Origin of the sequence: Methyloversatilis discipulorum (assembly GCF_000385375.1) — a bacterium.
GTDB lineage: Bacteria > Pseudomonadota > Gammaproteobacteria > Burkholderiales > Rhodocyclaceae > Methyloversatilis > Methyloversatilis discipulorum_A.
The window spans coordinates 670,345-727,128 of sequence record NZ_ARVV01000001.1; the positions used below are offsets into that span (position 1 = coordinate 670,345).

The following is a 56,784-nucleotide window of genomic DNA, read 5'->3' on the forward strand; positions in this document are numbered from 1 at the left end:
CTCCAGCGATTGCGGGGCTTCGGCAACCGCGGCGGCGTGCAGCATGTCTTCGACACGGACGAACTTCTCTGCCGGTTTTCCGCCTGCGCGTCCGCGCTCGGCTTCCGCGAGCGCTATCGCGCGCCATCCGTCGAAATCGACCACTTTTCTGCGGTCGGCCGCCAGTTGCGCCAGCAGGCCGGCGCGCCCGGCTTTCGGGGTGTCGAGTTGCGCGAGGTCGGCCCGCAGGCTGGTTACCGTGTCCACGCTGTCGGCACGGTTGGTGCCGATGACGCCGGTCGGGCCGCGCTTGATCCAGCCCGTTGCATACCAGCCGCGAAGCACCTCGCCGCCGGTGTCGATGACGCGACCGTCGCGATGCGGCAGCGCGCCGCGTTCCCGATCGAAGGGCAGGCCGGGCAGCGGCGTGCCGCGGTAGCCGACGCTGCGCAGTACCAGCCCGGCCGGCAGACTCAGCCGCTCGCCGGTCGGCGTCGCGGACTGCGTGCCGGGCTCGCCCGACAGCGCCTGCGCCTCCAGTTCGATCTGTTCGACGCGCGACTGGCCGCTCAGCGTCACCGGCGCGCGGTGGAAGTGCAGGTGCAGCGCGCGCCGCCCGTCGTCGGTTGGCGTCTGCGCGAAGCCGCGCAGGATGTCCAGGTTGCGCGGGGCGTGAACGAAGCCGGGCATGGTCAGTTCGGCCTGGCTGGCGTTGTTGAGCACGAGTGCCGCCGGATCGACGCGCGGCTGCCAGCCGGGCAGGGTGCCCAGTTCGCGCAGCTCCTTCGGCGTGAACTTCGCCTGCACCGGCCCGCGCCGGCCGACCAGGTGGATTTCACGGACGCGCGAGCGGGCCAGCGCGTCGAGGGCATGCGCTGCGATGTCGGTGCGTCGCAGCGCGTCGACCGGGCTGGCCAGGATGCGGCAGACGTCGATCGCCACATTGCCCTGGCCGACCACCACGGCGACCTCCTGTTGCAGGTCGAATTCGAGGTCGGCGCATTCCGGACGGCCGTTGTACCAGCCGACGAAATCGCCGGCCGCGTGTACGCCGGGCAGGTGTTCGCCGGCTATGCCCAGACGGCGGTCACCGGCCGCGCCGGTGGCGACAATGACCGCGTGGTAGAACGCGCCCAGTTGCCGCACCGACACATCGCGCCCGACCTCGACATTGCCGAAGAAGCGCAGTCGCGGGTCTTCGGCGATCTGCGTGAACACCGTGGTGACCGACTTCAGTTTCGCGTGGTCCGGCGCGACGCCGAAGCGCACCAGACCGAAGGGCACCGGCAGGCGTTCGATCAGGTCGATCTCCACCTGCAGGCCGCTGTCCAGCAGGGCCTCGGCGGCGTAGAAGCCGCCGGGCCCGCTGCCGACGATGGCCACGCGCAGTGGCTGGCCTTCAGTTCCGGGCATCGCCATTGCGCGTCACAGCCCGAGCTGCTGCCGTCGCGCCTCGGCACCGTCGAGCGGCGCAAGGCGGGCGCGGATGACCGGATAGCGCTGCGCCGCCTCGGCGTTGATGCGTATCCAGTGCTGCTGGTCCTCCGCCAGGTCGAACTCCTCGACGATGGCGTGCACCGGGCAGGCCGGAATGCAGGCGCTGCAGTCTATGCACACCGCCGGGTCGATATAGACGCGCACTTCGTTCACATGGAAGCATGCCACCGGGCAGCTCGCCACGCAGTCGGTATAGCGGCAGCCGCGGCAGTTGTCAGTCACGACATGGGTCATGGTTCAGACCCTCTGCACGTCGACGCGGTTGTCGGAATAGGTGCCCGCCTGGCCGAGATTGCAGTGCCGGGTCGAGGTGGTCGAGTTGACCGCGGTGCCGCTGCGGTTCAGCCCCGGCCAGTGGCCGACATTGGTCATCATCAGGCCGGGTGACACGTCCTCGCTGACCTCGGCGCGCGCCTCGAAGGCGCCGCGGTCGTTGAACACGCGCACATAGCTGCCCTGTTCGATGCTGCGCGGGCCGGCGTCTATCGGGTGGATGACGATGATCTGTTCGCCCTGGCGGCGCTGCTGGGTCGGTTCGTTCGCGTACTGCGTGTTCAGGAAGGCGTGCGGCTTGGGCGACACCAGATTGATCGGGAAGGCGCTGGCGCCGTCCGGCATCATGGTTTCGACCGACGGGATGTAGTTGGGCACCGGGTCGACCGGCGTGCCCGGCTGCATCGCTTCATACCCCGAACGCCACACCGGCACCACGAAGTTGCCGCCGGCGGCGAGGCTGGAGGCGAATTCGCACTTGCCGGAAGGCGTCTTGAAGTCGCCGGTGGCGTGCGGCGTGCGCTCGTCCGGCAGGCCGACGTCGAGCCGCATCCAGCCCTTTTCCTTCAGCGTCTCCAGCGTGATGCCCTTCATGACCGGCGCGTCCCAGTCGTAGCAGCGGCGCAGCATTTCCCAGTCGTCGAGATCCCAGTGCTCGTCGGTGAAGCCCATGGTCTTCGCCAGCCGGCGGAACAGTTCGACATTGGGCACGCACTCGCCCGGCGGCGCGATCGCCGGCTGGTTCAGGTGCATGTAGAGGTGGCCCCAGGTCACCATGATGTCCAGCTGCTCGGCCTGCATGGTCGCCGGCAGCAGGATGTCGGCGTACTTGGCGGTATCGGTGATGAACAGTTCGCTGCACACCATGAACAGGTCTTCGCGCTGCAGGCCCTCGACGATGGTGCCGGCGCCCGGCGCCTGCGACACCGGGTTGGAGTTGTAGACGAACAGCGACTTGATCGGCGGATCGAGCGGCATCGCACCGGTCAGCGCGGCGCCGAGGTCCAGTTCGTTGATCACGCGGGTGCCCGGCGGAATCCAGTCCGGCCGGCACATGAAGTCGAACTTGAACGGAAATTCCCAGATCGGCATTTCTATGGTGCCGCCGCCCGGATAGCGCCAGGCGCCGGTCAGCGCCGGCAGGCAGGTGATCGCGCGCACCGCGTCGCCGCCGCCCGGGCTGCGCTCGACCGCCACGCCCTGGCGTATCGCCGAGCGCTGCGTGCCGGCGTACTCGCGCGCCAGCGTCAGGATGTCCACCACCGGAATGCCGGTGATGTCGGATACCCGCTCGGGCGGAAATTCCGCCGCGCGCGCCTTCAGCTGGTCGAAACCCAGCGTGTATTTCTCGACGTAGTCGTGGTCGTACAGGTCCTCGCTGATGATCACGTTCATCATGCCCAGTGCCAGCGCGGCGTCGGTGCCCGGCTTGATGCGGATGTGCCAGTCGGCCTGCTTGGCGGTGCGGGTGCGCACCGGGTCGATCACCACGATCTTGGCGCCGGCCGCCTTGGCCTTCAGCACGAAGGGCCAGCCGTGCAGATTGGTGTTGAGCATGTTCATGCCCCACACGATGATGTACTTCGACACCGCCAGACTTTCGACGTCCATGCCGCCGGTCGGCCCCACCGTCATGATCCAGGCGGTCGATGAACCGGATTCGCAGTAGGTCTTCTCGGCCACGGTCGAACCCAGCCGGTTGAAGAAGGCGTCGCCTGCGGTCAGCCCGTTCAGCGTGCCCTGATGGCCCAGGTAGGCGTGCGGCATGATGGCCTGCGTACCGTACTGCGCGATGATGTCGGTCCACTTCGACTTGATCGTCGCCAGCGCCTCGTCCCAGCTGATGCGCTCGAACATGCCCGAGCCCTTGGGGCCGACCCGCTTCATCGGGTACAGCAGGCGGTCCGGGTTGTAGTGGTGCTCGGCGAAGTTCTTCAGCTTCACGCACAGCCCGCCGCGCGTCATCGGGTGGTCCGGGTCGCCGGTCACCTCGACCAGCTTGCCGTCCTCGACGTGGTACAGGAAAGCACAGGTATCGGGGCAATCCTGCGGACAGGCGCCGCGCACGACAAGGGTTTCGCTCGAATGGGTGGACATGGCTTTCTCCCGGTAGAAAAAGTGACAAGGGGTGGATGGGCGGGCCCTCTGCGGAGCCCGGTCCCGATGTCTGCCCGGTGAAAGTTAGTCAGTGGCGGTGGCAGGAGACAGGGCCAGTCGGAGAAAAAACGATGGTGCCAGCGGGTGGCGTCCCCTTCCTTCAGTCGGTGGCTGTGGCCGATCGCGAGAACGGATTGAAGGCCTCGACGCCGAGCGCCTTGAAATCGGCCACATTGCGCGACGCGACAGTCAGGCCGTGGGTCAGCGCAGTGGCTGCGATCATCGCGTCCTCGTACAGCGTGTCGGACTTGCGGTGCATCAGTGCTGCCCAGCGTCTGAATGCCGTCGCATCCATCGGCAGTACGTTGTAGGCGCTGGCGACCTGATCCAGCCACGCTTCGATCTCGGCCGCCTTGACCGCGTCCTGCTCGCGCGTCAATTCTATTCCTGCCTGGATTTCTCCGACCGTCACCGCCGACAGGAAAAGACTTGCGTCGTCGATGGACTGCAGCCAGGCCACGACGCCACCGTGTGGCCGCGGCCGGCGCAGTTCGGACACGACGTTGGTATCGAGCAGGTACATCGTCACTTGAGCGCTTCCACCGGCCGCCGCCGGGCGCGCCCGCGCGGCGGTGCCAGCGACTCGGCGCGGGCATCGTCGGACAGCAGCAGTGCCTTCAGCGACGGGCGTGCTGCCGACTGCAGCCTGCGCCATTCCTGTACCGGTACCAGTACCGCTGCTTCGATGCCGCGGCGGGTCACCATCTGCGGTCCCTCGGACAGGCAGGCATCGAGAAATTCGCTGAAGCGTGCTTTTGCATCCTGAACAGGCCATGCGTCCATGATCACCTCCAACAGACTAGATTTCTGACTAGTTTTTCAGCGCCCGCGCGCGCTGTCAAACCGTCGGTCGGCATCCGGCTTCAACTGCCCGGCTCGCGACGGAAACATGCGCTCAGGAGAGCGCCTGCGCCAGCCCGTCGATGCCGCGCTCGATCTGCGCCTCTGCCAGGTGCCCGTAGCCCAGCATCAGGCAGCGTTCGTGCCCCGGCAGCCCTTCGTGGAACCAGACCGGGCTGTCGGACAGCGGATAGACGCCGGTGCCGAAGCCGCGTGCGGCGGCCTGAACCTCGACCGCCGGCGGACAGGATTCGGGCAGGCGCAGCAGAACGTGCTGGCCGGCGTCGGCGCCCTGGATGCGCACTTCGGGCAGACGCGTACGCAGCGCGCCGACCAGCGCGTTGCGCCGCCCTTCGTGGGCGGTGCGCAGCCGGCGCAGATGGGTGTCGTAACTGCCGTCGCGAATGAACTGTGCCAGCGTGGCCTGTTCCAGCCAGGGCAGGCCGTTGTCCATCAGCGACTTGATCGTCACCGCGGTGCGCACCAGGTCGCGCGGCAGCAGCATGTAGCCGATGCGCAGGCCTGGACCGAGCGTGCGGGTGAATGAATTGACGTAGATGACGCAGCCGTTGCGGTCGAGCGACTGCAGCGTCGGCAGCGGTGCGCCTTCGTAGCGGTAGTCGGCGTCGTAGTCGATTTCCAGGATGTAGGCGCCGTTGCGCGCGGCCCATTCGAGCAGCGCGAGGCGCCGGTGCAGCGGCATGGTGCCGCCGGTCGGGAACTGGTGCGACGGCGTGACATAGACCAGCTTCACCCGCCGCTGCGGCAGCTGCCGCACATCCACGCCATGCGCATCGACCGCCACCGGAATCACCTGGGCGCCGTAGCTTTCGAACAGGAAGGCTGCACCGCGGTATGTCGGCGCTTCCATCACGACCGGCGTGCGGGTGCCGACGAACAGGTGAGCCACCAGATCTATGCCCTGCTGGAAACCGGCCACCAGCAGCAGCTGTTCGGTCGAGGCCACCATGCCGCGCGTGGTGGCGAGGTGGTTCACGATGAGCTGGCGCAGTTCGGGCAGACCGGCCGGGTGGCTGTACTCGCTCATCCGCTCGGCGGCGCCACCCAGGCATTCGACGATGAGCTTGCGCCAGATGCGTTCCGGAAAGCTGCGCGGGTCGGCGCGGCCGAACACGAAGTCCGTTGCGAGGCCGGGCTGGGCCGGACGATGCAGGCCGGTCAGGCCGCGGCCGCCATAGGGCAGCGGCAGATTCAGCGCGCGGTGTTCGGCGCCGCTGCGCAGATCGTCGATGCTGTCCGGCGAGCGGATCAGGGTGTCCGGCAGCGTCTTCGCGACGAAGGTGCCGACCGCACGCTCGGTGTACAGATAGCCCTGCGCGATCAGTTCCTCGTAGGCGGCGGTGACCGTGTTGCGCGATACGCCGATCTGTCGCCCGAGGTCGCGCGTCGCCGGCACCGGTGCGCCGGGCGGCAGCAGGTGGTGCTCGATCAGCGCGCGCATCTGCGCGACGATCTGCGCCTGCAGCGTGCTGTCCAGGGTCGGGTCTACGAGGATGGGAAGGTGCACGGCGTGAGCTCGCATGGCGACGTTCCGGCGACCGTTGGGTCGCCCGCTTTCCGCGAGATTAACAGCAGACCGCGCGCCAACCGGCAACGCTCGATCGCGAGGTCTATATCCAAAGAGGCAGGCATACGCTTCACCACCGCACGAAAGATGCGCGAGGCCCGGCACGCGACCGGCGCACGACAAAGAGGGAGACAGACATGAATGCAGAAAGTGGAAGCGGCTGGGCGCTGGTGACTGGCGCGTCAAGCGGACTGGGTGTCGAGTTCGCGCGCCTGCTCGCCGCGCGCGGACGCAATCTGGTGCTGGTGGCGCGCAGCGTCGAAGCGCTGGAGACGCTGGCAGCCGAACTGACTGCCGCTCACCGGGTTGCCGTCCGGGTGGCCGCGCTGGATCTGTCGCAGCCGGGGGCGGCGATCGAACTGAAGCGACGGACCGACGGACTGGGGCTGCGCGTCGACACCCTGATCAACAATGCCGGATTCGGCGTGCACGGCGAATTCGTCGAGGCGGATTCGCGGCGCCTGCAGCAGATGCTGGACGTGAACGTGTCGGCGCTCACCCAGCTCGCCCGCCTCTACGGCGAGGACATGCGCCGCCGCGGTGACGGTCGCATGCTGCTGGTGGCCAGCCTGCTCGGCTTCATGGCATCGCCGGTCTATGCCGCCTACGCGGGGACCAAGGCATACGTACTCAGCCTGGGCGAAGCGCTGCACGACGAACTGGCGCCGCACGGCGTCACCGTCACCGTGCTGGCGCCCGGCCTCACCGACACCGCCTTCACCCGCACCGCCGGGCACGAGGCGTCGGCCACGCTGAAGCTGATGCTGATGCAGCCGCGACCAGTGGCCGAAGCCGGTCTGCGCGCGCTCGATGACGGACGCGCCTGCGTGGTGCCCGGAATCCTGAACAAGCTGTCGGCGTGGTCCACCCGCATCACGCCGCGCGCCATGCACCGCCGCATCATGCAGGCGCTGCTGGCCTGAAGGCCGGCGGTTTCAGGCCGCCGCGCGGAAGGTGAGGTTGATGCGGCAGGCGCCGGTCAGCGGATGCTCGGCGTGCGCCAGCGGCAGCACACCGTGAAAGCGCAGCCGCGACGGGCCGCCCCACACGACCACGTCGCCATGCACCAGACGCAGCTTCTGCGTCGGGTCGTTCCGCCGCAGGCCGCCGAACAGGAAGACGGCCGGAATGCCGAGCGATACCGACACGATGGGCGCGCCGTAATCGCGTTCGTTGCGGTCCTGGTGCAGCGTGAGCCTGGCGCCCGGCGCATAGCGGTTGATCAGGCAGGCGTCGGGCGCGAATCCGGCGAAGCCGGCGCGCGCCGCTGCGTCGTGTGCGAGCGCGCTGAAGCAGGCCGGCATCGCCGGCCATCGTCGTTCGCTGTCGGGGTCACGCGAGGTGTAGCGGTAGCCCTGTTCGTCCGAGTGCCAGCCCAGCGTGCCGCAGCTGGTGGTGGCCACCGACATCGTGTGACCGCCGGGCGTGATCAGGTGACGGAAGGGCGCGCTGGCGGCGATGTCGTCGACCGCGGCCAGCAGCGTCGGCGCGACGTCGCGCGCAAAGCCACGCAGCAGCGCGGCACCGGGCGCCAGCGCGTAGATGCCGGCTTCGCGTTCCTGCTCGTCGAACAGGTCCATCAGTCGCTGCGCTCGCGGTCGAGCAGTGCGCGCTTGCGCGCCACACCCCAGCGATAGCCCGACAGACTGCCGTCGGTGCGCACGACGCGGTGGCAGGGCACCGCCACCGCCAGCGTATTGGCGGCGCAGGCGCTGGCGACTGCACGCACCGCGGCCGGCGCGCCGATGCGCTGCGCCAGTTCGGCGTAGCTCAGCGTCTGTCCCGGCGGTATCGCGCGCAGCGCCGCCCACACGCGCTGCTGGAAGGCGGTGCCGCGGAGATCCAGCGGCAGCGCCAGACCGATGCGCGGTGCCTCGACGAAGCCGACCACCTGCGCCACCACACGCGCGAAGTCGGCATCGTCGCCGCTGAGGCGTGCCTGCGGGAAGCGGTCCTGCAGCTCACGCGCCAGCGCGTCGGCGTCGTCGCCCAGCGCGATTGCGCAGACACCCTGCGGGCTGGCCGCCACCAGCAGGGCTCCGAGCGCGCATTGCGCGATGGCGAAACGGATGTCGGTGTCGGCGCCGCCGGCCCGATAGCGACGCGGCGTCATGCCCAGTGGTCGTGCCGATTTCTCGTAGACGCGGCTGGTCGAGCCGTAGCCCGCGTCGACGATGGCCTCGGTCACGCTTGCGCCGTCGGCCAGCCGCTCGCGCAGTCGTTCCGCGCGTCGCGCTGCCGCCCAGGCGCGCGGTGTCAGCCCGGTGTGCGCCCTGAACACGCGCAGCAGGTGGAAGCGGCTGCAACCGGCCGACGCGGCCAGTGCGTCGAGCGAAGGAAGCGTGTCGGCGTCGTCGATCTGCCGGCACAGCGCGGCCACCATGGCAGCCTGCCGTTCGGCCAATGGCGGCAGGTCGGGCCGGCAGCGTTTGCAGGGTCGGAAGCCGGCCGCCTCGGCGTCGGTGCGGCTGGCGTGGAAGCTCACGTTCTCCGGCCGCGGCGTGCGCGCGCCGCAGGACGGGCGGCAGTACACGCCGGTGCTGGCGACCGAGTAGAAGAATCGGCCGTCGGCGCCCGCATCGCGCGCCCGCACCGCCGCCCAGCGAGGGTCTGCGAGCGTGACGGCGGCGCGTGCTTCACGGCGGCTGGCGGTGTTCGTCATCGTGCTTCCGCTTCTTTCGGGTGGTCGATACCGGGACATTAATTGCTGTGCATCGACACCGCACTCCGCCGATTGCTTTCGAATCCGCGCAGGACGGCGTTGGTCGATTTCTTGTGTGAGCGGCTTTGGCCGCGACGCGGCCGCCGCCGTCCGCCAGCTTCGATCCAGGTCGCTGTCGGGGTCAGAAGACCCCTCCCACAGAACCCCGGCCGAGGCTCAGGTCGTCGATCGGGGGCACCACCCCTGTGGGAGCGGTCTTCTGACCGCGACGCGGCTTCGGCAGGCCGCTGGCTGTGGCCGAGGCCACCCGAACGGGTCCTTCCGCCGGCAAGTCACGGTCGACATTGCCCGCCTGCAATCGCGATACTGCATCGCCATGGACCTCCCCGACACAACCGACCACCACCACGAGGCGGCGCGCTTTCTGGCCGCGCTGGACGACGACTGGGCGACGCTGGTCGCCACCGTCGGCCCCTGCCTGCACGCGCCGAAGCCGGCACGCGAGCCGTGGCAGGCGCTGCTCCGTGCGGTGGCCTACCAGCAGCTCAGCGTGCGCGCTGGCGACACGATGATCGCGCGCTTTCTCGCGCTGTACGGCGCCCCGGATTTTCCGACGCCGGAGCAGGTCTGCGCCACCTCGCCGGAAGCGCTGCGCGGCTGCGGTTTTTCCGGCCGCAAGGCGGACACGATACGCGGCATCGCCGAAGCTGCCCGCAACGGCGTCGTGCCGACACTGGCGCAGGCGCGCGACATGGACGACGAGGCGCTGATCACCCGGCTGACCGCGCTGCACGGCATCGGCCGGTGGACGGTGGAGATGATGCTCATCTATACGCTGGGCCGGACCGATCTGCTGCCGGCCGACGACCTCGGCGTGCGCGAAGGCTACCGTCGGCTGCGGCGTCTCGACCGCCCGCCGACGCCGCGGCAGATGACCGCGCTGGCATTACCGTGGTCGCCGCACCGCACCGCCGCCAGCTGGTATCTGTGGCGGGTGCCGCGCTGACCGCGCCCTACCAGTACTTCTCGAACAGCATGCTGCCCGGACTGTTGCGCCGGCACGGCGTGAAGCCGCGCTCGGTCAGCAGTGCACGCATTTCCGTGGTGAATTCCGGGTTGCCGCACACCATGACGCGGCTGTCGGCCGGCTCCAGCGTGTGCCCGACGTGGGCCCGCAATGTGCCGTCCGCGATCAGCTGCGGGATGCGTTCGGTCAAGGCGCTGACGCCGGGTTCGCGCGTGACGATGGGAACATAGGTCAGCCTGCCATGTGACACCGCGGCCGGTGCCTCGATTTCGTCGCGGTAGGCCAGTTCATCCGCGTGGCGCGCGCTGTGCACCAGCACCATGCGCGCGTAGCGGTCGAGCGCGCCGGGCGTGCGCAGCAGCGAAACGTAGGGGCCGAGGCCGGTGCCGGTGGCCAGCATCCACAGCGTGTCGCCGGGTGCGAGCTGGTTGTCGAGGAAGAAGCCGAATACCGCCTGCTCCAGCAGCACGGTGTCGCCTTCGCGCAGTGCGGCCAGCTGTGCGGTGAAGGCACCGCCCGGAATCAGCACCAGCAGGAATTCCAGCTCGCTGTCGGTGGTCGCCGATACGATGGAGTAAGGACGCCAGACCGCGGCCTCCGGCGTGTCGACCGGCAGCCCGAGGCGGGCATAGTGGCCCGGCTGGAAAAGATAGTTGGCCGGCCGCTCGATGCGGATGGACCACAGCACGGGCGTCCAGCGCCGGATCGCGCTGATGCGCTGGGCGCTCGAGCGCGGCACGCGTGGCGCGGGTTTGGCCAGTGCCAGGGCTGCTGCGTCGGTTTCGGCCATGTCCCTCTCCTTCGTTGCCGTACAGGGCAGACATCCGTCGTGACAGCATGGGCGGGCGGTGGTTCGCGCAATCCTTGTCGCAGCGCAAGGCGCGGCGGCGGCCGGCCCTCCAGACTGTCGAAAGCCTGTCCGCAGTCGACACCTGTTTCTCGCCGCCCGTCGCGTCTCGCCGGCGCGGCGCTGCCCGGGGCACGGTCGCCGGATGCGAACAGCCTTCAGCGCCGGTTGCCAGCGGCGCCGACGCACCGGCAAGGAGAATCGTCTTGAGCGCCCGTCACCGCCAGTTGCCCCTCGTCTACGCCTGCTCCGGCTGTTCCAGCGCTGCGCAGATGGCCAATCACATCGCCGTGAAGCTGGACCGCAGTGAGCGGGCTGAAATGTCCTGCATCGCCGGCGTCGGCGGCAACGTCGATCACCTGGTGCGCATTGCCCGCTCCGGTCGTCCCATCCTGGCACTCGACGGTTGCCCGCTGGAATGCGTGCGCAGCAGCCTGGCGCAGCGCGACGTCGTGCCGACCCGCCACCTGCTGCTGCACGAGCACGGCGTGCGCAAGCGCCAGCACGGCGAATTCGACACCGACGAGGCGGAGCGGCTGTTCGAACTGGCCGCCGGCATCGCCGCCGAACTGACGCCGGACGACCCGGCCGGCTGAACGCGCGCAAGACTGATCCGGATCAACGCAACGTCGTCGGCGCCTGCTTGACTGAAAGTTCGGACAACAAAGAGGAGAGGGCAGATGAAACGCGGTGGATTGCGGGCAATGCAGCGCGCGTGTGCGGCTGTCGCGACGGTGGCGGCGATGCTGGCAACGGTGCCGGCCGAGGCGGTGACGCGGCTCAGTTTCTCCGGCGTCGTGGACAGCGTCAGCGCGGGCTATGCGATACCCGGCATCGATGTCGGTGACGCGATCACAGGCTCGCTGCTGTATGACCCGACGGTCGCCGACGGCCAGCCGCTGAACTGGATAGGCTACTACCCGGGGGCGATCACCGGTTTCAGCGCGACGATGGGCGCGTTGAGCTTTACCCAGTACACGGCACAGTCGCCGAACAGCGAAATCGACGTGATCAACGACGACTTCGTCGCCGGGCTGTACCGCGACGACCTCTATTTCCGCGTGGCAGTGGCGGAAGCGGCGACGCCTGACGTGGTGCGCTTTCTGCAGCTGAGCTTTTCGGTGGCTGGCGCGACGCGACCCGATGTGCTGGTCGATGACAGCCTTCCGGCGGATTTCGACCCCTTGGCGTTCTCGCTGCGGCGCGGCTTCATCACGGTGCTGCCGCCCGGCGCGAGCCAGGGCAACAACTTCGTGCTGAATTCGGTCTCGGTGGTCCCAGTACCCGAACCCCGCATGGCGCTGCTGATGCTGGCCGGGCTGCCGCTGCTGTGGCTGTGCGCCCGCCTGCACGAGCGCCGCCGGAGGCCGGCCGCGTCGTCGCCGACGCGGCCCGGCTGACTTACTCGGCCAGTGCCGACGGTGCCGGCTGCGCCATCGCGGCCGGATTGAAGGGCAGGCCGTTCACGGTGAGCTGACCCTTGCTGAAGGCGATCTTGGCCGACAGCTGGCCGTCGGCGCGCGTAACGTAGCCCTGGCTGGTCAGCGGCTGCAGCGTCTGTTCGAACTGGGCGTCGGCCATGGCCGCAAGCTCGTCCGGATCGGCCTCGTCGCCGACCACGGCCAGCAGGCCGGCCTTGTTGCGTTCGACCATCATGCTGCGTACCAGTGCCTCCGGCAGCGATACGGCGCCGCTGGCATCGACCTTGCCGATCAGACCCAGCGGATTGGCCAGCTCATCCGGCGTGATGCCCGGCAGCGATACCTTCGCACTGAGAGAGGTCGGTCCATGCGGCGTATTGAAGGCGAGACGGTCGATGGCCACGACCGGAGCATGGCCCAGCAGTTCGATTGCCGGCCCCATCAGCTGCCCCATCTGCGCCTGCATCGCCTGCGGATTCATCATCAGCGCCGGATCGGCAGACATCGTCATGAAGCTGCGATACAGCCGTGAGGTCGTGCGCGCGTGCAGGTGGCGCAGCGAGAAGTCGTAGTGGGCCGGGCCGTAGCCCGTGCCGGCCACCTCGAACTTCTCGGCGCCGATGCGGGCAACCAGATCGACGAAGTCGCCGTCCTTCGGGATATCGACCTCGTACACCAGCTTGGTCAGTTCCACCTTGGGCAGCGCCGCACTGCCGGAGCGGTCGTCGAAGCTGATCGCGTCCACGGTGAAGCGTTGTGAGCCGGCGTAGAGCAGCGGGTCGTCTTCGAACAGCCGCGTCTGGTCGCCGCTGAAGGCGAGGCCGGTAATCGCCATGCGCGAACCGGCGGCGTCGGTCACTTCGAGCTTCGGTGCCGCGCCGCTCATCGTGTACTGCGTCATGCCTTCGGCGAAGTCAATGCGGGCGGTGATGCCGTCCCAGCTCACGCGCATCGCGTCGTCGTCGTCCTCCGCCGGCACGTCGAACACGAAGGCCGGGCTCGACACGTCGCTGCGGCCGCCGCCAGCGAAGTGATAGACGGTGCGGATGTCCAGCGGCTTCCGGTCGCCGAACACCTTGCGTACCGCTTCGAGCGCCTCGCCTTCGAGCACCAGTTCCGACTGCGCGACGCCGGCATCGAACTCGGTGCCGCCTATCCACGGACCGTGGCGGATGTCGGTGCGCACGGTCAGTCGTATCGGTTCGATCGTTTCTTCGCCGGTCGCCTGCAGCGCGCGTGCGGTGTCGCCCATCAGTTCGATGGTGACGGTTTCGGTCGAGGAGAACAGGCCGCGCTGGTAGTCGCGCTTGACCAGCTTCACGTTCGGAATGCCTTCGGCCTGCTTCGCCTGGGCGTTGTGCGAGTTCTCGATGCGCTGGCCCAGATACCAGGCGCCGCCGGTGTAGGCGATGAGCGGAAGGGCGATGACGGCGAGCACTGCGGCTTTCTTCATGAGGAGTCCCGTGTGGATGCGGATGGAATGTGAAGCGGGCGGGATCGTGACACGATAAGCCGCTGCCCGCTGTGACATCGCACGCGTTCGCGCTGGAATCGTCGGACCGAGGGTGAGCAGCGGCTTCGGGTCAGCCTGCCATCGCGAGCAAGCTCGCTCCCTCAAGGGCCCGCCGGGCGCTCAGCGCGCCGATGCGGCGACGGTGCGGGTGGGGGCGTCGGTCGTGGTTTCGGGCAGGCTGGCGATCAGCAGGGCGAGGCCGAGCAGGGCGGCGGCGGTACGGGTGCTCATGTCCATGTGCAGAAGTACAAAAAAAGACCGGCGCACGAGGCGCCGGTTGCGCTCACCCGGTACAGGCGAACACCATGAGGAGACGTTGCCCCGGGCTGCTGTCGCGCAGCGCCGGGTCGGCGGGTGGGGTGCTCAGTCCTTCATCAGCTTGAACACCCACATCGAACCGCCCTGGTTCAGATAGCTCACCTTCTTGGCGACATCGCCGCCCCACAGCGGCACCGCGCCGCCCCAGCCGGCGGTCACGGCGACGTACTGTTCGCCGTCCTGTTCCCAGGTGATGGGGGGCGCGACGATGCCGGTACCGACCTGGAAGGACCACAGTTCCTTGCCGGTCTTCGCGTCGGCCGCCTTGAAGAAGCCCTCCGGCGTGCCCCAGAACACCAGGCCGCCCTTGGTCGTCATCGCGCCGCCCCACAGCGGCGCGTTGTTGGTGATTTCCCACACCACCTTGCCGCTCTTCGGATCGACCGCGCGCAGTGCGCCGATGTAGTCGCCGCCGATGTCCTTGGCGTCGGCGGTCTTGATCGTGAAGCCGGCGCCGAGGTAGGCCGCACCCTTCTTGTAGGTGATGGGCTCGTTCCAGATTTCCATGCTCCATTCGTTGGCCGGCACGTAGAACAGGCCGGTGTCCGGGCTGTAGGCCATGGGCATCTGGTTCTTGCCGCCGAGGAAGGACGGCGACACGTGCACCACCGAGCCCTTCTTGCCATCCTCGCTGGCAGTCGGGTCGCCCGGGCGCTTGGCCGGGTCGTAGATCGGGCGGCCGTTCTCGTCCAGGCCCTTGGCCCAGTCCAGCTTCTTGACGAAGGGGAAGCCGCGCTCGAACTTGCCGGTGTTGGCGTCCAGCACGTAGAAGAAGCCGTTGCGGTCGGCCTTGGCGCCCAGCCGCTTGCCGCCGGCGTCGAAGGTGACGAATTCGTTGGTGCCGTCGTAGTCCCAGCCGTCGTTCGGCGTGCCCTGGAAGTGCCATTTGATCTGGCCGGTGGCGACGTCGATGGCCACCGTCGAGCAGGAGTACAGGTTGTCGCCCGGGCGCAGGTGGCTGTTCCACGGCGCCGGGTTGCCGGTGCCGAAGTAGGCGAGGCCGGTCTTCGCGTCGAAGGTGCCGCCCAGCCAGGTGGCAGCACCCCCGGTCTTCCACAGGTCGCCCTGCCAGGTCGCGTTGGTGGTGCCGCTGATGCCGTTGTCGACCTTGTTGCCGGACTCGTCGAACTTGTAGCCCATGTGGCCTTCGATGGTCGGGCGCACCCACACCATCTTGCCGGTCTTCGCGTCGCGCGCCTCGACCCGGCCGATGATGCCGAATTCGCCGCCGGACACGCCGGTCAGCACCAGGCCCTTGGCGATGATGGGCGCCGCGGACGACGAGTAGCCGGCCTGGTAGTCGTCGATCTTCTCCTTCCAGACCACCTTGCCGGTGTTCTGGTCGAGCGCCACCAGCTGCGCGTCCAGCGTGGCGTAGATGACCAGATTGTCGTAGACGGCGGCGCCGCGGTTGATCACGTCGCAGCAGGGCATGATGCCTTCGGGCAGCCGGTGCTCGTAGGACCACAGCTTGCGGCCAGTCTTGGTGTCGAGCGCGAAGATGCGCGAATAGGAGGCGGTGATGAACATCTTGCCGCCGACCACCAGCGGCTGCGCCTCCTGGCCGCGCTGCTTCTCGCCGCCGTAGGAATAGGACCAGGCCGGTACCAGGCGCTTGACGTTCTTCGTGTTGATCCGGGTCAGCGGGCTGTAGCGCTGGCCCTCGGTACCCATGCCCCAGGACAGCACGTCGCCGGTCGTGCGGGCGTCATTCTCGATGTCGGCCGTGGTGACGCCGGCATGCACCGGGCCGCCGTGGGCGAACGCGGCGAGGATGAACAGGGCAAGGGTCGATCGCTTCATGTGTCGTCTCCGTCTGTGCGGATCGGTGTCCGCGGATGGAGCGGCAGACGCAAGGCGCATACCAGAGCCGGGAATCCGTCCCTGCCCGAATGCATATCCTGGCGGAGAGCCTTGCCGGAGGCCGGTGGACGCTGCACCGGGCAGCGCCGAGCAGCGCCGGGGTGCGCGCCGATGCGGAGTCCGCCGCGGACAGGAATCGAACGTGGTGACCGCTGCCGCCGTCCGGATTCCGGACTGTCGCGCGTCCATATGGATGACTGGCCGGGAACCGATCGGGCGGCCTAAACTGCGCTCATCGCGTCGTCATCGCTGGAGCCGTCATGAACATCCGCCTGCCGATACTGCTGGTCACCGGCCTGACTGCGCTGTCCGCTGCCGTGGCCGCTGCGCCCGGCGGCATACCGGCCGACGGGCGTCACTGCGCGCTGCAGGCGCCGCCGCCGGAGGCCGGCGCCTACGTGACCCCGGGCGGCTTCCTGCTCGCCTTTCCGCGCAACAGCGGCGTCGGTCGCGACTACACCGGCTGCCGCACGCTGTGGGTGGTGCAGGGACCGGACGACACCCCGCTGCTGATGCGGCTCTACTTCCGCGGCGGCCGGCTGGCGGTGGCCGAGGCGCAGGACGGCCGCGGCGGGCGCGAAGTACGGCGGTGCGTGCTGCCTTCGACCGACCGCGCCTGCGCCGGGCTGGAGGACAACCCGCTGGTTGCACTCGATCTGCCGACCTGGCCGCGCGTCTGCACCGAACAGCCGGATCTGCCCGCATGCGCGCAGGACCCGGAATGAAGGCAGCCGTGCTGGCCCTGGCCGCACTGCTTGCCGGCGCGCCCTCGGCAGCCGGCGCGGCGGACGCCAGTCGTGATTTCGACGCCTTCATCGAACGTTTCCGCGCCGCCCTGCGCGCGCGCGACGCGGCGGCCATTGCCGACCTGACCCGCCTGCCCCTCCTGTACGAAGGCCGCCGCCTCGACCGCGCCGCCTTCGTGCAGGTCGTGCCCACACTGTTCGATGCGCGCCTGAGCGCTTGCCTGGCGCAGGCCCGGCCGCAGGCCGAGGGCTCCGATCGCCTGCTGTACTGCGCGCCCTACACCTTCCATCTGCGCGCCGACGCCAGCGGCCGCTGGCGACTCGACGAGTTCGCCGCCGACGGCGAGGACCTGCCATGAACTGGCAGCCGGTCTACGACGTATCCGGGCAGGGCGCCCCAGAGTTCCACGGCTACGTCCTGTTCGGTCTGGCGCTGCTCGCCGTGGCCGGGGGATTCTGGCTGCGCGCGCGCCGGCGCGGCGAACGGTCGGGGACCGCGCGCGTGCTTGCGCTGTTCGCGCTGCTGATCGCGGCGCTCGGCTACGGCGTCAATACGTGGGACCGCAACCGGCTGGCCGACCACCTGGTGGCCGGCCGCGTACTGACGGTCGAAGGCCCGGTGTTCGCGCACGCGCAGTGGCGCGAGGACATCACCCATCCGGGGCAGGGCAGCACCCGCCGCTTCCAGAACTGGGAGCGCATCGTGGTCGGCGGCGTCACCTTCATCTGGTCGCCCGGGGCGCACCAGGCCGCCTTCACCAATGCGCAGACACCGCCGCTGGCGCTGCGCGACGGCCTGTGGCTGCGCGTCACCTGGGTCGAGGACGCGCCGGACGAAGCGACGCAGCGGCGCATCGTGAAACTGGAAACCGGCGATCCGCCGCCCGATGCGACCCCGTGGGGCGTGCCGGCCAAGGTGCTGCCGGACGCACCCTATCCGTCGGTGCTGGTGATGCCGGGGCAGCGATGAAGTCATTCCATCGTCGCAGCGCCCGACCGGCGCCGGAGCCCGCTGCAAAGGTAAGACCGGCGCCGGAGCGCCACGACCGCGTGCGCATCGACGCGCTGCTGGTCGAGCGCGGGCTGGCACCGTCGCGTGCTGCAGCGCAGCGCCTGATCGATGCCGGTGTCGTGCTGCTGGATGGACAGCCCGTCACGCGGTCTTCGCAAACCGTGGCGGCCGATTGCTGCATCGCACTTCGTACGGAGGACTGAGCGCGGTCAACTGGCGCTGCCGCTTTGCTCGCTATATATATGCGCCCGGCGTCCGCTCCGACCCGTTACCCGCACCGACATCATGAAGCCCACGCAAGCCCCCGTCCGTCAGCCCGGCCCCGGCGAACTGCAGCCGGTATTCAATCTGTACAACGCCGGTCGTCTGGCCGAGGCGGCGAACGCGGCGCGCCAGTTGCTTGCCCGCTACCCCGGCGCCGTGGTGCTGCACAGCGTGCTCGGGTCGGCACTGGCCAGCCTCGGCCGGCTGGACGAGGCGGAAGCGGCCTTCGCGGCCGCGGTGAAGGCGAATCCCGGTTCGGCCGAACTGCTCAGCAACCTCGGTCTGGTGCAGCAGCAGCGCGGCCGGCTCGACGAGGCGCTCGCCACCTACACACGCGCCGTGGCGATCAAGCGGGATTTCCCCGAACTGCTCTACAACATGGGCGTCGTGCAGGACGCACTCGGCCGTCGCGATGACGCCGCCGCCAGCTACCGTCGGGCCATCGCATTGCAGCCGCGCTTCGCGCTGGCGTTGTTCAACCTGGGCACCGTGCTCGACCGCCAGGGCGCGTCGGGCGACGCGATCGACACCTACCGGCGAGCGGTCGAGGCCGAGCCCGGTTTCGTCGAGGCGTGGTCCAATCTGGGCGCCGCGCTGCAGAAGACGGGCGACGCCGAGCAGGCGGTGGCCTGTTACCAGAAGGCGCTGGACATCCAGCCGACGGCGACCGCCTGGTTCAACCTCGGCACCGCGCAACGCGCCTATGGCCTGATGATGGATGCGGCCGAAAGCTACCGCCGCGCCATCGCGCTGGCGCCGGCCTATGCTGACGCGCACAGCAATCTCGGCGAAATCCTGCGCGATCAGGGCGACGGCGAGGGCACGCTGGCGGCCTTCCGCGCCGCGCTCGCACTCGATGCGGAGCACGGCATGGCCAATTACAACCTCGGCCTGCTGCACCACGACCTGCACGAGTATGACAAGGCGCTGCCGTATTTCGAGCGCGCCCGCGTGCTCGACTGGCAGGACCGCGTGCTGTACTGCCTGTACAAGCTGCGCCGCAGCGACGAGTTCGAGGCGCGGCTGCACGGACTGCTCGACAGCCGCCACCGCTCGCCGATGATCGCCACGCTGTCCGCCCACCACGCACACAACCGGCGCACTGCCGACCCCTACCGCTTCTGCCCGGACCCGCTGGCGCTGGTCCATCACGGTCACCTCGACGCGCTGACCGATGCCGGCGACAGCCTGCGCGCCGATCTGCTGCGCGACATCGCGAACGCCGACATTCAGAGCCGCAAGCAGGGGCGGCTGTACTACGGCATCCAGTCCTCCGGTCACCTGTTCCGCCGCGCCGAAGCGTCGATCGCGCGGCTGGTCGGGCTGATCCGCGACGAGGTGGCGCGCTACCGCGCCACGCTGGCCGCGCACGACTGCGTCTATGCGCAGGACTTCCCGGTGCGCACCGAATTCGCCAGTTCCTGGTACGTGAAGATGAGCAAGGGCGGCCACCTGACCTCGCACATCCACGAGGAGGGCTGGCTGTCCGGTGTGCTCTATCTGGCGATGCCGTCGGACCGGCCGGCAGGCAGCACCGCCGGCGGCATCGAATTCAGTACCGACGGCGACGACTACCCGCGCGAGCACGACGACTTCCCGCGCAAGACACTGCTGCCGGTGGTCGGCGACATCGTGCTGTTCCCATCATCGCTGTTCCACCGGACGATTCCGTTCGAATCGAACGAGGAGCGCATCTGCATCGCGTTCGACGTCAAGCCGGCCGCGGGGGAAGGCGGGCGGTAAGGTGAGCGGCCTGCGTTCTGCCCGACCGGTATCGTCACGGTTCGAGAGGCGGATCCTTGCCGCGTTCGCGCTGGCCGTGCTGATCGTTTCCGGCATGGCGGCAATGACCTGGAAGGTCGCCGACGACGCCAACGCGGCCGCGCTGCGCGTGGCACACACGCATGACGTACTGCACGGCCTGGCGCGCGTACGCGTCGAGACCCTCCAGGTGGAACTCAGCACGCAGAACTTCAGATTGACCGGCGATCCAGCGCGGCTGGCCGAGCGCGACCGGGCGATCGCCCGCCGCGAGATGGAGCTGAGCCGCGTGCGCGCGCTCACCGCCGACAATCCGGCGCAGAGCACGCGCTGGACGCAACTGCGCGCGGTGATCGACGAGCGCCTGGGCCTCTCGCGCCGGATCGAAGCGCTGCGCAGGAGCGAAGGACTGGACGCCGCCAACGCCTTCGTGGCCGTAGCGCCGCTGCGCGAGACGCGCGAGCGCGTCGATCGCATCCTGGGCGAGATGGACGACGAAGAGCGGCGGCTGCTGGTCGGCCGCAACGTCGCGCAGAGACACACGAGCGGCCTGCTGGTCGGCGCCGGCGGAGCCGTGCTCGTGCTTCTGCTTGCGCTGTTCGGTGCGACCTACGGACTGATACGGCGACAGCTGAGCGCGAGCGAGGGACATCTGCGCACCGTCATCAGCCGTGTGCCGGCGCTGATCGCCTACGTCGATGCGCAGCAGCGCTACGTGTATGTGAACAGTCACTACCGCGAGCGCTTTGCGCCTCATCACCCTGACATCGCCGGTCGCTCGGTGCGCGAGGTGCTTGGCGAGACGCGCTACGCCATCGCCGCGCCGCTGATCGAGAAAGTCCTGAAGGGCGAGCCGCAGAACTACGACTGGGAACCCTTTCCGGGCGTCTGGCAGGTGATCAACTACATGCCGCGGCAGGACGAACGCGGCGACGTGACCGGCTACTACGTGCTGGGCGCCGACATCACCGAGCGCAAGCGCGCCGAGGAAAGGATACGTCTGCTCAACAGAGAGCTGGAGCAGCGCGTGCGCGAGCTGGAACGGGTGAGTCGCGCATTGCGTACGCTCAGCGCAGGCAACCGCGCGATGCTGCGCGCCACCGGCGAACGCGAACTGCTGGACAGCATGTGTCGCGCGCTGGTTGAAGTCGGCGCCTATCCGATGGCTGTGGTCTGGTTGGGCGATGCGTCGGGTGACTATGTTCCGACGGCCCAGTGCGGCCATCCGGACGGCATCGACGGATTGCGCGCATGGGCCGCCGCCAACGCCTCCGACGTTCGCACGGCGATGGACGCCATCGTTGCCGGCGGGCAGGTGCGCCGTTTCAACGGCACCGATACGGCGGATCACGACGCGCTGCCGACGCCCGCGGGCGGCCCGGTGATTGCGTGTCCGCTGCGCGTAGGGGGCCGCGGCATCGGCATGCTGACCGTTCATGGCGCGGCCCCCGAGGGGTTCGGCGACGAGGAAATGTCATTCATCGGCGAGTCGGCCGACGACCTGGCCTACGGTGTGTCCACGCTGCGAACGCACGCCGAACAGGAGCGCACGCGGGAAGCCATGTACCGGCTTACCCAGTTCGACCTGCTCACGGGTCTGCCCAACCAGGCCCTGTTCAGCGACACGCTTGCGGCCGAGCTGCGCAGCTGCCGTCAGCACGAGCGTCCGTTCGCGCTGCTGCAGATGAATATCGAGCGGCTCAGCGAAATCAACGACGCGCTCGGATTCACCCAGGGCGACCAGATACTGTGCGAATTCGGCGCCCGGCTCCGTGAGGCGATGCCGGACGGTGCCTTCGTCGCACGACTGCGCGGCGACGAATTCGCGCTGCTGCTGCCGGACAGCGACCGTGCTTCGGCGCTGGCGATGGCGCGTCGTTTGCGCGAGGTGCTGTCGCAGCCGGTCCAGCTGGTCGAGTTGCCGATCGATGTATCGACGCGGACCGGCATCGCGCTGTATCCGGATCACGGGTCAACCCTGCACGATCTCTACCGGCACATGGACATCGCCGTGCGCCAGGCGAAGAAGCAGGGCGTCGACTGCGTCGTATTCGATCCGGCGCTGTATCCCGCGCCTTCGCACCGCCTGAACATGGCCGGAGATCTGCGACGCGCGATCGAGGCGGACGACCTGCGGCTCTATCTGCAGCCCAAGGTCGACATGCGCGATGGCATCGTCTGCGGTGCCGAAGCGCTGGTGCGCTGGCAGCACCCGACGCGCGGCCTGATTCCGCCGTCCGAGTTCATCGAACTGGCGGAGCAGACCGGACTGATCCGGCCGCTCGCCGAGTGGATGATCGCGCGCGTGCTGCGTCTGAACGGGCAGTGGGACGACGAGGGGCGTTCGCTGCCCATCGCGGTGAATCTGTCTGCGCGCAATCTGCGCGACGAGGATCTGGTGGACAAGATCCGCCAGATGCTGGCGCATTGGGGCACCGCGAACGGACTGCTGGAGATCGAGATCACCGAGAGCGCCGTGATGGAGGACGCGGACTTCGCGCTGCGCGTGCTGCACGGCTTGCGCGCAGAAGGCATACGGCTCTACATCGACGACTTCGGAACCGGTTACTCCTCGCTCAGCTATCTGCAGAAGCTGCCGGTCGGCTGCATCAAGATCGACCAGTCATTCGTGCGCGCGATGGCGGTCAGCAGCGACTCCGCCGCCATCGTCCGCTCGACGATAGACCTCGTGCATGACCTCGGGCGCAAGGTGGTGGCCGAGGGTGTCGAGACGCAGCAGCACTGGGACGCGCTGTGCGCACTCGGCTGCGATGTCGCACAGGGCTATCTGATTGCCCGGCCGATGCCGGCAGAAGACTTCCCGGCCTGGGTGGACCGCTACCGGCCAATTCGCGCGAGCGATCCGGCGGACAAGCACGGGGCGGCCTGAACGCCGATCGTGCGTCGGCGGCAGATGTTCAGTGTGGGCCGGCCGGTCTGGCCGGCAGGCGCAGCGTCACCGCGAGGCCGGGCATCGCGTCGTCAAGCGCAATGGTGCCGCGGTGCAGCGCGACCACCGACTGCACCAGACTCAGGCCGAGGCCGAGGCCGGGCGTGTCGCGGGCACTTTCCAGCCGGTACAGGCGTTCGAACACGCGCTCGCGCTCGGCGGCCGGAATGCCCGCGCCTTCGTCGCGCACGCACAGGCGCCAGTCGTCGCCGTCGCGCGTCAGCGACAGGTCGACCGCGGCGCCGTGCGGGCTGTACTTGATGGCGTTGTCGATCAGGTTGAGTACGGTCTGGAACAGCAGGTCGCGGTGGCCGGTGCAGACGGCGCCCGCCGGCACGCTGACGACGAGGCGCAGGCCGCGCTCCTCGGCCAGCGGCTCCATCAGTTCGGCCGCGTCGCGCACCAGGCGGCCGAGGTCCAGTTCGCTGAACTCGCCATGCAGCAGGCCGGAATCGACGCGCGCGATACGCAGCAGCGACTGGAAGGTGGACAGCACCTGGTCGACGTCGGCCAGATTGCGCTCCAGCCAGTCCGGCAGTTCGTCCGCCGTGGGCGGATGGCTCAACGCCGCCTCGATGCGCGCACGGTGACGGGTGAGCGGCGAGCGCAGGTCGTGCGCGATGTTGTCGGTGGCACCGCGCACGGTGGCGATCAGCCGCGCGATGCGGTCAAGCATGCCGTTCAGCGTCTGCGCCAGGCGGTCGAATTCATCCGCGCCGTCGCCGCTGCGCAGCGGCACCCGGTGCTGCAGATCGCCGTCCATGATCTGCTGCGCGGCGCGCCGTATCGTTTCGACCGGCCGCAGTGCGGCACGCGTGATCAGATAGCCGCCGCCCAGCGAGGCGAGCAGCATCAGGCCGAAGCTCACCAGCGCGGCGCGACGGATGTCGCCGCGCACCTGCTCGACTTCGTACTCGTCGAAGCCGACCAGCAGCCGGCTGCCGTCCGGCAGGCGCGCCCAGCGGGCGACGATTTCGGTCTGCCCGCGGTGGAGCAGGCTGGGCAGGCGCAAGGGCAGGCTTTCGCGCCCGGCGCTGGCCGGCCAGTGGTCGAGGTTGCCGATCAGCAGGCGGCCGGCCGCGTCCTCCAGCCGGTAGACGCGGTCGTGATTGGCCGAGCGCACGTCCAGCCGCTGGCGGATCAGGCCGCTGATGCCGCGCACGCCGTCGACCCGGTACTCGGCGGCGAGGATGTCCAGTTCGGCTTCTACGCTCTCTTCGACGTGACCCAGCATGTACTGCCCGGCCAGCCAGCTCACCAGCATCAGCAGCAGGCCGAAGCCGGCGGCGAGCAGGGCGCTGTTGGCCAGCGTCAGCCGTGCGCTGGTGCTCAGGCGCAGATTCATGGCTCGCTGTCGGCCAGCGCGCGCCGCCGGCCGTCCATCAGTGCGCGGGCGATGCCGGGCAGCGCGATGCCCAGCCGCGCTTCGAGTGCGCGGGCGCGCTGCGCCAGCTTCATTTCCGACAGCCGGAAGGCGTTGCCGCGAGCGGCGAACACGATGCGGTTGTCGCCGTCAGCGGTGTCGACCACCGCCACCGAACGGGCGAAGCTGGCGGCGACGCGTTCGACCCAGGCGCTGTTCAGCGCGTCGCCGGCGTACATATTGATCGCCAGTACGCCGCCGTCGCGCAGCGCCGCGTGGCAGTCGTCGTAGAAGCGCTGCGTGGTCAGCGCCGCCGGCATGCCGCCGATGTCGAAGCCGTCCACCCACAGCAGGTCGAACACGCCGTCGTGCGCGGCCACCCACTCGGCGCCGTCGGCACAGCTGACGGTCAGCCTGTCGTCGTCCGGCGGGATGTGGAAGCGATCGCGCAGCGCGATCACCGCCGGTGATATCTCCGCCACGGTCATGCGCGTCCGCGGCAGGTGGCGGTGGCAGGCCTTGACCAGCGAGCCGCCGCCGAGCCCGATCATGCCGATGTGGCCCGGCTCGGGCACGAACAGCAGTGAGGCCATCATCAGGCGCGAGTACTCGAGAACCAACCGCTCGGGCGCGGCGGCGTCCATCGTGCTCTGCACCGCCAGTTCGCTGAAGGCCAGCGTGAGCTGGCCGTCCTGTTCGACCAGATAGGGCTGGCCGGCATCGACCTCGTCGCGTCCGCTCATGACGGTGCGCGCAGGCAGTAGCCGCTGCCGCGCAGCGTGTGGATCAGCGGCGGCCAGGGCGCGCGGTCGACCTTGGCGCGCAGGCGGGAGATGTGCACGTCGATCACGTTGGTCTGCGGGTCGAAGTGGTAGTCCCACACGCCTTCGAGCAGCATGGTGCGGGTGACCACCTGGCTGGCGTGGCGCATCAGGAATTCGAGCACGCGATACTCCTGCGGCTTGAGCGCGATCTCCTCGCCGCTGCGCCGCACCGTGTGCGTCATGCGGTCGAGTTCGAGGTCGGCCACACGCAGCACCGATTCGGCCACCGGCATCAGGCCACGCCGGGTGATCGCCTCCAGCCGCGCCTGCAGTTCCGACATCGCGAACGGTTTCACCAGATAGTCGTCGCCGCCGGCGCGCAGGCCGCGTATCCGTTCGTCGACCTGGCTCAGTGCGCTGAGGATGAGCACCGGTACGCGCGAACCGGTGGCACGCAGCGCGGCCAGCATGGACAGGCCGTCCATCTGCGGCATCAGGCGGTCGAGCACGATGGCGTCGTACTGCTCGCCGGTGGCGAGGAACAGGCCCTCGCGGCCGTTCGGCGCGTGGTCCACCACATGTCCGGCCTCGCGCAGGCCGCGGCAGATGAATCCGGCGATTTCGGTGTCGTCCTCGACGACCAGGATGCGCATGTCGATGGGAACTGGAGTTGGGGTGTGTGACGCGCCCTCCGGGCGCAAATCCGGACGCCATTCTGCCTGCGCACTGGATGGCCGCAACATGAACAGACGTTCATGTTGCGTTCACCCTGTGGCAAGCCGCCCGCGCGCAAGCTTGCTGGCTGTCCGTATTCGTCGATTGCGTCCATGCGCTCAGTCCTTCTGCTTTCCTGTGCACTGCTGTGTCCGCCGGTGTTCGCGCAATCGCTTGCCGCGCACGCCGACGAGCACGAGCAGCCGGTGCTGCGCGACAGTGCGCTGACGCTGTCGCGTGCGCTCGATCTGGCGATGGCCCGGGCGCCCGGCAGCGCGCTGCCGCAGGCGCGCATGAATGAGTCACGTGCGCTGGCCGCGCGCGCCGACAGCGTGCTGTCGGGCCCGCCAGCGGTGCAGATGCGCTATCAGACCGACCGCCTGCCCGGCCACACCGGGCTGCGCGAACTTGAAGCGGGGCTGGAGCTGCCGCTGTGGCGGTCCGGCCAGCGCGACGCGCTGCGGCGCGAGGCCGATGCCGGCCGGCTGCAATCCGAAGAGGAGTTGCGCGCCTACCGCTGGCGCGTGGCCGGCGATCTGCGCGAACAGCTATGGCGCGTGCTGCAGGCCGAAGCCGAAGTGACGCTGGCCGATGCCGACGTCGATCTCTACCGCGCGCTGGAAGACGACGTGGCGCGGCGCATCCGCGCTGGCGACGCGGCGCCGGTCGAGAAGCTGTCGGCGGAGACCGCCCGTCGCGAGCGCGACGCGGTGCTGTATGAGGCGCAGGTCGAGCTGGCGCACAGCCTGTTCGGCTGGACCGCGCTGACCGGCCAGCAGGCGCTGCCGCAGCAGGCGCGTGAGGCGGTGGCGACCCAGGCGCTGGGCTATCCGCCGGTGCTGATGGCGCAGGCCCATGTCGAGCGGGCGCGCAGTGCGCTCGGCACGCTGCAGTCGCAGGGCAGCGGTGCGCCGCGCCTGCTGGTCGGCGTGCGCTCGGAAACGGCGGCTGACATGCCCACCACCGACAGCGTCGGCGCAACGATTTCCATCCCCTTCGGCGGCGAAGCGCACCGCAGCGCCGCGCTGTCGCCGGCGCAGATCGAATTGGCGCGCGCCGAGGACGAACTGGCGTTCGCCCGCCGCAACGCCGAACTGGCGCTGCACGAGGCCGAACACGAACTGCACGCGCGCGAACAGGCGCGCACGCTGGCGCTGGGTCAGAAGGAAGTCGCCGAGCGCGAAGTCGAACTCGGACGGCGCGCCTACCGCCTCGGCGAAACATCGCTGGCCGAGCGCCTGCTGGTCGAGGCGCGTGCCGCCAGCGCCCGCCGTGCCGCGGCGCTGGCCGAAATCGCCTGGTCGCGCGCCGTCGCGCGCTATAACCACAGCCTGGGAATACTGCCTTGAAGCTCCGTATCGTCTTCCTCCTGTTCGGCCTGTCCACCGCTGCGGCGCAGGCCGCCGATGTCGTGCTCGCGCCGACCCAGATGCAGCGTCTGGGTGTGCGCGAGGCGCTGCCGGTCGAAGCGAAAAGCGCACTGGCCACCCCGTGGTCGGCACGCGTGGTCGCGTCACCCGATGCGGAGTGGGTCGCGACCGCACCGGCTGGCGGTGTGGTCGTGCGGGTGCCCGTGGCGGAGGGCCAGCAGGTGGCGGCTGGCGCGGTGCTGGCCGAGCTGCGCAGCGCCGATCTGCCGGACATGGGCGCGTCGCTGGCGCAGGCGCGCACTGCGGCCGAACTGGCGCGCGGCAACCGCGAACGCGACCGCGCGCTGCATGCCGAGGGATTGATCGCCGAACGCCGCGTACGCGAGTCGGAAGCGGCGGCAGCACAGGCCGACGCTGCACTGGCTGCCGCACAGTCACGCTTGCGCCTGATGGGCGTGTCGGCGGCCGACGCGTCGGCCGGCCGCATCCAGGTGCGCGCCGCCGCCGCCGCGACCGTGCTCGAACGGATGGCGCTGCCCGGTCAGCGCGTAAACGAGGCGGACCCGCTGCTGCGCCTGGCCGATGCGAACAGGCTCATGCTGGAACTGAACCTGCCGGTCGCGCAGGCGGCGTCGGTGCGTGAGGGCGACCTGATCGAGCTCGACGGAAGCGCCGGCAGGGCGCGGGTGACGCAGATAGGCTGGGGGGCGTCGGACGCCACGCAGACGGTGCGCATCCGCGCCGAACTGCCACCTTCGAAGAACGGGCTGCGGCCCGGCCAATGGGTCAAGGTGCGCCGCAGCGCGACGGCAGCCGCCGCCTGGTCGGTGCCGGCCGGCGCACTGCTCCATCACGACGGCAGGAGCTGGGTGTTCATGCGCACCGCGCAGGGCTTCCGTGCGGTCGAGGTAGAGGTGCTGTCGCAGGACAGTGCGCAGGCCACGGTCAGCGGCGCGCTTGACGCGAAGTCGCCGGTCGCGGTCAGCGGGGTGGCGGCGATCAAGGCGGTGTGGCTGGGCCACGGCGGAGCCGAATGATGCTCGACGCCCTGACCCGCAGCGCGCTCGCCCGCCCGCTGCTGACCGTACTGGCGGCGCTGCTGCTGATCGCCGCCGGCCTCAATGCGGCGATGAAGCTGCCGATCGACGCCTTCCCTGACGTGTCGGCGCCGCAGGTGAAGATCATCGTCAAGCTGCCGGGCATGACACCCGAAGAGATGGAAGCGCGCGTCACGACGCCGATCGAGATCGAAATGCTGGGTCTGCCGAAGCAGACCATGCTGCGCTCGACCAGCAAGTACGGCCTCACTGACGTCACCATCGATTTCGAGGATGGCACCGACATCTACTGGGCGCGCAACCAGGTGAGCGAGCGCCTGAACGGCATCATGGGCGACCTGCCGCCGGGCCTCTCCGGCGGGCTGGCGCCGATCACCACACCGCTGGGCGAAATGTTCATGTTCACCGTCGAGGGCGATCTGCCGATCGCCGAGCGGCGCGCGCTGCTCGACTGGGTGATCCGCCCGGCGCTGCGCACGGTGCGCGGCGTGGCCGACGTGAACGTGCTGGGTGGCCTGGCCAGCGCTTACGAAGTGGTGCCGGACGCGGCCCGCATGGCGGCCACCGGCATCACGCTGGACGAACTGCGGACCACGCTGGAACGCTTCAACCGCAACGACGGCGCCGGCCGCATCAACGAGGGCGAGGAAACGCTGCTGGTGCGCGTGCAGGGCCGGCTCACTTCGCTCGACGATATCGGGCGCCTGGTGGTGCACGCGACGCCGACTGCGCAGGTGCGGGTGGCCGACGTGGCCGAAGTCAAGCTCGGCGCGCTCACGCGCATGGGCGGCGTCACCCACAACGGCGAGGGCGAGACGGTGCAGGGCCTGGTGCTGGGCCTGCGCGGCGCCGACGCGCAGCAGGTGGTGGCCGGCGTGCGCGCCCGGCTCGAGGAAGTGCAGGCGGCGCTGCCGGCGGGCGTGAAAGTGGTGCCCTTCTATGACCGCGGCGAACTGGTGTCGCGCGCGGTCGGCACGGTGTCGAAGGCGCTGCTCGAAGCGGTGGTGCTGGTCGGCGTCATGCTCTATCTCTTCCTCGGCAATCTGCGCGCCGCATTGGCGGTTGCCGTGGTGCTGCCGCTGTCGGCGCTGTGGACCTTCCTGCTGATGCACCAGTTCGGCCTGTCGGCCAACCTGATGAGCCTGGGCGGGCTGGCCATCGCCATCGGCCTGCTGGTCGACGCTGCCGTTGTGGTGGTCGAGAACGTGGTCGCCCATCTGCACGAACCGGGCGCCGATCAGCGCCCGCGGCAGCAGGTGGTGCTGGACGCCGTGCGCGAGGTGGCGGTGCCGACCACCGCCGGCATCGTCATCATCGCGCTGGTGTTCGTGCCGCTGCTGAGCCTGCAGGGACTGGAAGGCAAGCTGTTCGCGCCGGTGGCGCTGACCATCGTGTTCGCGCTCGCCGGCTCGCTGCTGCTGTCGCTGACTGTCATTCCGCTGCTGGCGCGTCTGATGCTGAATGCGAAGTCGCACGCCGACCCCTGGCTGCCGCGCACGCTGGCCCGACTGTATGCGCCGCTGCTGCAGAAGGCGCTGGCGGCACCGGCAGTGGTGGGCGCCGTCGCCGGCCTGCTCGGTGTCGCGGCGGTCGTGCTGTACATGGGGCTGGGCAAGACCTTCATGCCGACGATGGACGAGGGCAGCCTCATCGTGCAGCTGGAAAAGCTGCCGTCGATCAGTCTCGACGCCTCGCTGGCGATCGACAGCCAGTTCCAGCGCGCGCTGAAGGAGACGGTGCCGGAGGCGCTGCAGGTGGTGGCGCGTGCCGGCTCGGACGAGATCGGCCTCGACCCGATGGGCCTGAACCAGACCGATACCTTCATCAGCCTGCCGACCGAGGTCGACAAGCCGGCGGTCATCCATCGCATCCGCGAACTGCTGAACGAATTTCCGGGCGTGGCCTACGCCTTCACTCAGCCGATCGAAATGCGGGTGTCGGAAATGATTCTCGGCGTGCGCGGCGACCTCGCGATCCGCATCTTCGGCCCGGATCTCGACGTGCTGAATCACAAGGCGGACGAGATCGCCGAAGTGCTGCGCGCGACACCGGGGGCGGAGGATGTGTTCTTCGTACGCAACGAGGGCGTGCAGTATCTGCGCGTGGTGCCGGACAGCGACGCGCTGGCCCGTGCCGGACTGGACATCGACACACTGGCGGCCAGCCTGCGCGCACAGATCGAGGGCGAGCGGGTCGGCCTGATCCAGCAGCAGGAGCGGCGCATTCCGCTGCTGGTGCGTGCCAGCGGCAGCACGGCGGCGGCCGACGAACTGGCGCAGCTGCCGGTGGCGCTGCCGGGCGGAGGGCGCATCGCGCTCGGTCAGTTGGCGCGTTTCGAACGCGTCGGCGGGCCGGTGCAGATCAACCGGCAGCTGGGCAGCCGCAATATGGTGGTGATCGCCAACGTCGGCGGCCGTGATCTGGTCGGCTTCGTCGAGGAGGCGCGCGCGCAGGTGATGCAGAAGGTCGAGCTGCCGCCGGGCTACCGGCTGACCTGGGGCGGCGAATTCGAGAACCAGCAGCGGGCGGCGCAGCGGCTGGCGCTGGTGGTGCCGGTGGCGCTGGTGCTCATCTTCCTCATTCTCTACAGCACCTTCGATTCGCTGCGTCAGGCAACGCTGGTGATGGCCAACGTGCCGTTCGCGATGATAGGCGGCGTGTTCGCGCTGGCGCTGTCCGGCGAATACCTGTCGGTGCCGGCGTCGGTCGGTTTCATCGCGCTGCTCGGCATCGCCGTGCTCAATGGCGTGGTGCTGGTGAGCTATTTCAACCAGCTGCGCGCCGCCGGCATGTCGATGCTGGACGCCGTGGTGCATGGCGCGCAGCGCCGGCTGCGGCCGGTGCTGCTGACCGCGTCGATGGCTGCCCTCGGTCTGGTGCCGCTGCTGTTCGCCAGCGGGCCGGGGTCGGAAATCCAGCGGCCGCTTGCAATCGTTGTCATTGGCGGGCTGGTTTCTTGTACTGCGTTAACACTGCTGCTGCTGCCCATCCTGTACAAGCGATTCGGCGAGCGAACCGCCGCCTGATGATTTCATTCCATGACTGAATCCCTTGCGCCACAGCGGCGCGCGCTGCCCTTCCTGCTCGTACTTGCGCTGACAGCGCTGGCTGTCTGGACGCTGTTGCGGCTGGGCCTCTGGCTGTACGCCGACCCCGGCAGCGCCGCAGTGCACGTTTTCGGGCGCGGCCTGTGGTTCGACATGGCAACGCTTGCCTGGATGCTTGCACCGCTGCTGGCACTGTCGGCCCTGCTGCCGGCGCGGCTGCGAGCCAGCCGCTTCGTGGGTGCATTGCGCTGGGCGGCGCTGTGGCTGGCGGTGGCGCTGCTGCTGTTCGGCGCGGTCGCCGAAGTGGTGTTCTGGGAGGAATTCTCGACCCGCTTCAATTTCATCGCCGTCGACTATCTGCTGTACACGCAGGAAGTGATCGGCAACATCGTCGAGTCCTACCCGGTCGGCGCGCTGGTCGGCGGCATCGTGGCGCTGTCGGCGCTGTTCGTCGTGCTGTTGCGGCGACGGCTTTCGTTTGCCGTCGCTGTCCGCTCCTGGCGCGCGCGCGTCGCCATGCTGGCGGCGGCCGTACTGCTGCCGGCGGCGGCGCAGGTGGCGGCGATCGAGCAGATGGAAGGCAGCGGTGACGCCTACGCCGACGAACTGGCGGGTAACGGACTCTTCTCGCTGGCGGCGGCGATGCGCCGCAACGAACTGGATTACGCGCGCTGGTATGCGACGCTGCCGCAGGAGGAGGCGGACGAGGTGCTGCGCACACTGCATGTCGAGCGCCTGCCGCTGAGCGCCGAGGACAGTCCGAGCGCGATGGACGATCCGCCGCACGACAAGTCACCCTTCACACGGCGGCCGCGCAATGTGGTGCTGGTGACCATAGAGAGCCTGTCGGCGGAATACGTCGGCGCCTATGGATCAAAGGAAGGCCTGACGCCGGAGCTAGACCGCATCGCTGCCGAAGGGCTGCGCTTTGCCAACGTGTATGCCACCGGTACCCGCACCGTGCGCGGTCTGGAGGCCCTGTCGCTCGGCACGCCGCCGGTGCCCGGTCAGGCCATCGTCCGGCGGACGAACAACAACAATCTGTCGACAGTCGGGGAAATCCTCGCGCCGCAGGGCGTGGTGCCGATGTTCATCTACGGTGGCTACGGCTACTTCGACAACATGAACAGCTATTTCCGCGGCAACGACTACCTCATCGTCGACCGCACCGATTTCCCGAAGGACAGCATCGTGTTCGAGAACGTGTGGGGCGTGGCGGACGAGTCGCTGTACGCCAACGCGCTGATCGCGATGAACCGCAAGGCGGCCGAAGGCAAGCCCTTCTTCGCGCAGATCATGACCACGTCGAACCACCGTCCCTACACCTACCCGGACGGCCGCATCGACATTCCGTCGCCGGGCGGCCGGCACGGCGCCGTGAAGTACACCGACTGGGCGATCGGCCAGTTCATCCGCGAGGCGAAGAAGCAGCCGTGGTTCGCCGACACGCTGTTCGTGTTCGTCGCCGACCACTGCGCGTCGGTCGCAGGCCGCACCCGGCTGCCGGTGGCGAAGTACCGCATCCCGCTGATCTTCTACGCGCCGGACATGCTGCCGCCGGGCGAATTCACCGACCGTCTGAGCCAGATCGACCTGGCGCCGACGCTGCTCGAAGTGATGGGCAAGAACGGCGACGACCATTTCTTCGGCCGCGCCTTCTTCGAGGAGCACGTGCAGCTGGATCGCGTATTCATTTCCAACTACCAGGACCTGGGCTATCTGCGCGGCGACCTGCTCACCGTGCTGTCGCCGCGGCGTGTGGTCAAGGCCTACCGCGTCGACCCGGTCACGTTGGAATCGACGCCGACCGAGCCGGATCCGCAGCGGGTGAAGGAGGCCATCGCCTACTACCAGACCGCGGCCGCGGCATTCAAGCAGGGCCGTCTGCAGATGCCTGCCGCGCAGTGATGCGGCGGCACGCCGACCTGCTCGCCGTGGCGGTGCTGTCGGCGCTGCTGGCGCTCTGGAGCAACCGCTGGAGCGACGGCGATCTGATCACCGCCGCGTGGTTCTTCGACGCCGCCGCCGGGGCCTTTCCGCTGCGCAGGCAGTGGCTGCTGTCGGCGGTGCTGCACGACGGCCTGAAGTGGCTGGCGGTGCTGGTCTGGCTTGGCCTGCTGGCCGGCTGGAGTGTGCTGCGCCTGCGTGGCGCGGCGGCTGAATTGCGCGGCCGTCTCGCCTTCGTGCTCGTCGCCTCGCTGCTGGCTGTGATCGCGGTAAATATGGCGCGAGCGCAGTCGGCCCACAGCTGCCCCTGGTATGTCGCTGACTTCGGTGGCTCGGGGCAGTTCTTTCGCCTGTTGGATCCGCGACCAGAAGAGGCCGGACCAGGCAAATGCCTGCCCAGCGGCCATGCGGCCACCGCCTTCATGTGGCTGGCGCTGCTGCCGGTGCTGACCGGCGCACGGCGGCGCCTGGCGCTGGCTGGCGTGCTGCTGCTCGGGGGCGTGGCTGGAGCGGTTCAGGTCGCGCGCGGTGCGCATTTCCCGTCGCACATCCTGCTCAGTGCCGCACTTTGCGCGCTGGTCGTCTGGATCTGCGCATCGCTGGCGCGCAAATGAAAACCGGCCCTCGCGGGCCGGTGTGTGCTGCTGTGCGGTCGATCAGCCTTCGAGCAGGCTGCGCAGCATCCAGGCGTTCTTCTCGTGGATCTGCATGCGCTGCGTCAGCAGGTCGGCGGTCGGTTCGTCGTGCGCCTCGTCTACCACGGCGAAGATGCTGCGCGCGGTGCGGACGACGGCTTCCTGGCCAGCAACCAGCTGGCGGATCATGTCGTTGGCCGACGGCACGCCTTCCGGCTCCTTGATCGACGTGAGCTTGGCGTAAGCCGAGTAGGTGCCCGGTGCCGGATAGCCCAGCGCGCGGATGCGTTCGGCCACCAGATCGACGGCCAGCGCCAGTTCGGTGTACTGACCTTCGAACATCAGGTGCAGCGTGTTGAACATCGGACCGGTCACGTTCCAGTGGAAGTTGTGCGTGGTCAGGTAGAGCGTGTAGGTGTCGGCCAGCAGGCGCGACAGACCGTCGGCAATGGCGCGGCGCTGGTCTTCAGGAATGCCGATGTTGATCGTGCTCATTTGGATGCTCCCTTCGTTGATGCTGACGCGGATGTGAGTGCGGCCGTCAGGTACCGGTTCCGTCAGTTGTGTCGGTGCGGGACTGCGGCGCCTGTCCGGCGATCAGTTCGGCCAGCCGTGAAAAACACTCCTGGCGGGCATTCGAACTGCGTGCGACCAGTGCGATGGTACGGCGCGGACGCGGTTCGGAGAAGCGGTGCGCGACAAGATTCATATGACCGAGCAGGCCGGAGCGCAAGGTCATGTCGGGCAGCAGCGCCATTCCAAGCCCGCCTTCGACCATCTGCGCCAGCGTGAAAAGGCTGGTCGCCTCCATGCCGGTCACCCGCGGTTCGTCCAGCCGGCAGCCGCCCAGCGTATGTCCGCGCAGGCAATGGCCCTCTTCCAGCAGCAGCAGCGCCTCCGGGTCCAGCTTGCCGATGTCGCGCGGCATGTCCGCTTCGCGGCCGGCCGGCGCGATCAGCAGCAGTTCTTCGTCGAACAGCGAGTACACCTGCAGATTGCCGGTGTCGTAGGGCAGCGCGATCAGCGCGAAGTCGATCTGGCCGGTGGCAAGCCGTGCCAGCAGGTTGGCGGTCAGGTCCTCACGCAGCGCCAGTTTCAGTTCAGGGTAGCGCGACCGCACTTCGGGCAGTACCGCCGGCAACAGGAAGGGCGCGATCGTCGGGATGACGCCGAGCCTGAGCAGGCCGCTCATCGGCCGCTCCGCATTGCGTGCCCATTCGGTCAGGTCTTCGGCCTCGGCCAGCAGCCGGCGCGCACGCGCGACGACCTCGGCTCCGACTGCAGTCATCATGACCGAATGCCGCTCGCGCTCGACCAGCCGCGTGCCCAGGGTGGCTTCCAGTTCCTTGATGCCGGCGGACAACGTGGATTGCGTGACGAAGCAGGATTCCGCCGCCTGGGTGAAGTTCAGCTTGTCGGACACGGCGACCAGATAACGCAGCTGGCGCAGCGAGGGCAGGGCGGACATGCGCGGGCTCCGGGGATTGTTGATCGAATTATACGATCAATAATAGAAAATCAATCAATTGGACCGTTTTCGATCCGATATCCAGAATGCGTCCTGTCGATGTGCAGCGCAGCAAGTGGCATGCACATCACCACTTTTCGAATCCGGTCCATCACTCAAGGAGATGAACATGAGTCTGCAGAACCACGAAGGCAAGCGCGTCCCCAACGTCACGTTCCGCGTCCGCGAAAACAACGAGTGGAAGAACGTCACCACCGATGATCTGTTCAAGGGCAAGACCGTCGTGGTGTTCTCGCTGCCCGGCGCTTTCACGCCGACCTGCTCGTCCACCCATCTGCCGCGCTACAACGAACTGGCGCCGGCGTTCAAGGCGAATGGCGTTGATGACATCCTGTGCGTGTCGGTCAATGACACCTTCGTCATGAACGAATGGGCCAAGGATCAGGAATCCGACAATGTGACCCTGGTACCCGACGGCAACGGCGAATTCACCGAAGGTATGGGCATGCTGGTCGACAAGGCCGATCTCGGCTTCGGCAAGCGCAGCTGGCGCTATTCGATGCTGGTGAAGGACGGCGTCGTGAGCAAGATGTTCATCGAGCCGCAGGAACCGGGTGATCCGTTCAAGGTGTCCGATGCGGACACGATGCTGAACTACATCAACCCGAACGCGAAGAAGCCGGACCAGGTCGCCATCCTGACCCGCGAAGGGTGCGGCTTCTGCGCCAAGGCCAAGGCCTTGCTGGCGGAGAAGGGCTATCACTACGCCGAGATCAACCTGCCGCACACCGAGCGTTCGCGTGCCCTGGGTGCCATCGTCGGTGCGAAGACGGTGCCGCAGGTGTTCATCAACGGCCAGCACATCGGCGGCTGGGAAGACCTGGAGAAGTGGGCGGCGGCGAAGTAAGCCGCACGAGATGGGCGTACGGTGGGGCGACCCGCCGTGCGATCAGGCTTGCGCACCGCAGGGTGCGCAGCCCTGATCGTCCGACCAGGGAGACTGACATGAAGGAAATGATCGTGGATGTTGCGGTGATCGGTGCCGGCACGGCCGGCCTCGCCGCCTACCGCGCCGCCATCGCCGGCGGCAAGTCGGCCGTCATCATCGAGGGCGGCCCCTACGGCACCACCTGCGCCCGCGTCGGCTGCATGCCGAGCAAGCTGCTGATCGCGGCGGCGGAAGCGGCGCACGTGACCGAAAAGTGGGACGCTTTCGGCATCCGTCTCGAAGGGTCGGTGCGCATCGACGGCCGCGCCGTGATGGAGCGCGTGCGCCGCGAACGCGACCGCTTCGTCGGCTTCGTCGTGCGCGGTGTCGATAGCATTCCGGCCGAGCACAAGCTGCGCGGCTACGCCAAGTTCATCGACGACCGCAGCCTGCAGGTCGATGAGCACACGGTGGTCACCTTTGGCCGTGCAGTCATTGCCACCGGATCGTCGCCTGCGGTGCCGCCGATGCTGAAGCCGGCCGGCAAGCGCCTCATCGTCAACGATGACGTGTTCGACTGGACCGAACTGCCGGAATCGGTGGCCGTATTCGGACCCGGCGTGATCGGCCTGGAGATAGGTCAGGCGCTGCACCGCCTCGGCGTGCGCGTCGAGGTGTTCGGCCGCGGCCATTTCGTCGGCCCGTTCTCCGACCCGGCGCTGAAGGCTTACGCGACCAACGCGTTTGCCGAGGAATTTCCGCTGCACGCCGACGCCAAGGTGGTGTCGGTCGAGGAGCGGCCGGACGGCGTGCGCATCGTGCAGGAACTGCAGGACGACCGCGTGGTGACCAAGGACTTCGAGTGGGTGATCGCCGCCACCGGCCGTACGCCCAATGTGAAGAATCTCGGCCTCGAGAACACGTCGGTGACGCTCGGCGCAAACGGTGTGCCGGAGTTCGACCGCACGACGATGCAGTGTGGCAGCACGCATATCTTCATCGCCGGTGACGCCAACAACGACCTGCCGCTGTTGCACGAAGCGGCCGACGAGGGCCGCATCGCCGGCGAAAACGCGGCCCGCTTCCCCGCGGTGCAGCCGGGTCTGCGTCGCGAGCCGATCGCAGTGGTGTTCTCGGACCCCCAGCTGGCGACCGTGGGCAAGCGCTACGTCGATCTCGCGCCGGACAGTTTTGTCACCGGCGAGGTGTCGTTCGAGGACCAGGGGCGCTCGCGCGTCATGCTGCGCAACAAGGGTCTGCTGCACGTCTATGCGGACAAGGCCAGCGGTCGCCTGCTCGGCTGCGAAATGATGGGGCCGGACGTCGAGCATCTGGCTCACCTGCTGGCCTGGGCGATGCAGTCGGGCATGACCGTGCAGCGCGCGCTTGAAATGCCCTTCTATCACCCGGTGGTGGAAGAGGGGCTGCGCACTGCACTGCGCGACGCGGCGGCGAAGCTCTCCGCAGCGTGATTGCGCGGCCCGCCCGGACGAGGTACCGGGCGGGCGGTTAGAATACCGGCCTCGTTGCCTCTGCCACCGTGCGGAGGCGCTGCCGGTGTCCTCACGTGTCCGCTTCAGATTCCCTCGTTTCCCGCAGCCTCGCCGCCGTCTGGCACCCCTGCACGCAGATGCAGTGGCACGCCGACCAGTCGCTGCCGCTGCTCGCCGTCAGCCGCGCGCAAGGGCCGTGGCTGTATGCGCCGGACGGTCGTCGCTACCTCGACGGCATCAGTTCGTGGTGGACCAATCTGTTCGGCCACAGTCACCCGCACATCGTGCAGTCGCTGCGCGACCAGCTGGACACGCTGGACCACGTGATGCTCGCCGGCTTCACGCACGAACCGGTGGTGACGCTGTCGGAAAAGCTGTCAGCCCTGACCGGCGGTCGCCTCGGCCACGCCTTCTATGCGTCGGACGGCGCGTCGGCAACCGAGATCGCGCTGAAGATGTCGCTGCACTACTGGCGCAACAGCGGGCGGCCGGACAAGAACGAGTTCATCTGCTTCGCCGGCAGCTACCACGGCGAAACGGTTGGTGCGCTGGCGGTGACCGACGTGCCGCTGTTCCGTGATGCCTATGCGCCCATGGTGCGCGGCGCGCACGTTTTGCCCAGTCCGGCGTCGAGCGCACCACTGCACGCGCTCGACGCGCTGACAGTATTCCTCGAAGCGCATCACGCGCGGATCGCCGCGCTGATCATCGAACCGCGGGTGCAGTGCGCCGGCGGCTTCGCGATGCACGACGCAGGCTGGCTCAGTGCGGTGCGTGCGCTGTGCGACGTCTATCAGGTGCACCTGATCGCCGACGAGATCGCCGTCGGCTGCGGTCGCACCGGCACCTTCTTCGCGAGCGAGCAGTCGCTGGATGCCGACGGCGAGGGCTGGCCGGATTTCATCTGCCTGTCCAAAGGCATCACCGGCGGCACGCTGCCGCTGTCGCTGGTGCTGAGCAAGCCCTTCGTGTTCGAGGCCTTCCTCGACGACACGATGGCGCGCGGCTTCCTGCACTCGCATTCCTACACCGGCAATCCGCTCGCCTGCCGCGCGGCGCTGGCGACGCTGGAACTGTTCGAACAGCTCGACGTGCTCGAACGCAACAGGGCCTGGGCGCAGACTTTCAGCGAGGCGCTGGCGCCGCTTGCGGCGCATCCGGCCACCCGCAATTTCCGTCAGGCGGGCATGATCTGGGCGCTCGACGTCGATACGCCGCACGCGGACTTCAGCCGCCGTTTCCATCGCGAGGCGCTGGCGCGCGAACTGCTGCTGCGGCCGATAGGCAACACGCTCTACTTCATGCCGCCTTACGTGCTCGATGAAGCGCAGAGCGTGTTGCTTGCGCAAGGGGCGCTGGCTGCGCTGGACGCTGCCCTCGCATGAGCGCCACCGACTTTCGCGCCCGCCTAGAAGCGCTGGCGGCGGACGATCTGCTGCGTACCCGCCTGGTGCTGGAGGCGCCCTGCGGCCCCGAGGCGGTGGTCGATGGTCGGCGCCTCGTTTCCTTCGCCGGCAACGACTACCTCGGACTCGCCAGCCATCCTGAAATCGTCGACGCCTTCCGCGAAGGCGCCGCTCGCTGGGGCGCCGGTGCTGGCGCGTCGCACCTGGTCAGCGGACACCAGCGACCGCACGAGGAGCTGGAGGTCGCGCTCGCGCGTTTCGTCGGCCTGCCGCGCGCGCTCTATTTCTCGACCGGCTACATGGCCAACCTCGCGGTGCTGCCGGCGCTCGCCGGGCGCGGCGACACGGTGATCGCCGACCGGCTGAACCACGCCTCGCTGGTCGACGCTGCCTTGCTGTCGCGCGCCACGGTGCGTCGCTATCCGCATGGCGACGTCGCTGCGGTCGCGCGCGCGCTCGAGGCTGCAGGCGGACAGAAGGTCGTCGTGACCGACGGCGTGTTCAGCATGGATGGCGACATCGCGCCGCTGCCCGAACTGCTGGCGCTGTGCGAGCGCCACGACGCACTGCTGGTGGTCGACGACGCGCACGGTTTCGGCGTGCTTGGTGAGCAGGGGCGTGGCGTGCTGTCGCACTTTGGCCTCGCGTCACCGCGTCTGATCTACATCGGCACGCTGGGCAAGGCGGCAGGCGTCGCCGGTGCCTTCGTCGCCGGCGACGCCGACGCGATCGAATGGCTGATGCAAACCGGCCGCAGCTACCGCTACACCACCGCAGCGCCCGCGGCGACCGCCTGTGCGGTGCTGGCGAGCCTGCGCTTGATCGAGGACGGTGACGAGCGGCGCGCGCGTCTGACGGAACATCGTCTGCGCATGCGGCAGCTGCTCGCGACGTGCCGCTGGCCCGTGATGCCGTCCGACACCGCAATCCAGCCGGTGCAGGTGGGTGGCAATTCCGAGGTGCTGGCGCTGTCGGCGCGGCTGCGCGAACGTGGCCTGTGGGTGCCGGCCATCCGGCCACCCACGGTGCCTGCTGGCAGTGCCCGCTTGCGTGTGTCGCTCAGCGCGGCGCACGAGGCCGCACACATTGACGCGCTGTGCGCTGCGCTGAACGAGGTCGGCCATGAATGACGTGCTGGCCGCCCGTTGTTACGGCACACAGGGGCCGCGCGTCGCACTGGTGCACGGCTGGGGCTGGGACGGCCGCCTGCTGTCGCCGCTGGCCGAGGCGCTGGGCGCGCATTGCCGCGTCGTCCAGCCCGACCTGCCCGGCTACGGATTGAACGTCGGCCAGCGCTGCGACGGTTTCGACGACTGTGTCGATCAGCTCGTACAGGCGGTGCCCGACGCGGAGGTGCTGGTCGGCTGGTCGCTGGGCGGCCTGCTGGCGATCGCCTGGGCGGCTCGGATGCGGGTGCGCCGACTGCTCCTCGTGGGCGCTTCGCCGCGCTTCATGCAGGCCGTCGACTGGCCATATGGCATGACAGAAGAGCGCTTCGACGCCTTTGCGGATGGCCTGGAGCAGGACCCGCGGCGCACGCGCGCTCGCTTTGCCGCACTGGCGGCGCTCGGCGACAGCGATGCACGCGGCGTGCGGGGCGCGATGGCAGCGTTGATGGACGACCTGCCGCCGGCCGCTCAGGCGTTGAGTCAGGGACTGGACTGGTTGCGCGAGCGGGATCTGCGGGACACCTTGCGTTCGCTTCCAATACCTCTGTGCTGCCTGCACGGCGAGCAGGACCACGTGGTCGACATCGGCGCCGCGGCCAAGGAGGACGCTGCGCGCTGGATGCCAGTGCCGGGCGCGGCGCATCTGCCCTGGCGGCATCGCGAGCTTTCCGATCTGTGTGCGTGGGTGTGCGCCGATGACTGAGCGCGCCGCGATACGGTCCTCATTTTCGCGGGCTGCGACGCGCTATGCCGCGGCGGCCGGGCTGCAGCGCGTGGTGTGCGATCGCCTGCTCGAACTGCTGCCGGACAGATCCGCCGGGCTTGTGCTCGATCTCGGCTGCGGGACCGGCTTCGCATCGACCGGCTTGCATGCGCGCTTTCCTCATGCGACACATTGTGCGGTCGATTTCTCGTTGGGCATGTTGCGTGCCCACGAACGGGGCAGCGGAGTGACGCGCGTCTGCGCCGATGCGCACCGTCTGCCGCTTGCCTCGGCGAGCGCGGACATCGTGTTCTCCAGCCTGATGCTGCAGTGGTGCGACCTGCCGGTTGCGCTGGCCGAGTGTCGGCGCGTCCTCCGGGATGGCGGCCATATGTGTTTCAGCACCGTCCTCCTCGGAACGCTCGCAGAGATCGATGACGCGTTCGCCGGTCTGGATGCGCATCGTCACACGGTGTCCTTCCCGGCGCCCGGGGCGCTGGCTGCTGCTCTGGCCGACAGTGGCTTCACGGCGGAACTGATGCGCAGCGAATCGCACGTCGAATACTTTGCGGATGCGCGCGCACTGCTGCAGTCGAACCGCGATATCGGTGCGTCACACGTGCCGGATGGCGCGCGTCGTGCTCTGCTCGGCCGCGCGGCATTGCGGCAGGTATGCGATCGCTTGGAGGCACGACGCGAAGCGCTTGGCCTGCCGCTGACCTATCAACTGGCCTGGGTGGTCGCTCGTGCGTCCTCGGGCAACCGGAGCTGATATGAGCGCGGGAAAACTGCATTTCGTCATGGGCACCGACACGGGTGTCGGCAAGACATTGGTGTCCTGCGCGCTGATCGAGGCGCTGCGGGCCAACGGCGTGAACGCGGTCGGCATGAAGCCGGTGGCGTCGGGCGCGTCGCCCGACGCCACCGGCCGCCTCGCGAACGAGGACGCCGACGCGCTGGCGCAGGCCAGCGGGCTCGACCAACCGACGGCGCTGACCAATCCCTATCTGTTCGAAGCGCCGCTGGCCCCGCATGTGGCCGCGCAACGCGAGGGGCGATCGATCGATCGCGCTGTGGTGCTGGACGCCCTGTCTGCGCTGCGCGCAGAGGCTGATCACGTCATCGTCGAAGGCGTAGGTGGGTTCATCGTGCCCTTGGGTGCCGACTGGACGACCGCCGATCTGGCGGTCGACATCGGGGCGCCGCTGATTCTTGTGGTCGGGTTGAGGCTGGGCTGCATCAACCACGCATTGCTGACGGCCGAGGCGGCGCGGGCGCGCGGGTTGACGCTGGCCGGCTGGGTCGCGAACTGCCAGCCCGAGGGCATGCTGGAGCAGGAGGCGACGATTTCCGCGCTGAAAAGTCGCCTCAACGCGCCAATTCTTGGCATAATCCCGCGGCTGTCCGGCGCCGATGCAAAAACTGCGTCGCGTCTGCTGGACATCCAGCCGCTGCTGGCCTTCCCTGGATGAATTTTTTGTTCCGGGGTTTGACAGCGCAAGAAACCCTCACCATAATCGCGGGTTTCGCTGGTCGCCGGAGGGGTTCCCGAGCGGTCAAAGGGATCAGACTGTAAATCTGACGGCTCTGCCTTCGAAGGTTCGAATCCTTCCCCCTCCACCACAACTCTTGAGCAAACAGGGTTCTGGCAAGACGGCGAGAAAGTTGCAGCAAACATCGCGAGTGCATGTCGCCGCGATGGGTGGTAGGGAGCGGTTTGGCGGGAGTAGTTCAATGGTAGAACCTTAGCCTTCCAAGCTAATGACGCGGGTTCGATTCCCGTCTCCCGCTCCACGGCTCGGGCGTGTGTCCGGGCAAAGATGTTTCAGTGCCCATGTAGCTCAGTGGCAGAGCACTCCCTTGGTAAGGGAGAGGTCGGCAGTTCAATCCTGCCCATGGGCACCAAAATTTTTTGCGTGCGGCATCCTGGTGACAACTGAGGATGTCAGTCGATGTTTGACGCAGATCTCTATCAAGCAACCAGGGTGATCGAAAATGGCAAAGGGAAAGTTTGAGCGCACCAAGCCGCACGTGAACGTGGGCACGATTGGTCACGTTGACCATGGCAAGACGACGCTGACGGCGGCGATCACGACGATTCTGTCGTCGAAGTTCGGTGGTGAGGCGAAGGCGTACGACCAGATCGACGCAGCGCCGGAAGAGAAGGCGCGCGGCATCACGATCAACACGGCACACGTTGAGTACGAGACGGCAACCCGTCACTACGCGCACGTTGATTGCCCGGGTCACGCCGACTACGTGAAGAACATGATTACCGGTGCCGCCCAGATGGACGGCGCCATCCTGGTGTGTTCGGCCGCTGACGGCCCGATGCCGCAGACGCGCGAGCACATCCTGCTGGCCCGTCAGGTCGGTGTGCCGTACATCGTCGTGTTCCTGAACAAGTGCGACATGGTCGACGACGCCGAGCTGCTCGAGCTGGTTGAAATGGAAGTGCGCGAGCTGCTGTCGAAGTACGACTTCCCGGGCGACGACGTGCCCATCGTCAAGGGCTCGGCCCTGAAGGCGCTGGAAGGCGACAAGACCGACCTGGGCGAAGGCGCCATCATGGCGCTGGCCGCTGCGCTGGACAGCTACATCCCGACGCCGGAGCGCGCGGTGGATGGCGCGTTCCTGATGCCGATCGAAGACGTGTTCTCGATCTCGGGCCGCGGCACCGTGGTGACCGGTCGTATCGAGCGCGGCATCGTGAAGGTCGGTGAGGAAATCGAAATCGTCGGTATCAAGCCGACCGTGAAGACCACCTGCACCGGCGTTGAAATGTTCCGCAAGCTGCTGGACCAGGGTCAGGCGGGCGACAACGTCGGTGTGCTGCTGCGCGGCACCAAGCGTGAAGACGTGGAGCGTGGTCAGGTTCTGGCCAAGCCGGGCTCGATCAAGCCGCACACGCACTTCACGGCCGAGATCTACGTGCTGTCGAAGGAAGAAGGTGGTCGTCACACGCCGTTCTTCAACGGCTACCGCCCGCAGTTCTACTTCCGTACGACGGACGTGACCGGCTCGATCGAACTGCCGGCCGGCACCGAAATGGTGATGCCGGGTGACAACGTGTCGATCACGGTGAAGCTGATCGCCCCGATCGCGATGGAAGAAGGTCTGCGCTTCGCGATCCGCGAAGGTGGCCGTACCGTCGGCGCCGGTGTGGTTGCAAAGATCATCGAGTAAAGAGTTGTACTCCGGGTCGCGCGTGCGGCCCGGTTCGCGTTTTGCAGGGGCATAGCTCAATTGGCAGAGCGTCGGTCTCCAAAACCGAAGGTTGGGGGTTCGATTCCCTCTGCCCCTGCCACTCCGGTGGCCAAGCCGGACAAAATTTTGCGGAGTGCGTGCGCACTTCCGGATGCTCATGACTGACCAGTTGAAGCTTGCGCTGGCCATTGCCCTGTTGATTGCGGGTGTGGCCGGCTTTTATGTTTTTGCCGACCAGATCATGGCTGTGCGGGTGTTGTCCGTGCTCGCCGGTCTGGGTGCCGGTATCGCGGTGGCATGGTTCACCGAGCCGGGGCGGCGCTTCATCGTTTTTGCCAACGAGTCGGTTGCCGAGGCCAAGAAGGTTGCCTGGCCCAGTCGCAAGGAAACGCTGCAGACCACCGCCATCGTGTTCGGCTTCGTGGTCGTGATGGCACTGTTCCTGTGGCTGACCGACAAGAGTCTCGAGTGGGTGTTGTACGACCTGATCCTGGGCTGGAAGAAATCATGAGCAAACGTTGGTACGTTGTGCACGCCTATTCCGGCTTCGAGAAGTCGGTTCAGCGCGCGCTGACCGAGCGTGTTGCGCGTTCGGGCATGCAGGACAAGTTCGGCCAGATTCTCGTGCCGGTCGAGGAAGTGATCGAAATGCGCGGCGGCCAGAAGGCTGTGTCCGAGCGCAAGTTCTTTCCTGGCTATGTGCTCGTCGAGATGGAGATGGACGAGGACAGCTGGCACCTGGTCAAGAGCACGCCGAAAGTGACCGGCTTTGTCGGCGGCTCGGCCAACAAGCCGACGCCGATTTCCGACAAGGAAGTCGACAAGATCATGCAGCAGATGCAGGAAGGGGTGGAGAAGCCCCGTCCCAAGGTGCTGTTCGAAGTAGGCGAGTTGGTGCGCGTCAAGGAAGGCCCCTTCACCGACTTCAATGGTTCGGTGGAAAGCGTCAATTACGAAAAGAGCCGTCTGCACGTGTCGGTGACCATCTTTGGTCGTGCGACGCCGGTCGAGCTCGAGTTCTCGCAGGTCGAGAAGGTCTGACCTGAAGGTTTCGGTGGCGCCGCAAGGTGCTGCCACGGTGCGCGGCAGCAGCCCTCCGGGGTCGTGCCGCGTGATTGTTTCCGGTGCGCATGCGCCGGATGAGGAGTGGCCGGGCCTGAGTGTCCGCCACGCTATCACTCGCAAATGGAGTCATCATGGCGAAGAAAATCGTCGGCTACGTGAAGCTGCAAGTGCCGGCCGGCAAGGCGAACCCGTCGCCCCCGATCGGTCCCGCGCTGGGTCAGCGCGGTCTGAACATCATGGAGTTCTGCAAGGCGTTCAACGCGCAGACCCAGGGTATGGAACCGGGTCTGCCGATCCCGGTGGTGATCACCGCCTACGCGGACAAGTCCTTCACTTTCGTGATGAAGTCGCCCCCGGCGACCATCCTGATCAAGAAGGCTGCCGGCATCACCAAGGGCTCGCCGAAGCCGCACACCGACAAGGTCGGCAAGGTCACCCGCGCCCAGCTCGAAGAAATCGCGAAGGTGAAGAACAAGGATCTGACCGCTGCCGATCTGGATGCCGCTGTGCGCACGATCGCCGGTTCTGCCCGCAGCATGGGCATCACGGTGGAGGGCCTGTAATCATGGCAAAGCTCTCGAAGCGCATTCAGGCGCTGCGCGCCAAGGTTGATCGCAACCGCGCATACCCGCTGGCCGACGCGCTGGCGCTGGTGAAGGAAACCGCCAACGCCAAGTTTGACGAGTCGGTCGATCTGGCCGTGAATCTGGGTATCGATGCGAAGAAGTCGGACCAGCTGGTCCGTGGCTCCGTCGTGCTGCCTGCCGGTACTGGCAAGAGCGTGCGCGTCGCCGTGTTCGCCCAGGGCGCAAAGGCTGAAGAAGCCAAGGCCGCTGGTGCCGATGTCGTCGGTTTCGACGATCTGGCAGCCCAGGTCAAGGAAGGCAATCTGAACTTCGACGTGGCCATCGCCACGCCGGACGCGATGCGTGTCGTCGGCGCACTGGGCCAGATCCTCGGTCCGCGCGGCCTGATGCCGAACCCGAAGGTCGGCACCGTGACGATGGACGTCACCACCGCGGTGAAGAACGCCAAGGCCGGTCAGGTGCAGTACCGCACCGACAAGGGCGGCATCGTCCAGTGCACGGTCGGTCGCGCCTCCTTCACGCCGGAACAGCTGACGACCAACATCAAGGCTCTGATCGAAGCGCTGAACAAGGCGCGTCCGGCAGCGGCCAAGGGTGTCTACCTGCGCAAGGTGTCGGTGACGACCACCATGGGCGTCGGCATCCGCGTCGATCAGGCGACGGTGCAGTAAGAAACTGAATTCGCGCCCGGTTCGTCGGGCGCATGACAACAGGACTTTGGGCCGTCGCGGCCAGCATGGCGCGGCGGGTTGTCAAAGACCGCAGGTGCCCGCAAGGGTCTAATGGTGCGCAAGCGCCGCCTGCGCAGATGGCGTTACCCGACACAGGATGGATGGTGTCCTCACGGACAGTTTCTTCTCCTGAATACGGTCGCCGCACGTGGTTGATCCGGTAAGCAGTGATGCGATCCGGACGACTGTAATCATGGGAGTAGACCTTGGCACTCAATCTCGATCAGAAGAAGGAAGTGGTTGCCGGCGTATCCGCTGCAGTTGCGGACGCGCAAGTAATCGTGATCGCCGAGAACAAAGGTCTGGAAGTGGGCGATGTCACGCGTTTGCGTGCCCAGGCCCGTGCGCAGGGCGTCTACCTGCGTGTTCTGAAGAACACGCTGGCGCGTCGCGCTGTTGCGGGTACCCCGTTCGAGGGGTTGGCGAATGAAATGACCGGTCCGCTGCTTTACGGCATGTCGGCCGATCCGGTTTCGGCCGCGAAGGTCATTCAGGATTTCGCCAAGGGCAACGACAAGCTGGTGATTCGCGGTGGCGCGCTGGCCAATTACGTCATGGACGCCGCTGGCGTCAAGGCGCTGGCCTCCATGCCGAGCCGCGAAGAACTGCTGGCCACCCTTCTGGGCACGATGCAGGCGCCGATCGCCAAGTTCGTTCAGACGCTCAACGAAGTTCCGGGCAAGTTTGTCCGTACCGTTGCAGCGCTGCGCGACGAACGCGAAAAGCAGTCCGCTTAAGTTCAGGCCTCAATTCAGATCAAGCAATCATCCGCGCGACTGCATGTTGATGCACCGCGCTTGAAACAGGAGTTTTGAAATGTCCGTTAGCAAAGACCAGATTCTGGAAGCCATCGCCGCCATGACCGTTCTCGAGCTGTCGCAGCTCATCAAGGACATGGAAGAGAAGTTCGGCGTGTCGGCTGCTGCCGCTGTTGCCGTTGCCGCCCCGGCTGCCGGTGGCGCCGCTGCCCCGGCTGCTGAAGAGAAGACCGAATTCACCGTCGTTCTGGCCGCTGCCGGCGAGAAGAAGGTTGAAGTCATCAAGGTCGTGCGCGCAGTGACCGGCCTGGGCCTGAAGGAAGCCAAGGACCTGGTTGATGGCGCTCCGAAGCCCGTCAAGGAAGGCATCTCCAAGGCTGACGCTGAAGCCCTGAAGAAGCAGCTGGAAGAAGCCGGCGCCAAGGTCGAACTGAAGTAATTCGACTCTGGTTGGCGGGAGCGCGTGCTTTGCGGCACGCGCTCCCGTTGTCGTTTATGCAGCATGTTCGGGATACCAGGAAAACGCGGCACCAAACCGCCTTTTCCTTGTCTTCCGAAGCGATCACGGAAGACCGTCGTCGGTCGAGCGAAAGTCCCGCCTCGGGTGTTCAGCCCGCGCTTTCGCTGTCAGCCCAGGGGTTGGTAGAGGCCAACCGCCGGTGACGCTGTCCTGATTGCATTCCGTGGTGAAACACGGGCCGCGCGCCGGGTGGCGCACGCTCCGTTTTTCCCCGGCCATCGCACTCTTTGTCCGGAGATTTCATGGCCTATACCTACACCGAGAAGAAACGCATCCGCAAAAGCTTTGCCAAGCGCGATGCGGTGCTCGACGTGCCTTTCCTGCTGGCGACCCAGCTGGAGTCCTACACGCAGTTCCTGCAGACCGACGTGCCGCTCGAGCACCGTCGCAATCAGGGCCTGCAGGCCGCATTCACGTCGATCTTCCCGATCAGCTCGCACTCCGGCAATGCCCGTCTCGAGTTCGTCCACTACATGCTGGGCGAGCCGGCCTTCGACGTGAAGGAATGTCATCAGCGCGGCCTCACTTTCGCCAGCCCGCTGCGCGCGCGCGTTCGCCTGGTCATCATGGACCGCGAAGCGCCGAAGGAAACGATCAAGGAAGTGAAGGAGCAGGAAGTGTACATGGGCGAGATTCCGCTCATGACGACCACCGGCTCCTTCGTCATCAATGGCACCGAGCGTGTCATCGTCAGCCAGCTGCACCGTTCGCCGGGCGTGTTCTTCGAGCACGACCGCGGCAAGACGCACAGCTCGGGCAAGCTGCTGTTCTCCGCCCGCATCATCCCGTATCGCGGTTCCTGGCTCGACTTCGAATTCGACCCGAAGGACTATCTGTACTTCCGCGTGGACCGTCGCCGCAAGATGCCGGTGACCATCCTGCTGAAGGCCATCGGCATGATGCCGGAACAGATCCTCGAAACCTTCTTCGACTTCGACAGCTTCAACCTGGCGTCGAAGAGCGGCATCCAGATGAAGCTGGTGCCGGAACGTCTGCGTGGCGAGATCGCCAAGTTCGACATCGTCGATGCGTCGGGCAAGGTCGTGGTCGCCAAGGACAAGCGCATCACCGCCAAGCACATCCGCGAACTGGCCGAGTCGGGCACAGAATCCATCGCCGTGCCGGAAGATTTCCTGGTCGGCCGTGTGATCGCGACCGCAGTCGTCGATCAGGACAGCGGCGAAATCCTTGCCAACGCGAACGACGAGATCACCGAAGACCTGCTGGCCAAGATGTCGGCCGCCGGCGTCGGTGAGATCAGCACGCTGTATACCAACGACCTGGACCGCGGCCCCTACATCTCGCAGACACTGCGTACCGATGAGACCGCGGATCAGTGGTCGGCCCGCGTGGCCATCTACCGCATGATGCGTCCGGGCGAGCCGCCCACGGAAGACGCGGTGGAAACACTGTTCCACGGCCTGTTCTACTCGGAAGAGCGCTACGACCTGTCGGCCGTCGGCCGCATGAAGTTCAACCGCCGTGTCGGTCGTGACGCTATCGAAGGCGCGCCGACGCTGTCGAACGAAGACATCGTCGACGTGATCAGGATCCTGGTAGATCTGCGCAACGGCAAGGGCGAGATCGACGATATCGACCACCTCGGCAACCGCCGTGTGCGTTCGGTCGGCGAACTGGCCGAGAACCAGTTCCGCGCCGGTCTGGTGCGTGTCGAACGTGCAGTGAAGGAACGCCTGTCGCAGGCGGAGTCGGACAACCTGATGCCGCATGACCTGATCAACGCGAAGCCGATCAGCGCCGCGATCAAGGAGTTCTTCGGTTCCAGCCAGCTGTCGCAGTTCATGGACCAGACCAACCCGCTGTCGGAGATCACGCACAAGCGTCGCGTGTCCGCTCTGGGCCCGGGCGGTCTGACGCGCGAGCGCGCAGGCTTCGAAGTGCGCGACGTGCATCCGACCCACTATGGCCGCGTGTGCCCGATCGAAACGCCTGAAGGTCCGAACATCGGCCTGATCAACTCGCTCGCGCTGTACGCCCGTACCAACAAGTACGGCTTCCTGGAAACGCCGTACCGCCGCGTTGATGCCGGCCGCGTGACTGATCAGATCGACTTCCTGTCGGCGATCGAGGAAGGCAAGTACGTGATCGCGCAGGCGAACGCCTCGCTGGACGGTGAAGGTGCGCTGAGCGACGAGCTGGTGTCCTGCCGTCACAAGGGCGAATTCATGCTGTCGACGCCGGACCAGGTCCAGTACATGGATATCGCGCCGGGCCAGATCGTGTCGGTTGCTGCATCGCTGATTCCGTTCCTCGAACACGATGACGCGAACCGCGCACTGATGGGCGCCAACATGCAGCGTCAGGCCGTGCCCTGCCTGCGTCCGGAGAAGGCTTTCGTCGGTACCGGCATCGAGCGCACCGTGGCGGTCGACTCGGGTACGGCGGTGCAGGCTCTGCGCGGCGGCGTGGTCGACTACGTCGATGCCAGCCGCGTCGTGGTCCGTGTCAATGACGAGGAAACAGTGCCGGGTGAAGTCGGCGTCGACATCTACAACCTGGTCAAGTACACCCGCTCGAACCAGAACACCAACATCAACCAGCGTCCGGTCGTGAAGATCGGTGACATCATCGCCAAGGGCGACGTGGTGGCCGACGGCGCCTCGACCGATCTCGGCGAACTGGCTCTCGGCCAGAACATGCTGGTCGCCTTCATGCCGTGGAACGGCTACAACTTCGAGGATTCGATCCTGCTGTCGGAGCGCGTCGTCGCTGAAGACCGCTTCACGTCGGTCCACATCGAAGAGCTGACCGTGGTCGCCCGCGACACCAAGCTGGGCCCCGAGGAAATCACGCGCGACATCGCGTCGCTCGGCGAAGCACAGCTTGGCCGTCTGGACGAGTCCGGCATCGTGTACATCGGCGCTGAAGTCGAAGCCGGTGACGTGCTGGTCGGCAAGGTGACGCCGAAGGGCGAAACCCAGCTGACGCCGGAAGAAAAGCTGCTGCGCGCGATCTTCGGCGAGAAGGCCTCCGACGTGAAGGACACCTCGCTGCGCGTGCCGTCCGGCATGAACGGCACGGTGATCGACGTGCAGGTGTTCACCCGCGAAGGCATCGAGCGCGACAAGCGCGCTCAGTCCATCATCGACGACATGCTGCGCGGCTACCGCCAGGATCTGGGCGACCAGATGCGCATCGTCGAACGCGACACCTTCGCCCGTATCGAGCGCCTGCTGATCGGTCGTGTCGCCAACGGCGGCCCGAAGCGTCTGGCCAAGGGTGCCACCATCACGCGTGAGTACCTGGATGGTGTCGAGCCGCACAGCTGGTTCGACATCCGCATGGCGGAAGAAGACATTGCCGGCCAGCTGGAAAGCCTGCGCGAATCGCTGGAGAAGACCCGCACCGACTTCGACCTCGCTTTCGAGCTGAAGAAGAAGAAGCTCACCCAGGGCGACGAGCTGCCGCCGGGCGTGCAGAAGATGGTCAAGGTCTATCTGGCGGTGAAGCGTCGTCTGCAGCCGGGCGACAAGATGGCCGGCCGCCACGGCAACAAGGGTGTCGTGTCCAAGATCACGCCGATCGAAGACATGCCCTACATGGAAGACGGCACCTCGGTCGACATCGTGCTGAACCCGCTCGGCGTGCCGTCGCGGATGAACATCGGTCAGATCCTGGAAACCCACCTCGGCATGGCTGCACGCGGCCTGGGCAAGAAGATCGACGCGATGCTGCGCCGTCAGGCTAATATGGCCGAACTGCGCGCCTTCCTCGACGAGATCTACAACCGCAGCGGCACCAGCGAAGACATCGCCTCGCTGAACGACGGCGAAGTGCTGGAGCTGGCAAGCAACCTGAAGCACGGCGTGCCGTTCGCGACGCCGGTGTTCGACGGTGCGCACGAAGGCGAAATCCGCCGCATGCTGGAATTGGCCGACATGCCGGCTGGCGGCCAGATGACGCTGTACGACGGACGCACCGGCGAGGCCTTCGAGCGCCAGGTCACCGTGGGCTACATGCACGTGCTGAAGCTGCATCACCTGGTCGACGACAAGATGCACGCCCGCTCGACCGGCCCGTACTCGCTTGTGACCCAGCAGCCGCTGGGCGGCAAGGCGCAGTTCGGTGGTCAGCGTTTCGGTGAGATGGAAGTGTGGGCGCTGGAAGCGTACGGCGCTTCCTACACGCTGCAGGAAATGCTCACCGTGAAGTCCGATGACGTGACCGGCCGTACCAAGGTCTACGAAAACATCGTCAAGGGCGAGCACAAGATCGATGCCGGCATGCCGGAGTCGTTCAACGTGCTGGTGAAGGAAATCCGATCCCTGGCCATCGACATTGATTTGGAGCGGTTCTAGGACTGGGCGCGAAAGCGTTCCGCCTAGCCCCTAGCCACTAGCCCCAAAGGAGTTGCCATGAAAGCATTGCTGGATCTTTTCAAGCAGGTCACGCAGGAAGAAGAGTTCGACGCGATCACCATCGGTCTCGCGTCGCCGGACAAGATCCGTTCCTGGTCCTACGGCGAGGTCAAGAAGCCGGAGACCATCAACTACCGCACCTTCAAGCCGGAGCGGGACGGTCTGTTCTGCGCCAAGATCTTTGGCCCGGTCAAGGATTACGAGTGCCTGTGCGGCAAGTACAAGCGCCTGAAGCACCGCGGCGTCATCTGCGAGAAGTGCGGCGTTGAAGTCACGCTGTCCAAGGTACGTCGCGAGCGCATGGGCCACATCGAGCTGGCCAGCCCGACCGCGCACATCTGGTTCCTGAAGTCGCTGCCGTCGCGTCTGGGCATGGTGCTCGACATGACGCTGCGCGACATCGAGCGCGTGCTGTACTTCGAAGGCTATGTCGTCGTCGACCCGGGCATGACGCCGCTGAACCGCGGTCAGCTGCTGTCGGAAGACGACTACCTCGCCAAGGTCGAGGAGTACGGCGACGATTTCACCGCGTTCATGGGTGCGGAAGGCGTGCGCGGCATGCTGCGTTCGCTCGACCTGAACCGTGAAGTCGAGAAGCTTCGCGGCGAGCTGGAAGCCACCAGCTCCGAAGCGAAGATGAAGAAGATTTCGAAGCGTCTGAAGATCCTGGAAGGCTTCCAGCATTCGGGCATCAAGCCCGAGTGGATGATTCTGGAAGTGCTGCCGGTGCTGCCGCCGGACCTGCGTCCGCTGGTGCCGCTGGATGGCGGCCGCTTCGCGACCTCGGATCTGAACGACCTGTACCGCCGCGTCATCAACCGCAACAACCGCCTGAAGCGTCTGCTCGAGCTGAAGGCGCCTGAAATCATCGTGCGCAACGAAAAGCGCATGCTGCAGGAAGCGGTGGATTCGCTGCTCGACAACGGCCGTCGCGGCAAGGCGATGACCGGTGCCAACAAGCGTCCGTTGAAGTCGCTGGCCGACATGATCAAGGGCAAGGGCGGTCGTTTCCGTCAGAACCTGCTGGGCAAGCGCGTCGACTACTCGGGCCGCTCGGTCATCGTGGTCGGTCCGCAGCTCAAGCTGCACCAGTGCGGCCTGCCGAAGAAGATGGCGCTTGAGCTGTTCAAGCCCTTCATCTTCAACAAGCTCGAACTGAACGGCATGGCGACCACCATCAAGGCTGCCAAGAAGCTGGTCGAGCAGGAAGTGCCGGAGGTGTGGGACATCCTCGAAGAGGTGATCCGCGAACATCCGGTTATGCTGAACCGCGCGCCGACGCTGCACCGCCTCGGCATCCAGGCCTTCGAGCCGACGCTGATCGAAGGCAAGGCCATCCAGCTGCACCCGCTGGTCTGCGTGGCGTTCAACGCCGACTTCGACGGTGACCAGATGGCCGTCCACGTGCCGCTGTCGCTGGAAGCGCAGATGGAAGCGCGTACGCTGATGCTGGCGTCGAACAACGTGCTGTCGCCCGCCAACGGCGAGCCGATCATCGTGCCGTCGCAGGACATCGTGCTCGGTCTGTACTACGCCACCCGCGCCAAGATCAACGGCAAGGGCGAGGGCATGATGTTCGCGAACGTGAACGAAATGCGCCGCGCTTACGAAAACGGCTTCGTCGAACTGCACTCGAAGGTGTCGGTGCGCATCCGCGAAGTCGAAGTGGTCGACGGTGAGAAGCGCGAGAAGACCACGCGCTACGACACCACGGTCGGTCGCGCCATGCTGGCAGAAATCCTGCCGCCGGGCCTGCCGTTCTCGGTGCTCGACAAGCCGCTGAAGAAGAAGGAAATCTCGAAGCTGGTGAACCACAGCTTCCGTCGCTGCGGCCTGCGCGAAACCGTCATCTTTGCCGACAAGCTGATGCAGGCCGGTTTCGGTCTCGCGACCCGCGCCGGCATTTCGATCGCGGTGAAGGACATGCTGGTGCCGGACGCCAAGCACACCATCATCAGCGCTGCCGAAGCGGAGGTGAAGGAAATCGCCCAGCAGTACACGTCGGGTCTGGTGACCGACGGCGAGCGCTACAACAAGGTAGTGGACATCTGGGGTCGCGCCGGTGACCAGGTCGCGAAGGCGATGATGGATCAGCTCGGTCAGGAAGATACGGTCGATCGCAACGGCAACACGGTGAAGCAGGAGTCGTTCAACTCCATCTACATGATGGCCGACTCCGGCGCCCGCGGTTCCGCCGCCCAGATCCGTCAGCTGGCCGGTATGCGGGGCCTGATGGCGAAGCCGGACGGCTCCATCATCGAAACGCCGATCACGACGAACTTCCGTGAAGGTCTGAACGTTCTGCAGTACTTCATCTCGACGCACGGCGCCCGTAAGGGTCTGGCCGATACGGCGCTGAAGACCGCGAACTCCGGTTACCTGACCCGTCGTCTGGTCGATGTGACGCAGGATCTGGTGGTCACCGAAGACGATTGCGGCACCGCCGAAGGCTTCGTCATGAAGGCGCTGGTCGAGGGCGGTGAAGTGATCGAGCCGCTGCGCGAGCGTGTGCTCGGCCGCGTGACGGCTGCTGACGTCGTCAATCCGGAGACCCAGGAAACGGTGATCTACGCCGGCGAACTGATCGACGAAGACCGCTGCGATCTGATGGATTCGCTCGGCGTCGATGAGGTGAAGGTGCGTACGCCGCTGACCTGCGAAACGCGCTACGGCCTGTGCGCCCAGTGCTACGGTCGTGACCTCGGTCGCGGCCAGATCGTCAACGCCGGCGAGGCAGTGGGTGTGATCGCGGCGCAGTCGATCGGCGAGCCGGGCACGCAGCTGACGATGCGTACCTTCCACGTCGGTGGTGCGGCGTCGCGAGCTGCCGCCGCCAGCGGTGTCGAAGCCAAGAGCGCGGGCGTCATCCGCTTCACGCAGAACATGCGCTATGTCACCAGCGCGAAGAACGAGAAGATCGTCATCGCCCGCAGTGCCGAAATCATCATTACCGATGATCACGGCCGTGAGCGCGAGCGCCACAAGGTGCCGTACGGAGCGACGCTGCAGGTCGATGAAGGTCAGACCATCAAGGCCGGCACCGGCCTGGCGACCTGGGATCCGCATACCCGCCCCATCATTACCGAGTACTCGGGCATCGTGCGCTTCGAACACGTCGAGGAAGGCGTGACCGTGGCGAAGCAGGTCGATGACGTGACCGGCCTGACGACGCTGGTGGTTATCGATCCGAAGCGTCGCAGCACCAGCACCAAGGGCCTGCGCCCGCAGGTGAAGCTGCTGACCGAATCGGGCGACGAGGTGAAGATTGCCGGTACCGATACGGCCGTGTCGATCACCTTCCAGGTGGGTTGTATCATCACCGTGAAGGACGGTCAGGCGGTCAGCGTCGGTGACGTGCTGGCGCGTATCCCGCAGGAATCCGCGAAGACCCGCGACATTACCGGGGGTCTGCCGCGCGTGGCCGAGCTGTTCGAAGCCCGTTCGCCGAAGGACGCCGGTCTGCTGGCCGAAGTCACCGGTACCGTGTCGTTCGGCAAGGACACCAAGGGCAAGCAGCGTCTGGTCATCACCGAGCCGGATGGTACGGTGAACGAGTTCCTGATCCCGAAGGACAAGCACGTCACGGTGCACGACGGTCAGGTGGTGAACAAGGGCGAGGTGATCGTCGACGGCGCAGTCGAGCCGCACGACATCCTCCGCCTGAAGGGCGTCGAGGAGCTGGCGCGCTACATCATCGACGAAGTGCAGGACGTGTACCGTCTGCAGGGCGTGAAGATCAACGACAAGCACATCGAGGTGATCGTCCGCCAGATGCTGCGTCGCGTGGTCATCGTTGATTCCGGCGATTCGAAGTTCATCCGCGAGGAACAGGTCGAACGTTCCGAGGTGCTCGACGAGAATGATCGTCTGGTCGCCGAGGGCAAGCGCCCGGCCGAGTACCAGTACATGCTGCTGGGTATTACCAAGGCCTCGCTGTCGACCGATTCGTTCATCTCCGCGGCGTCGTTCCAGGAAACGACCCGCGTGCTGACCGAAGCGGCCATCATGGGCAAGCGCGACGAACTGCGCGGCCTGAAGGAAAACGTCATCGTCGGTCGCCTGATCCCGGCCGGTACGGGTCTGGCCTACCACCGCACCCGTCGTGCCCAGGCTGTCGGCGACGACGCTGCGGCAGCCGATCGCGTGCTGTTCGGCGATGACCCCGTGACGGCGGACGCCGATGCGGGTGAAGCGCAGTAATCGTCTTACGCAGTAGAGAGCACAACCCCGCGGTGTTCGGCGAATGCCGCGGGGTTGACCCTGTTGTTTTTATGTGCCTATAATCCGGCCTCTTTGTGGGTCCGCCAACCGTAGCGGGCTCAAGGCGAACGAGTCGCGGAGGCGGGCCACTGGATAGGCGTCGCCTCCGGTCTTTTGGAATCTCGAAAAAATGCCAACCATCAATCAGCTTGTACGCAAGCCGCGCACGTCGCCGGTAAGCAAATCCAAGGTGCCGGCTCTCGAAGCCTGCCCGCAAAAGCGCGGCGTCTGCACCCGCGTGTACACCACGACCCCGAAGAAGCCGAACTCGGCACTGCGTAAGGTCGCCAAGGTGCGTCTGACCAACGGCTTCGAGGTCATTTCCTACATCGGCGGTGAAGGTCACAACCTGCAGGAACACTCGGTTGTGCTGATTCGCGGTGGCCGTGTGAAGGATCTGCCGGGTGTGCGCTACCACATCGTCCGCGGCTCGCTCGACCTTCAGGGTGTGAAGGATCGTAAGCAGTCCCGTTCGAAGTACGGCGCCAAGCGTC

At 67.1% G+C, this 56,784-nt stretch carries 48 protein-coding genes and 4 tRNA genes (2 of these 52 cut by a window edge); 36 read left to right on the plus strand and 16 right to left on the minus strand.

Features of this window, described 5'->3' with window-relative positions:
* The 6 genes from METRZ18153_RS0103195 to pdxR form a co-directional block, all read right to left on the minus strand.
* A protein-coding gene (locus METRZ18153_RS0103195) for an FAD-dependent oxidoreductase (RefSeq protein WP_232415952.1) crosses the window boundary here: on the minus strand, positions 1-1,392 show its 5' portion. It extends 18 nt beyond the left edge of the window; 1,392 of the gene's 1,410 nt are visible here — the first part of the coding sequence; the start codon lies at positions 1,390-1,392; the stop codon falls past the left edge of the window.
* Between the two features lie 12 nt (positions 1,393-1,404).
* Positions 1,405-1,710 carry a ferredoxin family protein gene (locus tag METRZ18153_RS0103200; RefSeq protein WP_029143512.1) on the minus strand — a complete coding sequence of 102 codons (306 nt, stop codon included), beginning with the start codon at positions 1,708-1,710 and terminating at the stop codon, positions 1,405-1,407.
* Between the two features lie 3 nt (positions 1,711-1,713).
* Positions 1,714-3,846 carry a molybdopterin-containing oxidoreductase family protein gene (locus METRZ18153_RS0103205; RefSeq protein ID WP_020163387.1) on the minus strand — a complete coding sequence of 711 codons (2,133 nt, stop codon included), beginning with the start codon at positions 3,844-3,846 and terminating at the stop codon, positions 1,714-1,716.
* A gap of 160 nt (positions 3,847-4,006) precedes the next feature.
* The gene (locus tag METRZ18153_RS0103210; RefSeq protein ID WP_019915318.1) at positions 4,007-4,429 is read right to left on the minus strand and encodes a type II toxin-antitoxin system VapC family toxin; all 423 of its coding nucleotides are present in this window, start codon (positions 4,427-4,429) and stop codon (positions 4,007-4,009) included.
* A 2-nt stretch (positions 4,430-4,431) separates the two neighbouring features.
* Positions 4,432-4,689, minus strand: coding sequence for a type II toxin-antitoxin system Phd/YefM family antitoxin (locus METRZ18153_RS0103215; protein ID WP_024300641.1), 258 nt, complete (start codon positions 4,687-4,689; stop codon positions 4,432-4,434).
* Positions 4,690-4,801: 112 nt separating this feature from the next.
* Complete coding sequence (pdxR, locus tag METRZ18153_RS0103220; RefSeq protein ID WP_020163390.1) at positions 4,802-6,289, minus strand: MocR-like pyridoxine biosynthesis transcription factor PdxR; 1,488 nt, start codon at positions 6,287-6,289, stop codon at positions 4,802-4,804.
* A gap of 182 nt (positions 6,290-6,471) precedes the next feature.
* Between pdxR and METRZ18153_RS0103225 the strand changes: the two genes are divergently transcribed.
* A complete protein-coding gene (locus METRZ18153_RS0103225; RefSeq protein ID WP_020163391.1) occupies positions 6,472-7,257 on the plus strand; it encodes an SDR family NAD(P)-dependent oxidoreductase in 786 nt (261 codons plus the stop codon).
* Between the two features lie 12 nt (positions 7,258-7,269).
* On the opposite strand, the gene alkB is transcribed toward METRZ18153_RS0103225, so the two are convergent.
* Both alkB and ada read right to left on the minus strand, forming a co-directional pair.
* Complete coding sequence (gene alkB, locus METRZ18153_RS0103230; protein ID WP_020163392.1) at positions 7,270-7,914, minus strand: DNA oxidative demethylase AlkB; 645 nt, start codon at positions 7,912-7,914, stop codon at positions 7,270-7,272.
* Complete coding sequence (gene ada / locus METRZ18153_RS0103235) at positions 7,914-8,996, minus strand: bifunctional DNA-binding transcriptional regulator/O6-methylguanine-DNA methyltransferase Ada (protein WP_020163393.1); 1,083 nt, start codon at positions 8,994-8,996, stop codon at positions 7,914-7,916. The genes alkB and ada overlap by 1 nt, the downstream gene beginning before the upstream one ends.
* A gap of 376 nt (positions 8,997-9,372) precedes the next feature.
* On the opposite strand from ada, the gene METRZ18153_RS0103240 reads away from it, so the two are divergent.
* Complete coding sequence (locus METRZ18153_RS0103240; protein WP_020163394.1) at positions 9,373-10,002, plus strand: DNA-3-methyladenine glycosylase family protein; 630 nt, start codon at positions 9,373-9,375, stop codon at positions 10,000-10,002.
* A gap of 7 nt (positions 10,003-10,009) precedes the next feature.
* Here METRZ18153_RS0103240 and METRZ18153_RS0103245 read toward each other — a convergent pair whose 3' ends face one another.
* Positions 10,010-10,813 carry a ferredoxin--NADP reductase gene (locus tag METRZ18153_RS0103245; RefSeq protein WP_020163395.1) on the minus strand — a complete coding sequence of 268 codons (804 nt, stop codon included), beginning with the start codon at positions 10,811-10,813 and terminating at the stop codon, positions 10,010-10,012.
* Positions 10,814-11,076: 263 nt separating this feature from the next.
* Between METRZ18153_RS0103245 and METRZ18153_RS0103250 the strand changes: the two genes are divergently transcribed.
* Entirely contained in the window at positions 11,077-11,466 is a 390-nt protein-coding gene (locus tag METRZ18153_RS0103250; RefSeq protein WP_020163396.1) for a putative zinc-binding protein, read from the plus strand.
* 108 nt (positions 11,467-11,574) lie between these two features.
* Complete coding sequence (locus METRZ18153_RS0103255; protein WP_020163397.1) at positions 11,575-12,270, plus strand: hypothetical protein; 696 nt, start codon at positions 11,575-11,577, stop codon at positions 12,268-12,270.
* Between the two features lies 1 nt (position 12,271).
* On the opposite strand, the gene METRZ18153_RS0103260 is transcribed toward METRZ18153_RS0103255, so the two are convergent.
* Together METRZ18153_RS0103260 and METRZ18153_RS0103270 are read right to left on the minus strand one after the other, a co-directional pair.
* Positions 12,272-13,744: a YdgA family protein gene (locus tag METRZ18153_RS0103260; RefSeq protein WP_020163398.1), complete on the minus strand. Its 1,473-nt coding sequence runs from the start codon at positions 13,742-13,744 to the stop codon at positions 12,272-12,274.
* Positions 13,745-14,167: 423 nt separating this feature from the next.
* A complete protein-coding gene (locus tag METRZ18153_RS0103270; protein WP_020163400.1) occupies positions 14,168-15,925 on the minus strand; it encodes a PQQ-dependent methanol/ethanol family dehydrogenase in 1,758 nt (585 codons plus the stop codon).
* Between the two features lie 320 nt (positions 15,926-16,245).
* Here METRZ18153_RS0103270 and METRZ18153_RS0103275 point away from each other — a divergent pair, with 320 nt between their 5' ends.
* The 6 genes from METRZ18153_RS0103275 to METRZ18153_RS0103300 all read left to right on the plus strand — a co-directional run bounded on the left by METRZ18153_RS0103275 (position 16,246) and on the right by METRZ18153_RS0103300 (position 22,658).
* Entirely contained in the window at positions 16,246-16,710 is a 465-nt protein-coding gene (locus METRZ18153_RS0103275) for a hypothetical protein (protein WP_020163401.1), read from the plus strand.
* On the plus strand, positions 16,707-17,090 hold the full coding sequence (locus METRZ18153_RS0103280; protein ID WP_020163402.1) for a hypothetical protein: 384 nt from the start codon (positions 16,707-16,709) through the stop codon (positions 17,088-17,090). Before METRZ18153_RS0103275 ends, METRZ18153_RS0103280 begins: the two co-directional genes overlap by 4 nt.
* Entirely contained in the window at positions 17,087-17,701 is a 615-nt protein-coding gene (locus METRZ18153_RS0103285; protein ID WP_020163403.1) for a hypothetical protein, read from the plus strand. Before METRZ18153_RS0103280 ends, METRZ18153_RS0103285 begins: the two co-directional genes overlap by 4 nt.
* Positions 17,698-17,946 (plus strand): S4 domain-containing protein, encoded by a 249-nt coding sequence (locus tag METRZ18153_RS21200; protein WP_029143515.1) that lies wholly within the window; start codon positions 17,698-17,700, stop codon positions 17,944-17,946. The genes METRZ18153_RS0103285 and METRZ18153_RS21200 overlap by 4 nt, the downstream gene beginning before the upstream one ends.
* 82 nt (positions 17,947-18,028) lie before the next feature.
* Entirely contained in the window at positions 18,029-19,750 is a 1,722-nt protein-coding gene (locus tag METRZ18153_RS0103295) for a tetratricopeptide repeat protein (protein WP_020163405.1), read from the plus strand.
* 103 nt (positions 19,751-19,853) lie between these two features.
* The gene (locus METRZ18153_RS0103300) at positions 19,854-22,658 is read left to right on the plus strand and encodes an EAL domain-containing protein (protein ID WP_232415954.1); all 2,805 of its coding nucleotides are present in this window, start codon (positions 19,854-19,856) and stop codon (positions 22,656-22,658) included.
* A gap of 28 nt (positions 22,659-22,686) precedes the next feature.
* Here METRZ18153_RS0103300 and METRZ18153_RS0103305 read toward each other — a convergent pair whose 3' ends face one another.
* Genes METRZ18153_RS0103305 through METRZ18153_RS0103315 form a run of 3 tightly spaced genes read right to left on the minus strand, consistent with a single transcriptional unit; the run spans position 22,687 to position 25,498 of the window.
* Positions 22,687-24,063, minus strand: coding sequence for a sensor histidine kinase (locus tag METRZ18153_RS0103305; RefSeq protein ID WP_020163407.1), 1,377 nt, complete (start codon positions 24,061-24,063; stop codon positions 22,687-22,689).
* Entirely contained in the window at positions 24,060-24,824 is a 765-nt protein-coding gene (locus tag METRZ18153_RS0103310) for a fused MFS/spermidine synthase (RefSeq protein ID WP_020163408.1), read from the minus strand. Before METRZ18153_RS0103310 ends, METRZ18153_RS0103305 begins: the two co-directional genes overlap by 4 nt.
* Positions 24,821-25,498, minus strand: coding sequence for a response regulator transcription factor (locus METRZ18153_RS0103315; RefSeq protein WP_020163409.1), 678 nt, complete (start codon positions 25,496-25,498; stop codon positions 24,821-24,823). Before METRZ18153_RS0103315 ends, METRZ18153_RS0103310 begins: the two co-directional genes overlap by 4 nt.
* A gap of 174 nt (positions 25,499-25,672) precedes the next feature.
* Between METRZ18153_RS0103315 and METRZ18153_RS0103320 the strand changes: the two genes are divergently transcribed.
* Genes METRZ18153_RS0103320 through METRZ18153_RS0103340 form a run of 5 tightly spaced genes read left to right on the plus strand, consistent with a single transcriptional unit; the run spans position 25,673 to position 33,595 of the window.
* Positions 25,673-26,908, plus strand: a complete 1,236-nt coding sequence (locus METRZ18153_RS0103320) for a TolC family protein (protein ID WP_043364018.1) — start codon at positions 25,673-25,675, stop codon at positions 26,906-26,908.
* Positions 26,905-27,966, plus strand: coding sequence for an efflux RND transporter periplasmic adaptor subunit (locus METRZ18153_RS0103325; RefSeq protein WP_020163411.1), 1,062 nt, complete (start codon positions 26,905-26,907; stop codon positions 27,964-27,966). The genes METRZ18153_RS0103320 and METRZ18153_RS0103325 overlap by 4 nt, the downstream gene beginning before the upstream one ends.
* Positions 27,966-31,013 (plus strand): efflux RND transporter permease subunit, encoded by a 3,048-nt coding sequence (locus METRZ18153_RS0103330; RefSeq protein ID WP_020163412.1) that lies wholly within the window; start codon positions 27,966-27,968, stop codon positions 31,011-31,013. Before METRZ18153_RS0103325 ends, METRZ18153_RS0103330 begins: the two co-directional genes overlap by 1 nt.
* Positions 31,014-31,025: 12 nt before the next feature.
* The gene (locus METRZ18153_RS0103335) at positions 31,026-32,942 is read left to right on the plus strand and encodes an LTA synthase family protein (RefSeq protein WP_020163413.1); all 1,917 of its coding nucleotides are present in this window, start codon (positions 31,026-31,028) and stop codon (positions 32,940-32,942) included.
* Positions 32,942-33,595 (plus strand): phosphatase PAP2 family protein, encoded by a 654-nt coding sequence (locus tag METRZ18153_RS0103340; RefSeq protein ID WP_020163414.1) that lies wholly within the window; start codon positions 32,942-32,944, stop codon positions 33,593-33,595. Before METRZ18153_RS0103335 ends, METRZ18153_RS0103340 begins: the two co-directional genes overlap by 1 nt.
* 42 nt (positions 33,596-33,637) lie before the next feature.
* Here METRZ18153_RS0103340 and METRZ18153_RS0103345 read toward each other — a convergent pair whose 3' ends face one another.
* Positions 33,638-34,111 (minus strand): Dps family protein, encoded by a 474-nt coding sequence (locus METRZ18153_RS0103345; RefSeq protein WP_019915286.1) that lies wholly within the window; start codon positions 34,109-34,111, stop codon positions 33,638-33,640.
* Positions 34,112-34,157: 46 nt separating this feature from the next.
* The gene (locus tag METRZ18153_RS0103350) at positions 34,158-35,084 is read right to left on the minus strand and encodes a hydrogen peroxide-inducible genes activator (RefSeq protein WP_020163415.1); all 927 of its coding nucleotides are present in this window, start codon (positions 35,082-35,084) and stop codon (positions 34,158-34,160) included.
* 169 nt (positions 35,085-35,253) lie between these two features.
* Here METRZ18153_RS0103350 and METRZ18153_RS0103355 point away from each other — a divergent pair, with 169 nt between their 5' ends.
* The 21 genes from METRZ18153_RS0103355 to rpsL all read left to right on the plus strand — a co-directional run.
* On the plus strand, positions 35,254-35,991 hold the full coding sequence (locus tag METRZ18153_RS0103355) for a glutathione peroxidase (protein ID WP_029143518.1): 738 nt from the start codon (positions 35,254-35,256) through the stop codon (positions 35,989-35,991).
* 98 nt (positions 35,992-36,089) lie between these two features.
* Positions 36,090-37,484: a dihydrolipoyl dehydrogenase gene (locus tag METRZ18153_RS0103360; RefSeq protein ID WP_020163417.1), complete on the plus strand. Its 1,395-nt coding sequence runs from the start codon at positions 36,090-36,092 to the stop codon at positions 37,482-37,484.
* A gap of 95 nt (positions 37,485-37,579) precedes the next feature.
* Entirely contained in the window at positions 37,580-38,890 is a 1,311-nt protein-coding gene (gene bioA, locus METRZ18153_RS0103365) for an adenosylmethionine--8-amino-7-oxononanoate transaminase (protein WP_081629056.1), read from the plus strand.
* Positions 38,887-40,041 (plus strand): 8-amino-7-oxononanoate synthase, encoded by a 1,155-nt coding sequence (gene bioF / locus METRZ18153_RS0103370; protein ID WP_020163419.1) that lies wholly within the window; start codon positions 38,887-38,889, stop codon positions 40,039-40,041. Before bioA ends, bioF begins: the two co-directional genes overlap by 4 nt.
* Positions 40,034-40,783, plus strand: a complete 750-nt coding sequence (locus tag METRZ18153_RS0103375) for an alpha/beta fold hydrolase (RefSeq protein ID WP_020163420.1) — start codon at positions 40,034-40,036, stop codon at positions 40,781-40,783. Before bioF ends, METRZ18153_RS0103375 begins: the two co-directional genes overlap by 8 nt.
* Positions 40,776-41,555 carry a methyltransferase domain-containing protein gene (locus METRZ18153_RS0103380; protein WP_020163421.1) on the plus strand — a complete coding sequence of 260 codons (780 nt, stop codon included), beginning with the start codon at positions 40,776-40,778 and terminating at the stop codon, positions 41,553-41,555. The genes METRZ18153_RS0103375 and METRZ18153_RS0103380 overlap by 8 nt, the downstream gene beginning before the upstream one ends.
* A gap of 1 nt (position 41,556) precedes the next feature.
* Positions 41,557-42,255 (plus strand): dethiobiotin synthase, encoded by a 699-nt coding sequence (gene bioD / locus METRZ18153_RS0103385; protein WP_020163422.1) that lies wholly within the window; start codon positions 41,557-41,559, stop codon positions 42,253-42,255.
* Between the two features lie 66 nt (positions 42,256-42,321).
* Positions 42,322-42,406 (plus strand) — tRNA-Tyr (locus METRZ18153_RS0103390).
* A gap of 97 nt (positions 42,407-42,503) precedes the next feature.
* A tRNA-Gly gene (locus METRZ18153_RS0103395) sits at positions 42,504-42,577 on the plus strand.
* A 36-nt stretch (positions 42,578-42,613) separates the two neighbouring features.
* Positions 42,614-42,688 (plus strand) — tRNA-Thr (locus tag METRZ18153_RS0103400).
* A 90-nt stretch (positions 42,689-42,778) separates the two neighbouring features.
* Positions 42,779-43,969, plus strand: coding sequence for an elongation factor Tu (gene tuf / locus METRZ18153_RS0103405; RefSeq protein ID WP_020163423.1), 1,191 nt, complete (start codon positions 42,779-42,781; stop codon positions 43,967-43,969).
* A 45-nt stretch (positions 43,970-44,014) separates the two neighbouring features.
* Positions 44,015-44,090, plus strand: a tRNA-Trp gene (locus tag METRZ18153_RS0103410).
* A 57-nt stretch (positions 44,091-44,147) separates the two neighbouring features.
* Positions 44,148-44,501, plus strand: coding sequence for a preprotein translocase subunit SecE (secE, locus tag METRZ18153_RS0103415; protein ID WP_024300634.1), 354 nt, complete (start codon positions 44,148-44,150; stop codon positions 44,499-44,501).
* The gene (nusG, locus tag METRZ18153_RS0103420) at positions 44,498-45,031 is read left to right on the plus strand and encodes a transcription termination/antitermination protein NusG (protein ID WP_019915273.1); all 534 of its coding nucleotides are present in this window, start codon (positions 44,498-44,500) and stop codon (positions 45,029-45,031) included. Before secE ends, nusG begins: the two co-directional genes overlap by 4 nt.
* Before the next feature lie 155 nt (positions 45,032-45,186).
* Positions 45,187-45,618: a 50S ribosomal protein L11 gene (gene rplK, locus METRZ18153_RS0103425; RefSeq protein WP_018228072.1), complete on the plus strand. Its 432-nt coding sequence runs from the start codon at positions 45,187-45,189 to the stop codon at positions 45,616-45,618.
* A 2-nt stretch (positions 45,619-45,620) separates the two neighbouring features.
* Positions 45,621-46,313: a 50S ribosomal protein L1 gene (gene rplA, locus METRZ18153_RS0103430; protein ID WP_019915272.1), complete on the plus strand. Its 693-nt coding sequence runs from the start codon at positions 45,621-45,623 to the stop codon at positions 46,311-46,313.
* Between the two features lie 266 nt (positions 46,314-46,579).
* Positions 46,580-47,110 carry a 50S ribosomal protein L10 gene (gene rplJ, locus METRZ18153_RS0103435; RefSeq protein ID WP_020163424.1) on the plus strand — a complete coding sequence of 177 codons (531 nt, stop codon included), beginning with the start codon at positions 46,580-46,582 and terminating at the stop codon, positions 47,108-47,110.
* Positions 47,111-47,189: 79 nt separating this feature from the next.
* Positions 47,190-47,570, plus strand: a complete 381-nt coding sequence (gene rplL / locus METRZ18153_RS0103440; RefSeq protein WP_020163425.1) for a 50S ribosomal protein L7/L12 — start codon at positions 47,190-47,192, stop codon at positions 47,568-47,570.
* Positions 47,571-47,893: 323 nt separating this feature from the next.
* Positions 47,894-51,970: a DNA-directed RNA polymerase subunit beta gene (gene rpoB, locus METRZ18153_RS0103445; RefSeq protein ID WP_019915268.1), complete on the plus strand. Its 4,077-nt coding sequence runs from the start codon at positions 47,894-47,896 to the stop codon at positions 51,968-51,970.
* A 57-nt stretch (positions 51,971-52,027) separates the two neighbouring features.
* Complete coding sequence (gene rpoC / locus METRZ18153_RS0103450; protein WP_020163426.1) at positions 52,028-56,230, plus strand: DNA-directed RNA polymerase subunit beta'; 4,203 nt, start codon at positions 52,028-52,030, stop codon at positions 56,228-56,230.
* Positions 56,231-56,420: 190 nt separating this feature from the next.
* Positions 56,421-56,784, plus strand: partial view of a 30S ribosomal protein S12 gene (gene rpsL / locus METRZ18153_RS0103455; RefSeq protein WP_008061703.1) — the 5' portion only. The gene runs 14 nt beyond the window's last position; the window shows 364 of its 378 coding nt (coding positions 1-364); its start codon is at positions 56,421-56,423; its stop codon lies beyond the right edge, outside the window.

Coding starts and splice junctions, on each gene's coding strand:
- METRZ18153_RS0103200 (WP_029143512.1), bottom strand. CDS start 1,710: ATGACCCATGTCGTGACTGACAACTGCCGCGGCTGCCGCTATACCGAC.
- METRZ18153_RS0103205 (WP_020163387.1), bottom strand. CDS start 3,846: ATGTCCACCCATTCGAGCGAAACCCTTGTCGTGCGCGGCGCCTGTCCG.
- METRZ18153_RS0103210 (WP_019915318.1), bottom strand. CDS start 4,429: ATGTACCTGCTCGATACCAACGTCGTGTCCGAACTGCGCCGGCCGCGG.
- METRZ18153_RS0103215 (WP_024300641.1), bottom strand. CDS start 4,689: ATGGACGCATGGCCTGTTCAGGATGCAAAAGCACGCTTCAGCGAATTT.
- pdxR (WP_020163390.1), bottom strand. CDS start 6,289: ATGCGAGCTCACGCCGTGCACCTTCCCATCCTCGTAGACCCGACCCTG.
- METRZ18153_RS0103225 (WP_020163391.1), top strand. CDS start 6,472: ATGAATGCAGAAAGTGGAAGCGGCTGGGCGCTGGTGACTGGCGCGTCA.
- alkB (WP_020163392.1), bottom strand. CDS start 7,914: ATGGACCTGTTCGACGAGCAGGAACGCGAAGCCGGCATCTACGCGCTG.
- ada (WP_020163393.1), bottom strand. CDS start 8,996: ATGACGAACACCGCCAGCCGCCGTGAAGCACGCGCCGCCGTCACGCTC.
- METRZ18153_RS0103240 (WP_020163394.1), top strand. CDS start 9,373: ATGGACCTCCCCGACACAACCGACCACCACCACGAGGCGGCGCGCTTT.
- METRZ18153_RS0103245 (WP_020163395.1), bottom strand. CDS start 10,813: ATGGCCGAAACCGACGCAGCAGCCCTGGCACTGGCCAAACCCGCGCCA.
- METRZ18153_RS0103255 (WP_020163397.1), top strand. CDS start 11,575: ATGCAGCGCGCGTGTGCGGCTGTCGCGACGGTGGCGGCGATGCTGGCA.
- METRZ18153_RS0103260 (WP_020163398.1), bottom strand. CDS start 13,744: ATGAAGAAAGCCGCAGTGCTCGCCGTCATCGCCCTTCCGCTCATCGCC.
- METRZ18153_RS0103270 (WP_020163400.1), bottom strand. CDS start 15,925: ATGAAGCGATCGACCCTTGCCCTGTTCATCCTCGCCGCGTTCGCCCAC.
- METRZ18153_RS0103275 (WP_020163401.1), top strand. CDS start 16,246: ATGAACATCCGCCTGCCGATACTGCTGGTCACCGGCCTGACTGCGCTG.
- METRZ18153_RS0103280 (WP_020163402.1), top strand. CDS start 16,707: ATGAAGGCAGCCGTGCTGGCCCTGGCCGCACTGCTTGCCGGCGCGCCC.
- METRZ18153_RS0103285 (WP_020163403.1), top strand. CDS start 17,087: ATGAACTGGCAGCCGGTCTACGACGTATCCGGGCAGGGCGCCCCAGAG.
- METRZ18153_RS21200 (WP_029143515.1), top strand. CDS start 17,698: ATGAAGTCATTCCATCGTCGCAGCGCCCGACCGGCGCCGGAGCCCGCT.
- METRZ18153_RS0103295 (WP_020163405.1), top strand. CDS start 18,029: ATGAAGCCCACGCAAGCCCCCGTCCGTCAGCCCGGCCCCGGCGAACTG.
- METRZ18153_RS0103300 (WP_232415954.1), top strand. CDS start 19,854: ATGACCTGGAAGGTCGCCGACGACGCCAACGCGGCCGCGCTGCGCGTG.
- METRZ18153_RS0103305 (WP_020163407.1), bottom strand. CDS start 24,063: ATGAATCTGCGCCTGAGCACCAGCGCACGGCTGACGCTGGCCAACAGC.
- METRZ18153_RS0103310 (WP_020163408.1), bottom strand. CDS start 24,824: ATGAGCGGACGCGACGAGGTCGATGCCGGCCAGCCCTATCTGGTCGAA.
- METRZ18153_RS0103315 (WP_020163409.1), bottom strand. CDS start 25,498: ATGCGCATCCTGGTCGTCGAGGACGACACCGAAATCGCCGGATTCATC.
- METRZ18153_RS0103320 (WP_043364018.1), top strand. CDS start 25,673: ATGCGCTCAGTCCTTCTGCTTTCCTGTGCACTGCTGTGTCCGCCGGTG.
- METRZ18153_RS0103330 (WP_020163412.1), top strand. CDS start 27,966: ATGCTCGACGCCCTGACCCGCAGCGCGCTCGCCCGCCCGCTGCTGACC.
- METRZ18153_RS0103335 (WP_020163413.1), top strand. CDS start 31,026: ATGACTGAATCCCTTGCGCCACAGCGGCGCGCGCTGCCCTTCCTGCTC.
- METRZ18153_RS0103340 (WP_020163414.1), top strand. CDS start 32,942: ATGCGGCGGCACGCCGACCTGCTCGCCGTGGCGGTGCTGTCGGCGCTG.
- METRZ18153_RS0103345 (WP_019915286.1), bottom strand. CDS start 34,111: ATGAGCACGATCAACATCGGCATTCCTGAAGACCAGCGCCGCGCCATT.
- METRZ18153_RS0103350 (WP_020163415.1), bottom strand. CDS start 35,084: ATGTCCGCCCTGCCCTCGCTGCGCCAGCTGCGTTATCTGGTCGCCGTG.
- METRZ18153_RS0103355 (WP_029143518.1), top strand. CDS start 35,254: ATGAGTCTGCAGAACCACGAAGGCAAGCGCGTCCCCAACGTCACGTTC.
- METRZ18153_RS0103360 (WP_020163417.1), top strand. CDS start 36,090: ATGAAGGAAATGATCGTGGATGTTGCGGTGATCGGTGCCGGCACGGCC.
- bioF (WP_020163419.1), top strand. CDS start 38,887: ATGAGCGCCACCGACTTTCGCGCCCGCCTAGAAGCGCTGGCGGCGGAC.
- METRZ18153_RS0103375 (WP_020163420.1), top strand. CDS start 40,034: ATGAATGACGTGCTGGCCGCCCGTTGTTACGGCACACAGGGGCCGCGC.
- METRZ18153_RS0103380 (WP_020163421.1), top strand. CDS start 40,776: ATGACTGAGCGCGCCGCGATACGGTCCTCATTTTCGCGGGCTGCGACG.
- bioD (WP_020163422.1), top strand. CDS start 41,557: ATGAGCGCGGGAAAACTGCATTTCGTCATGGGCACCGACACGGGTGTC.
- tuf (WP_020163423.1), top strand. CDS start 42,779: ATGGCAAAGGGAAAGTTTGAGCGCACCAAGCCGCACGTGAACGTGGGC.
- secE (WP_024300634.1), top strand. CDS start 44,148: ATGACTGACCAGTTGAAGCTTGCGCTGGCCATTGCCCTGTTGATTGCG.
- nusG (WP_019915273.1), top strand. CDS start 44,498: ATGAGCAAACGTTGGTACGTTGTGCACGCCTATTCCGGCTTCGAGAAG.
- rplK (WP_018228072.1), top strand. CDS start 45,187: ATGGCGAAGAAAATCGTCGGCTACGTGAAGCTGCAAGTGCCGGCCGGC.
- rplA (WP_019915272.1), top strand. CDS start 45,621: ATGGCAAAGCTCTCGAAGCGCATTCAGGCGCTGCGCGCCAAGGTTGAT.
- rplL (WP_020163425.1), top strand. CDS start 47,190: ATGTCCGTTAGCAAAGACCAGATTCTGGAAGCCATCGCCGCCATGACC.
- rpoB (WP_019915268.1), top strand. CDS start 47,894: ATGGCCTATACCTACACCGAGAAGAAACGCATCCGCAAAAGCTTTGCC.
- rpoC (WP_020163426.1), top strand. CDS start 52,028: ATGAAAGCATTGCTGGATCTTTTCAAGCAGGTCACGCAGGAAGAAGAG.